Genomic DNA, 55,766 nt, shown 5'->3' with positions numbered 1-55,766 from the left:
GAACTGGCGCCGCTCGCCGGCGTCTACCCGGCACTGAAGATCGGGCCGGCCTGGTGGTTCCACGACAGCCCGGAGGGCATGCGCCGGTTCCGCGAGATGACCACCGAAACAGCAGGCTTCTACAACACCGTCGGCTTCAATGACGACACCCGCGCCTTTCCATCCATCCCGGCTCGCCACGATGTGGCGCGTCGGGTCGATTGCGCCTTTCTTGCGCGTCTCGTCGCCGAGCACCGGCTCCGCGAGGACGAGGCGCACGAGCTGGCGCAGGAACTTGCCTATACGCTCGCAAAAAAGGCGTACCGGATCTAACGGCGCTTGCCGCCATCGTTCAAACGGGAGGAAACCAATGCTGCATTTTTCTAGACTGGCGGGAGCTACGCTACTGGCCGCCGCACTGATGGCCGGAACGGCAAGCGCCCAGACGGTTCTGCGCTCGTCCGACACGCACCCGGACGGCTATCCGACGGTCGAGGCGGTCAAATATTTTGGCGAGCTTGTGAAGGAGCGCACGGCCGGCCGCTATTCGGTCGATGTCTATCATTCCGCGCAGCTCGGCGAGGAAAAGGACACGATCGAGCAGGTGCGTTCCGGCGTGATCGACCTCAACCGCGTCTCGATGGCGCCGTTCAATGGGCTCATCCCCGAAACCACCGTGCCCTCGCTGCCCTACATCTTCCGCTCGGAAGACCATATGCACAAGGCCATGGACGGAGCGGTCGGCGACCAGATCGCGGCGGCGTTCGAACAGGTCGGGCTGGTGCTGCTCGCTTTCTATGACGGCGGCGCGCGCTCCTTCTACAATTCGAAGAAGCCGATCAACTCTGTAGCCGATATGGCCGGCATGAAGTTCCGCGTCATCCAGTCCGACATCTTCGTCGACATGGTGGCGGCACTCGGCGCCAACGCGACGCCGATGCCGTATGGCGAGGTGTATTCGGCGATCGAGACCGGGGTTATCGACGGCGCGGAGAACAATTTTCCGAGCTACGACACCGCCAAGCATGCGGAAGTCGCCAAGTTCTATTCGCTTGACGAGCACACGATGGTGCCGGAAGCCTTCGTCATGGCGAAGTCGAGCTGGGACAAGCTGACGCCGGAAGACCACGCGATCTTCAAGGCGGCGGCCAAGGAAAGCGTCGCCAAGCAGCGAGAGCTATGGGCCGCCAAGGTCAAGGAATCGCGTGCCAAGGTCGAGGCGGCCGGTTCCCAGATCACGACGCCGGACAAGCAGCCCTTCATCGACGCGATGGGCCCGGTCTACGAAAAGCACGTCAAGGACGACAAGCTGAAGGCGATGGTCGAGGCCATCAAGGCCGTGCAGTGATCAAGCGGCGGCGCGGGCATTCCGCGCCGCCATCCTCTTGCGGAGAGAACCGGTGACCTCCAGCTCAGAACAGAGACCGCCCCTGTCCGGCATCGCGCGGGTGATGTCGCGTGTCAGCACGGCGGCGCTGTGGATTGCCGGCGTCGGGCTGGTGGTGATGACCGCCTTCGTCGCCTGGCAGGTGTTCGGCCGCTATGTTCTGAACCGCTCGCCGAGCTGGACCGAGCAGGGCTCGGTGATGCTGATGAGCTGGTTCATTTTCCTCGGCGCTGCGGTCGGGGTGCGCGAGAACTATCACCTCGGCTTCGACGTCCTGCTCTACGTGCTGCCGAAAGGCGGCAAGCGTTGGCTGAGAATGATCTCGGACCTCGTCGCGCTCGCCTTCGGCATCGGCATGATCTGGTACGGCAGCCAGCTGGTCGCATTGACCTGGGGCGCCACCTTGCCGTCGCTCGGCATATCCGGAGGCTGGGACTACGTCCCGCTTGTCGCGGGAGGCGCGCTCATCGTGCTCTTCACGCTGGAGCGCATCGTGCTTCGACTCTCCGGTGCGCCGATCGACGACACGCTCGATGAACTGCCGCCCGCGGAAGTCGCAGCCGAACTCGACACAGCCAACGTGAAGGTCTGATCGCCATGGAACTCTGGATACTCTTTGGCGTCTTCACCGTCCTGATGCTTATCGGCACGCCGATCGCTTTCTGCCTCGGCGTCGCAAGCTTTGCCACCGTCCTCTACATGGGCCTGCCGCCGCTCATCGTGTTCCAGCGCCTGAATTCCGGCATGAGCGTCTTTTCGCTGCTGGCCATTCCGTTTTTCATCTACGCCGGCGACTTGATGGTGCGCGGCGGCATCGCCAGTAAGATCGTTGCCTTCGCCGGCTCGCTCGTCGGCCACATGCGTGGCGGCCTCGGGCAGGTCAACATCGCAACCGCTACACTGTTCGGCGGCATTTCCGGCTCCGCGGTGGCAGAGGCAGCGGCCGTAGGCGGCTTGATGATCCCGCAGATGAAGGCGCGTGGATATGGAGCGGATTATGCCGTCAACGTCACCTCGATGGCGGCGCTGATCGCACTGCTCCTGCCGCCGTCGCACAACATGATCATCTACTCGATCTCGGCAGGCGGAAAGATCTCCATCGCCGACCTATTCACCGCCGGCATCATCCCGGGCCTGCTATTGGCTCTCGCACTGATGATCACCGCCTATTTCGTGGCGCGCTCCCGCGGCTATCCGACCGAGCCGTTTCCGGGCTTCGCCGCGGTCGCGCATCTCTTCGCTGTCGCGGTGCCCGGCCTGCTGCTGATCGCGATCATCTTCGGCGGCGTGCGATCGGGCGTTTTCACGGCCACCGAGAGTTCCTGCATCGCCGTCATCTATGCGTTGCTCGTGACTGTCCTGGTTTACCGGCAGATGACATGGGAAGGTTTCGTTCATGCCACCCATGGTGCCGTGCGCACTACGGCCATGGTGCTGCTCATCATCGGCATGGCGGCGGCGTTCTCGTGGTTGATGGCCTTCCTGAAGGTGCCGGCAGCGCTGATAGCCTCGATGAACGCGATCTCGGAAGATCCGCTGGTCGTGCTTCTCCTGCTCAACCTCTTGATGCTGTTCCTCGGCACGTTCATGGACATGGGGCCGACGATCATCATTTGCACGCCGATCTTCCTGCCCGTGGCGCAGGCCTACGGCGTCGATCCGGTGCATTTCGGCGTCATCATGATCCTCAACTTCGGCATCGGGCTGAACACGCCGCCGGTTGGCGCGGTGCAGTTCGTGGCGTGCGCAGTGGGCAAGATATCCGTCTGGGAAGCGATGCGCTCGATCTGGCCGTTCTATGGGGCCGGCCTCCTGGTGCTGGGGCTCGTCACTTACATTCCGGCCATCTCGCTGTGGCTGCCGAGCGTCTTCAAATAGGGGTTGGCAATGGCATCGGATACGGCGATCAGCCTGAAGATCGAACGCAAGCCCAAGCTGTCGGAGACCGTGGTCGCGGCGATCCGCAAGCAGTTGCAGGCGGGCGAGATCCAGCCGGGCCAAAAGCTGCCGACCGAGGGCCAGCTGACCGAAACCTTCGGGGTCAGCCGCACCGTCATCCGCGAAGCGCTGGCCAAGCTTGCCGCCGATGGTCTGGTCGAGCCGCGCCAGGGCGCCGGGGTCTTCGTCACCGAGCACATCTCGACGATGTTCGGCACGCTGGCCGCGGACATGGGCAGCAAGGATTCGATCGCCCTCAACGTGCTCGAAGTCAGGTTGGCGATCGAGATCGAATCCGCCGGTCTCGCCGCTATCCGTCGCAACGCCGCGCAGGAAGCAGCGATCCAGGAGGCGTTCTTCGAGTTCGAGCGGCTGCTCTTGAACAGCGAGCCGACAGGTCCGGCCGACCTTGCCTTCCACCGCGCGATCGCCAGCGCCACCAACAATCCGTTCTATGTCGAGATGCTCGACGTTCTCGGCCGGCGCGCCATTCCTTGTGACGTGACGTCGCCGTGGTCCACCGAACTCGCCCAGTCCGACGCCTATCAGCGTGGGCTGCAAGGCGAGCATCTGGTGATCCTGAACGCCATTACATCAGGCGATGCCGAGGCCGCTCGCGAGGCCATGCGCGCCCATCTCAGCGCCAGCCAGCAGCGCTATCGCGAGCGCCTGCACGCACGTCAGATTTTTTATGCCGATTCGGTCAAGGCCGCGGCAACCGAATGATCAATGAGGCAGCCCAATGGGACAGCAATGAATCACACTGAAAACCACACGGACTTCACCTCGCGCTTCGCAATCGACCCTGTCACTGCTGCGGCGATGGGGACGGACGAGCTCCGTCACAATTTCCTGATCGAAGACCTGTTCCAGCCGGGCCGCATCGGCCTGACCTACACGCACTACGACCGCATGATCGTCGGCGGCGCCATGCCCGCGGGCACCCCGCTGCCGCTGCAGGCGATCAAGCCGACCGGGACAAAGAATTTTCTCGATCGCCGCGAAATGATCGCCGTCAATATCGGTGACGCCGGCATCGTGCAGGCGAGCGGCCAGTCTTACGAGCTGCAGCCGCGCGACATGCTGTATCTCGGCATGGGCGCCAACGAGGTGTCGTTCGCCTCAGCCAATCCTGCGGAGCCGGCCAAGTTCTATCTGCTCAGCGCGCCGGCGCATCAGAGCCATCCAAGCCAGCTGATCCGCATCGGCGATGCCAAGCGGCTCGATCTCGGCAACCAGGCGACCTGCAACGAACGCTCGATCTTCCAGTTCATCCATTCCGGAGGCGTGAAAACCTGCCAGCTCGTCGTCGGCATGACCCAGCTTGCGTCAGGCTCGGTCTGGAACACCATGCCGTGCCATGTGCATGACCGGCGCATGGAGGCCTATCTCTATTTCGACCTGCCGGAGGCGGCGCGCGTGTTCCATTTCATGGGCGAACCGGACGAGACACGCCATCTCGTCATGCGCAATGAAGAAGCAGTGCTGTCGCCGGGGTGGTCGATCCATTCGGGCGCCGGCACCTCCAACTACGCCTTCATCTGGGCGATGGCCGGCGACAATGTCGACTACACCGATGTCGATCCGGTAGCGATGGAAGAGCTGCGGTGAGCGACCTCTCGGCTTTCAGCCTGGCCGGCAAACGCATCCTCGTCACCGGCGCCAACACCGGCATCGGCCAAGGCATCGCGCTGTCGATCGCGCGCGCCGGTGGTGCTGTGGTCGGCGTCGGCCGTTCGGCGATGGACGAGACCGCGCAAAAGATCGCCGCGGCGGGCGGACGCTTCGAGGCGGTGCACTGCGATCTTGCCGATCATGCCGCCGCCCAGGCAATGCTCGATCGCATCTGGGACGAAACCGGGCCGCTCGACGGACTGGTCAACAATGCCGGCATCATCCGGCGCGCCGACGCCGTCGATCTGGCGGAAGCCGATTGGGACGACGTCATAGACGTCAATCTGAAGACGGTCTTTTTTCTCAGCCAGAGCTTTGCCCGGCGCGTGCTTGCCGATCCCGGACGGCGTGGCAAGATCGTCAACATAGCCTCGGTGCTGAGCTTCCAGGGCGGCATCCGCGTCGCCTCCTATACCGCTTCGAAACACGGCGTGCTCGGCATCACGCGATTGCTCGCCTGCGAATGGGCGTCGAAAGGCATCAACGTCAACAGTATTGCGCCCGGCTATATCGAAACCAACAACACCGAGGCGCTGCGTGCCGATCCAGACCGCAGCACAGCCATTCTGGCGCGCATTCCGGCCGGGCGTTGGGGCGGGCCGGAAGACATCGGCGACGCGGCCGTCTTCCTGCTGGCGCCGGCGTCAAACTACATGCATGGCGCGGTGGTGCCGGTGGACGGCGGCTGGCTGGCGCGATGAGGCCATGACGAGGATTTGGCAATGACCGGAATGAAGATCTTTTCGCACGCCGGCGAGGGCGCGTGGACGCCGACCCCGGACGGCAATCGCAGGCGTGTGCTGCTGCACACGGACGAATTGATGATGGTCGAGTTCGGTTTCGACAAGGGCGGTGTCGGTGCGCTGCATTCGCACCCGCATGTCCAGGCGAGCTACGTCGCCGAAGGCCGCTTCGAGGTCACCATCGACGGCAGGACCGAGATCCTGGAAACCGGAAGCAGCTTCATCGTCCCTTGCAATTTGGTCCACGGCGTCAAGGCGCTCGAGGCCGGCCGCCTCGTCGACAGCTTTACCCCGCACCGCGCCGATTTTATCGACTGAGGGCGAGCGAACGCAGGTCATTGCGGCGTGTGTCCGGCCCGAAGAGCAGGATCGCCTGTTTTCGCCGCCTCCTTCCAGCACATCCCGCAAACGAAAAGCCCGCGCCTCCGGAGAGACGCGGGCGGGTTGCCTGGGCGCTTGTGCGCCGCGGTACTCAAAACATCACCGCAGAACCTGAACCTGCCGAATTATGGTGAAGATAGGATTAACCGGCGCCCAGGCCGACGCGTTATTCACAGCCAAAGCGAATAGGGGCTGGAATCACGATCCCATATCCGCCAATGAGGGAGATATTCTTTCAGACGGCGCCGACGGAGACGGGATTTGAGGGGTGATCGAATATTCGAATCCGAGGTCAAGGCCGTCAGCTGGCGATTCGACAGGGAGATGTCGTCGCAGTCCCTGAGCCCGCTCTCTTTTTGGGCGGCGCCGAACATAGTAATTCCCTGATGCAGGTAGCGGCGGCAAGCGTCCCGGCGGAGGATCCCAAGCGCCGCGTCCTGAAGGACGTGTTCGGCTTCGACGATTTTCGTCCCGGCCAGGACGCTGTGACGGAGGCGCTGCTGGCCGGGCGTCATGTGCTGGCTGTCATGCCGACCGGCGCCGGCAAATCGCTCTGCTATCAGGTCCCGGCGCTGGTCTTGGGCGGGCTCACCATTGTCGTTTCGCCGCTGGTGGCGCTGATGCAGGACCAGGTCGCCGCATTGCGTCTTGCCGGCGTGGCCGCCGATACGATCAATTCCTCACTCGACCGCGATGCCAATGTCGCCGCATGGCGCCGCGTTGCGGCAGGCCAGACGCGCCTGCTCTATCTTGCGCCGGAGCGGGTCATGACCGCGCGGATGCTCGAGGCGCTGGCCAGGCTCGATATCCGGCTGATCGCTGTCGACGAGGCGCATTGCATCTCCCAATGGGGCCCGGCGTTCCGGCGCGAATATGAAGAGTTGTCGCGGCTGCGCGACATTTTCCCTGATGTGCCGATCATTGCGCTGACGGCGACAGCGGACGAGGCGACGCGCACCGATATCGCCGCACAGCTGTTCGCCGGGCGCGTCGAAACTCTGGTGCTGGGTTTCGACCGGCCGAACATCAAGCTCGGCATCGAGGCCAAGCAGGACAGCAAGCGCCAATTGCTGGGCTTCGTGCAGCGTCATGCCGGCCGCAGCGGGATCGTCTATTGCCTGTCGCGCAAGAAGACGGAAGAGATGGCGGCGTTCCTCGAGAAGAACGGCGTGCGCGCCCTGGCCTATCATGCCGGCATGAGCAAGGACGCGCGTGAAGCGAATCAAAACGCATTCATGACCTTGTCCGGTGTCGTGATGGTGGCGACCATCGCCTTCGGCATGGGGATCGACAAGCCTGACGTCGCCTATGTCTTCCACACCGACCTGCCGGGCAGCCTCGAAGCCTATTATCAGGAAATCGGGCGCGCGGGCCGCGACGGGCGGGCTGCCGAGGCACATATGCTCTTCGGTCTCGGCGATATCCGCATGCGGCGGCTTTTCATCGACGACGAGGACGCGCCGGCGGAGCATAAAAGACGCGCGCATGGCCGGCTCGATACGCTGATCGGCTATTGCGAAACGGCCCAGTGCCGTCGCCAGATCCTGCTTGGCTACTTCGGCGAATCAGCCATGCCTTGCGGCAATTGCGACAACTGCCTTGACCAGACGCCGCATGCGGATGGCGAGGCGGAGGCACGGATCGTCTTCGCTGCCATCGCACAAACCGGCGAGCGCTTCGGTGCTGCCCAAATCGTCGATGTTCTGCTCGGCCATGAAACCGAGAAGGTCCTGGCCAGGAACCACCACAGACTTGCCAGCTTCGGGACCGGTGTGGCGCACAAGAAGAATGTCTGGCTGTCCCTGGTCCGCCAGCTCGTCGCGGGAGGGTTTCTGACATTGGACTCAGGCGGCCATGGCGGCCTCGCCATCGCCGAAAAGGGCCGTGAGCTGGCCTGCGGCGAGGTCCCGTTCCGGTATCGCGTAGAGGCGCCGCGGCACGCATCGCGTGGCAAGACACGTCCCACCCCGGACGTTGCCGCGGGCACGCAAGACCTGGATGCCGCGCTTTTGGCCACGCTCAAGTCGGTACGACTGCGACTCGCCCGGGAGCGCCAGGTGCCGGCCTTCGTGATTTTCTCCGATCGTACATTGATCGATATGGCCGAACGCTGCCCGCGCGACCTCGACGCCTTTGCCGCGGTCAACGGCGTCGGCGCCGCCAAGCTCAGGGAATTCGGCGAGATATTCCTTGGCGCAATCGCTGCGCACCAATCCGGTGTGTCGGTCTGAGGTTGTCCATTACGCTGACGATGGACCGTGCGGGATGAAGTGTCCTTTTATGGCCCACGATCCACCTGTCGGGCATCAGTTCTTACCGAGCTCGCCTGTCCAACGATCTCGCCCTGCCCAGTACGGGCAGTTCGGGCAAGTGCCGCCTTCCGGATAGTCGATTCCCTCCTCGTGCGGACAGCCGAGAATTCCGTCCACCATCGCTACGGAATGCACCCCATGCCCGCGCAACAACGCGGCGATCTCGGCGAAGATCGTATCGCTCCTCCGAACGTCGCCGGTTTCGACAAACCAGCGACGCAGGATCGTCGCCTCGGATTGAGGGGCGGGGACGATACCCACCGCCACCTTCGTGGCGCGGAGGTTATCGGGGCCATAGAAGGCGATGGTGCCGACGGGGTAACTGCGCACGCCCAGCTTGGCCTTCTTGGCGATCCATTTTCTTGCCCGCTGGTCCGGTTTCATGCTTGCTGCTCTCCCGTGAATCGGCAGAATATCGCTATCCGCATATGAGATAAATCAGCGACGCAAGGGTGGATCAAGGCCGGTGACCAAGAGGAAACAATGGGTCATCGCGGCGCATGCCGGAAGGCTGGCCGTGGCCGACGAGCGGGAAAAACAAGCAATCGTCGCGGCCTGCGAGACGTTGATCCGTGACGTCCTGAAACCTCGGGTCCTGCCCCAGATCCGACCGACCGAATGGAATTACATGGTCGATATCCTCGGCTTCTGGGCAGCTGGTCGATACCGCTTCATCCAGCGCTACCGGTCGGGCATGGAACACAATCGCGGCGAGGAGTTCAACGCGGCTTTCGCCAGAATCGATCGCGTGGGGCCAGATCAATTCGATATCTACTGGATGCGGCTCACGGGTAAATGGTGGCGGCTTTACGCCGGCGAGACGCTCGTCGAGGCGCTTCGCATTCTCGAAACGGACGGTATTCTGCATCCAGTCTGAATCGCTATCGCCGGCCTGCTTGCGGTGTCGGTGTCGGCCATTACAGAGCCAAGCGAAAGCGGTCATGAGCGAATACCAGTATTACGAGTTTCAGGCGGTCGACCGTCCGCTCGGCGAAGCGGATCGCCGGGTCTTGCGCGATTTGTCGACACGAGCGCGGATCACCGCCACGAGCTTCACGAATTCCTACGAGTGGGGCGACTTCAAAGGCGACCCGGTCCAGTTGATGGAGCGCTGGTTCGATCTCCATCTCTATCTGGCCAATTGGGGCACGTACCGCCTGATGATCCGTCTGCCGAAGCGGCTGGTCGATCGGCGGCGTCTCGACGGATTTCTCCACTCGGTCGATTGCGTCGATGTCACGACAGCGGGTGAAAATTGGATCGTCGACATCCTGTGCGAGGAACTGGAGCTCGAGGACTATTGGGACGACGAATCGGGCTGGCTCGCAGCGCTGGCGCCGCTGCGCGCCGACGTGCTTGGCGGCGACCTGAGGCTTTTCTATCTGCTGTGGCTGATGGCGGTCGAGGCCGGTTCTATCGAGCCGGACGAGGCGGAGCCGTTGCCGGGGATCGGCCCGATGACTGGCGCGCTCGACGCATTCGCGCGGTTCTTCCGTCTCGATGCCGATCTCGTCGAGGCGGCGGCCGAACGTCCCGCCGGCACGACGGCGGGGGACCCATTGTCATCGGATGTCATCCGTCGTTCCGTTGCCGATTTGCCTGATCATGAAAAAACGACGCTGCTTGCTCGACTGGCCGAGGGCGATCCGCATGTGGGAAACGAGCTTCGGGCGCTCGTTCGGGATCGCCAGGCGTTGCAAGCCTCGGCGGCTCGACCTGCCGTCGCTCCGCGCTCGGCCGGCGAATTGCGCGCCCGTGCCGATGCGATCCGCGAGGCTCGCGAGCGCGAGCAAAGCGAGCGGCGGGAGGCTGAAAGGAAACGGCGGGAGGCGGAAGAGCTAAGCGCTCGCCGCGCCCGGCTCGATGCGATCATGCGGCGCGGCGAAACCGTATGGCGCGAGGTGGAGACCGAAATCGACCGCCGCAACGCTTCCGGCTACGATACGGCCGCCGGTCTTCTGCTCGACCTCAAGGCGATTGCCGAGGAGCGGGGGACGATTGGCGACTTCGCCCGCCGGCTGCAGGCGATCCGCGAACGGCATATCCGAAAGGGGCGCTTCATCGAACGGCTGAAGCCAATAGGATAACATGGCACGCAATAGCAGCAAGTCACAGCCGTTGTCGTAGCCCGGTGCGGGCTTTCCGATGAGGACTGGTCAAAGCTCGCCCTCTGCAATAGGTTACATGTAACCACTAGCAGGGAGAATCGTTCATGGCCTCGGCATCGAAGCCTAAGTCCTCGGGCATGAAGGTGCGGGAACATCGTGAACGTCTGCGCCGGCAAGGTCTGCGTCCGATACAGATCTGGGTGCCGGACGTGCGTGCGCCGGGCTTCCGTTCGGAAGCGCATCGCCAGTCACTAGCGGTCGCGGCAAGCGCCCATGCACGCGAGGATCAGGCGTTCATCGACGCGATATCGGATTGGGGTGATGAATGAAGCGTGGCGATATCTGGACGGTCGCCGGCGGCAAGGATTACGCCGGCAAACCGCGTCCTGTCGTCATCATCCAGGATGACAGTTTCGATGCGACGGATTCGATCACCATCTGCGGCTGCACGACCGACGAGACGGACGCGCCATTGTTCCGTCTGGCCATCGAACCGAACGAGCGGAACGGGCTGCTCGCCGTCTGCCGACTGATGGTGGACAAGATCACCACGGTCCCGAAATCCAAGATCGGCGCAAATATCGGACGGTTAGACGACGCGGACATCCTGCGCCTCAACCAGGCCGTTCTCGTTTTCCTCGGTTTGGCCGTGTCGCCGAGACTGAAGCCGTGACGGTGAGGATAATCGAATTCACGGAGCCGTCGAGCCTCGGCTCCAATGCCATGTCCTGCGAAATCGATCATTTTCGGCCTTCGGCAGCAGGCTCTCACGCCGGCGCCGCAATCAGCACCTGCTTCGTCTCACCGCTGCAATCGCAGCCTGCTGCTGCCGCAAGCGTTCGATTCTCGCGCTCTGGCGGGCAGTGACGGTAGAGGCGACACGCCGGGCGCCCCATAGCCAGTCCGGAATACTGGTTTTCGCGACTTTGCCCCGAGTGATCGCTGTCGCTGACATCTCCTTGGCGACTTCGCCCATGGCCACGTTGAGTTCGACGCAGCTCATCTTGTCGTATTTTGCGGCGTCAAAGGATGCGTGGAAGGGCGATGCGCAACCTCCGACAAGGACGAGGCTGCATATCAAAGGCGTGGCTGTAAAAATGGCTTTCATTCTTTTATCAAGCAGATTTGGCGCCGGACGGGCGAATACCACAGAGATACTCGATCCCAAGCGTTCCCGAGGTACTACTGCATAATTGAAGCATGTGAAGCTCTACAACACTCTGCCCTGGGCGTCATTCCCCTCATTATCGTCGAAGAATTTCGAGAGAACCGCTGCGGTCTGGCGAGGGTGCTCTTCTGGAAAGAAGTGCCCGCCTGGAACGGGTCTTCCTTCAACTCTGTCGGCCCATTTCCTCCAGATAGCCAGCGGTCCGCCTTCCCCGGCATACCAGGTCTCGAGGCCGCCTTCGCTACTCCAAAGTGCCAGCAGCGGACACTCAATGCGACCACCTTTTGCCTGGTCCGCCGCGTCATGTTCACGATCGATCGTCGCAGCGGCCCGATACTCTTCGCAAATCGCATGAACATGAACGGGATCGCGAAGCGCCTCGACATAGGCGTCCCTGACCTCTGCAGAGAATGTTTCTGCCGGCGACCCCCACTGCGCAATCGCATTGTCGACGATGGCATCAGGCGCTGCGCCTATCAGTCGCTCCGGCAGCGGCTCCGGTTGCGCAAGAAGGCTCCAGGGCCAGAAGGCGAGAGCCAGTCTGGCATCCGCCCTATCCCACGCGGCGGCGGTGGGGATGACGTCGAGGACGGCGACTTTGGAGATTTCATCGGGATGGTCGAGTGCCAGACGATAGGCGACCCGCCCGCCACGATCATGTCCGGCAACCATGAACTGCTCAAACCCCAGCTGCTTCATGACTTGAACCATGTCGCCGGCCATGGCGCGCTTGGCGTATGGGCTATGATCGGCTGAGGAGACCGGGCAGCCGCTTTGCCCATAGCCTCGAAGATCGGCGGCAATCACCGTAAAGTTGGGCGCCAAGGCCACGGCGATATCCCTCCACATCAGATGCGTTTCGGGAAAACCATGAAGCAGCAGCAGCGGCGGACCGGTTCCGCCGACCCTTGCGAAAATGGTCGTGTCGTCCAGTTGCAAGCTGGTCGCTGTGAAACCTGCAAACACGGTTCGTCTCCCTCGGCGTGCCCAAAGGCGACAACGCACAAGGTGCCAGAAGGATCACGTCAGCGGCCGTGTCTGGAGTCGAGGCGATCCGCGAATTCTCGTCAATGGCCGAATACGGAAGGTGGGCCACTGATATTTCGATCGGCGCACCCCATATGAGCGCGAAGAGTATCGCCTAGGGATTTGCCATGATGATTTCGCGTTCGAGCCGGTTTGCAGTTTTGTTTGCAGGACTGTTCCTGGCATTCTCCATGGTCACGGCCGATTACGCTGAGGCGCGGCGTGGCGGCAGCTTCGGCAGTCGCGGCACGCGCACTTTCCAGTCGGTCCCGCCGACCAGGACGGCGCCACAGCCGGCCGCGCCGGTCGAGCGCTCGATGACGCCCAACACCGTAACGAACAGTGCGGCCCGCCAGACGCCGGCATCCCAGAGGCCAGGGTTCTTCAACGGCCTCGGCGGTTCGATGATGCGCGGGCTGTTGCTCGGCGGTCTGATAGGACTTCTTTTGGGCCAAGGGTTCGGCGGCTTGGCCGGCATATTAGGGCTGCTGCTTCAAGGGCTGCTGATCGGCGGCGCGATCATGCTGATCATCCGCTTTTTCCGGTCGCAATCGGCACGCAACCAGGCGCCCGCCATGGCCGGTGTTCCGCGGAGCATGGGGAACTTTGGGCGAAACGCGGCAGCCCAGCCCGAGGCGGACAACGTCTCATCTTTCCCCATTCCAGGCATCGGGTCTGGATTTGGCCGGACGGCTCCAGCCTCCGATGAAATTACAATGACTCAGGCCGACCTCGACATATTCCAGCAGCGGCTGACGGAGGTTCAGGAAGCGTTCGGGCGCGAAGATCATGCTGGCTTGCGCCGGCTGGCGACCCCCGAGATGGTGTCGTACCTGTCCGAGGAGCTTGCCGACAATGCCAAAAACGGCGTCAGGAACGAGGTCTCGAACGTCAGCCTGCTGGAGGCCGACATTGCGGAGAGCTGGCGGGAAGACGGTCGCGACTACGCGACGGCTGCCTTGCGCTACGAGTCTCATGACGTGATGCGCGATCGCGCCAGCGGCAAGATCGTCGCCGGCGAAGCCGATCGGCCGACGGAAACAACCGAACTGTGGACCTTCACGCGCCAGAACGGCGGCGACTGGAAGCTCGCGGCAATACAGCAGCCCTAACTGAGACATGGCAACCTCGGCCGTTCACGTCCTCTTGCGAGCCATGATGTAAAGACGGTTGTCGTCGCCCTCGTTGCGTGGCTTTCAGTGGCAAGAACGTCGAAGCCCGCGGCATCGATAGTTACTCGCGATGGCGCAGCGCATCGACCAGGGCCACGAAAGCAGGTGAGGATTGCCGGCGGCTCGGATAATAGAGATGGTAGCCATCCCAATATGGCGACCAACCTTCCAGGACCCGGGCCAGCCGACCTTTCGCGATGTGAGGAAGGGCAATTTCTTCCGGAACATAGCCGAGGCCGCGGCCGGCGAGCGCAGCGTCCAGGACATGAAAGATGTTATTGAAGACGAGCTGCCCATCGACGCGAATTTTGATCTCGCGGCCGTTCTCCTCGAACTCCCACACATAAAGAGCCCCGGACGATGGAAAACGGAAGTTGATGCAATTGTGCTGCACGAGGTCCTGCGGCTTCTCCGGCTCGGGATTTTCGGCAAAGTAGGACTTTTCGCCGACGACCGCGAACCGGAAATCCGGTCCGATGCGAGCGGAGATCATGTCTTTCGCAAGCAGCTCGCCCATGCGGATCCCGGCGTCAAAGCGCTCCGTTACGATGTCGGTGAGGCCGTTGTCGAGCAGGAGTTCGACCTTGATGTCGGGATATTTCGGGAGAAAGCGTTTCAGCTTGGGCCAAAGGACGCTGCTGATTGCATAGTCAGGCGCCGATAGCCGGATGGTTCCGGCGGGCTTTTCTCTCAATTCGTTCAGGGCATCGACCTCGACTTCGATCTGGTCAAAGTGAGGCCCGATCCGCTCCAAAAGCCTCTCTCCCGCTTCTGTGGGGGCTACCGCGCGTGTCGTGCGTGTGAGCAGGCGAACGCCAAGGCGAGCTTCGAGTTGACGGATAGTGTGGCTTAGCGCCGATTGCGATATGCCGAACCGGGCTGCGGCTCGCGTAAAGCTACGCTCCCGAGCAACAGCCAGGAACGCAAGCAGATCGTTGACATTCTGCCGCGGCACTCATGAATCCTTCTGATAGACAAAACTCGATTATACCGAATAAATCGAAAGCAAAATACAGAGACCTCACTTGCGGCAGCTCATGCAATTCGCGCCGCTCGCCCGGCAACCAGCTACGAGCGGGTTGCGCACGTTTCAGTCGGTGCGTTCAACTCGGACAGAGACGGGACCGGGACGGTCAAAGATCGAGACATCGCCAGTGACCTGCCCGAGCACAATGATGCCAGGCGCCGGGACGCGACCGCTCCGGTAGTAGATCACGAAATGATCGGAACTCCACAGCCCAAGCGTGCCGACAGAGAAGTCGCGCTGCCGCGCCAGTTCGGGCAAGGCGGAAGGCAGGTTGCCGGTCTTTTCCTGGCGGAGATGGTCGGACATCTCGATCGTGAGCGGCAGCATCTGCGCCAGAGATTTTGCGGCTTCGTTGTCGGCGAGATCGGCTGTGACCTCGCCCCAATCCGAAGAAATGCGAATGCGCTCTTGAGCCATGGCAGGTCCAACCATTCCGAGTGCGATAACAGCGGAGCTCAGTAATAGTTTCAGCATGCTGTGGTATCTCCCGATCTATGCTGATAGAGCCTGCGCCCTCCGGCGCAGGCTCCATCTCGCCGCTACGCGGAGAGGTGCTGATTGAAGAAGCTGGTCAGCTTGTCGAACGGGATCAGGTCGACGCGATCGTAGAGATCGACGTGCCCGGCGCCGGAAACCCACACAAGTTCCTTCGGCTCGGCCGCTCGTTTGTAAGCATCCTCGCTGAACTCGCGAGAGTGAGCCTGATCGCCCGAGATGAACAGCATCGGGCGCGGCGAGATCGTCTCGATGTCGTTGAACGGGTAGAAGTTCATGAACTTGACGTTGCTGGTCAGCGTCGGATGCGTGGTGATCTGCGGGTTTGCACGTGCGGGCGTGAATTCACCCCGCGGCGTGCGGTAGAAGTCATAGAACTCCCGCTGGATGGCATGGGTGTCGGCGGTCAACTCGTGCACAGTGCCGCCGGTATATTCGACCGCGCCGCCTTCAAACTCGCCCCAGCGCTGCTCGGCAGCGGCAGCAATGATCTGCTTGCGCTGCTCGACGCTCAGCGAATGGTTAAGCGCGTCGCGGTTGGCGGCCCCCATGTCGTACATGCTGACGGTCGCGACGGCGCGCATCCGCGGGTCGATCTTGGCCGCGCTGATGACGAAACTGCCGCTGCCGCAGACGCCGATCGCGCCGATGCGGCTTCTGTCGACGAATGGCCGTGTGCCAAGGAAATCGACCGCGGCGCTGAACGCTTCGGCGTAGACGTCAGGCGAAACGATCTGGCGGGCCTCGCCCTCGCTTTCGCCCCAGAACGGCAGGTCGATGGACATGGCGACGAAGCCCTGTTCGGCCATCTTGGTGGCATAAAGATTTGCGCTCTGCTCCTTCACCGCACCCATCGGGTGCCCGACGACGAGCGCCGGATGGCGCGCATTGCGGTCGAGGTTGTTGGGAATGAACAGATTGCCCGCGACGTTCATCTCGTATTGGCTTTTGAAGGCCACCTTTTCGAGCGTCACCTGATCGCTGGTGTAGAAGTTGTTTGCGCTGTTTGACATATTTTGAGCCTTTGCGAAGGGGATGTTGAAGAGCGACGCCGCACCGAGCGCGGCAACGCCGGCGCCGGTCAGCTTCAGGAGATCACGCCTGCCAAAGTCGACACTGGACTGCGGTTCCGCCGTGCTCTCGATTCCGATCTGCTTGTTCATGCCTGTCTCCTTTGATCGTCTTGAACTGACGCAGGCCTGCCGGGCCATGCCCATTCCTCGGCATGCGCGGCAGTGTTGCGAATGTGTAAATAGAATAGCGACGACGCCGGCGATCAATTAGGCGGCAAAATCCGCATGTCGTCATGAGGAAGATTCATCAATCGGATAGCGCAGGCTCGTCCCGAAGGTGAACAGATTCGTCCGCCTCCGGCCGCATCTGCATGCACAGGAAGAAGATCGCCACCGTGCTCGCCGATCAAAGGTTCGGCGCCAACGAGTTCGACGACGGCATTTGGCCCTTGAGCTGAGTGCACAAAGGTCTGGCGGAGCTATAAGGCAGGAAACGGGCTGTTATTGGGTTGATGGGGGATGTCGCCCGATGCCCAACCCAAATAAAGCCGAAATGTGGTTTTGGGTTGGGCGTACACGAGCTGATCAGGCTCCGCCGTCGTGCCGATCAAGCAACGAAAGCCGCGTAATCTGCAAACCACCTTCTCGTCGGCAACAAGGAGTGAACGTTCATTGCAGCCCCGTCAGTTTTGAACCGACGCGCTCATTTCGCCTTCTCCCTCTTTTTGTTCTTCGGCAGCTTGATCACTATAGCATCGTCACTATTGGCTTCATCGTCGTCTATCAGCCCGTCGTCATAGCTCTCGACTTCATCCTCTTCGATTTTGTGGGTCGGGAACGAAATATAATCCAGCACGTCCGGGTTGAAGAACGCAGTGCGATGATAGCCTTCATACGGCAACCGGATCATGTTCGGTTCGTCGTTCTCGTTTCCGCTGTAGGGGTAATGGATATCAATCAGAGGCTCGATGCATTCGAAAAGGTTGCAATCGACATAGGCGAATTCCCGCCGCTTGCCGGTCGAGAACTGGACCGTGACCGTGTGAGCTAGAGCCACAATCTCATCGGTTTCTGCCGCTCTCGCGGCCTTCTCAATCGCGAGGTCCTCGGGTTTGATCGCGCGCTTGGCGACCAGTTCATCGAACTGCTCGTCGGTAATCATGATCTGGCGTTGGACGCGCTCAACATCGTCTTTTGCAAAATCCGACGTGTAGTCGCCTCCGGCAACCTCTTCATCTCGAATGGCCTCGACGATGGCCCAGTCGCGGGTGTCAGGCATCTGGATTGGCGTTGACAGTTTGTAGTCATCATGATCCGGCCCGTAGGTGTCATATGCTTCACTGGAAAAATAAAACTCGGAAATCGCCTTGTGCCGGATCGCCACGGTACGGTTGCCCAAGTCCTTGATAACGATGAACCGCTTGTCGCACTGCAACTCACAATAGGCTTGCTCGTGCGACGCTTCCGAAATCGAAAGCACCAGCGGTTCGCCGCCGCCGCAGAAATGCACCGCACACTCACCGTAATATTGCAGGTCCAGCGGAGCTTCGTCGTCATAGAACGCTGCCTTTTTCGGCGGGTGCCGACCAAGCAATTCCAATTCGGTGGTCTTGAAGTGCTTTGCCAGCTTGGCAAGGTGGCTTTTCGGGATCTCGGCCTTGCCGGTTTCCCACCGCTGATACGTCGGTTGCGTCACGCCCGCCGCCTCGGCGGCTTGGGTCTGGGTCTCGGCATTCAGGACCCGGAAATGTTTCAGTCGATTGATCGTCATTTGACTCCCCTGGAAAAATTATGCGCATATATACGCATACCATTTCCTGATTTTCAAGGGCGTTTTCGCCTGCAACTTCTTGGCGGAATCTGCCGAGTTTGTCGGGGCGTGTCTCTCTGCCGGTGCCCGGACGACCAGGTCTGAATAACGACTTGGCTGTTGACGTTTCTGCAGTGAGTTCGAGGTCCACTCCTTCCGCGACCCGCTCATTAGCGACTTAGGACATGTGGATCGATAACTGAATCGGGTTTGGTGACGTCTGCGTCGGTTTGACTCATCAGGTTGCGATTCCTCTCGGTAGCTTTGTGGGTTACCGATCAGGGCATGATCGACCGATGCTGCCGCCGACGGTGATCGGCAGCTATATCGCACTATAGAGGGCAATCGGCGGCAAACTGGCGGAGAGGGAGGGATTCGAACCCCCGATGGGCTTGCACCCATGCCGCATTTCGAGTGCGGTGCATTCGACCACTCTGCCACCTCTCCGCGGTCATGGTCCGCCGTTGCCGGCGCGGCGCACTAGATAACGGCTGGGCGGACAGGTTACAAGGGCCAATCTGCCTGATATCAGGCTTCTCTCCGGGCCTTATGGCTCGTCCTTCGATACCTCTGCCGTTTGTGCCAACGCCACCGGCTTGCCTTGGGCAATCCGCCGGCTTGCTTTCGGCCGTTTGCCTGTCGGCCGTTTGCCTTGACTTGCGGCCAACCTTCGGCTAGGGACAGCGCGCAATCGGCGTGGAGGGTTCTTCCGCGCCGCTTGTTTTTTGAACCCGCAGACTGACAAAAAGACGGCCGAACCGCCTGAAGCGGTTCATCAAGGCCGACCGAACAGCGAAAGGCAAAAAATGTTCGCAGTCATCAGAACGGGCGGCAAGCAGTATCGCGTCGCCGCCAACGATCTCCTGAAGATCGAAAAAGTCGAAGGCCAGGTCGGCGATATCGTCGAGATCGGCCACGTGCTCGCACATGGCGAGGGCGAGAATGTCACGTTCGGCGCGCCGTTCGTCGACGGCGCCCTGGTCACCGCCGAAGTCGTCGAACAGGGCAAGAACCGCACCGTCATCGCCTTCAAGAAGCGCCGCCGGCAGAATTCGCGCCGCAAGATCGGCCATCGCCAGCTTTTGACTACCGTGCGGATCGCCGAGATCCTGCTGGGTGGCGCCAAGCCGACGAAGAAGGCCGCGGCCAAGACCGAGGCGAAGGCCGAAGTTGCTGCAAAGGCCGAGGCGAAGGCTGAAGCCGCGCCGAAGAAGGAAGCCAAGGCAGAGGCTGCGCCGAAGGAAACCGAGGCCAAGGCAACCGAAACCGCCGCTCCGCTGTTCAAGGCGCCGAAGGGCGAGCCGGACGATCTGACCGTGATCAAGGGCATCGGCCCGGTTGCGGCCGGCCAGTTGAACGAGCAGGGCATCACGACCTTCGCCCAGATCGCCAAGCTGTCCGACAAGGATGTCGCCAAGATCGACGAGCATATGCCGTTCAGCGCCGACCAGATCATGGACTGGCGCGAGCAGGCCAAGGAATTGGCGAAGAAGTAAAGCGGCCCGGCGCGATCGTCGCCGGTTCGGACTTGAAACGGAACGCGAACGCGTTCATAAGACCTTTCAAGCGCCCTTGCGGCGCATCGGAGTTAGTTAGATGGCACACAAGAAAGCTGGCGGTTCGTCGCGCAATGGTCGCGACTCCCATTCCAAGCGGCTCGGCGTGAAGAAGTTCGGCGGCGAAGCCGTGATTCCGGGCAACATCATCATTCGTCAGCGTGGCACGACGTGGCATCCCGGCACCAATGTCGGCATTGGCACGGATCACACGCTATTTGCGCTCGAAGCTGGCGCAGTCACCTTCAACAAAAAAGCCAATGGCCGAACCTACGTATCGGTGAACCCGATGACGAAGGCCGCGGAGTAGCCGGTTCCGTACGAGAACACCGGCACCCATCTCGGGAACCGGTGTCTGGCCAAGCCAGGAAATGGATCAGGGGAGATGGGTTTCCATCTCCCCTTTTTCTTGTGCCTGGAGGACTGACATGGTTGCCGAAGCGGAAGATACAGACGGTGAAAGTTACGCGATAGATTGCCCGGTCCTGGTGACCGAGCGGCTGGTCCTGCGGGCGCCGCGCGAAAGCGATATCGAGCAACTGGTGGTGCTCGCCGACAACCGCCACGTCGCCGAGATGCTGGCCCGTATGCCGCACCCCTATGGCGAGGCCGAAGCACGCGCCTTCCTCGCCATGACGGCATCGCGCCGGGCCGGGATTGCCTATGCATTGACGCTGGCCGGTACCGAGACGTTCGTGGGTTGCGCCGGGCTCAACACCACCGATCGCGGGCTGGAGCTCGGCTACTGGATCGGCGAGCCCTACTGGAAGCGCGGCTACGCGACGGAGGCCGCACATGCGCTGGTCGATCTCGCCTTCCAGAAGACGGCGATCCAGGTGCTGCATGCCTCGACACGGGTCATCAATCCGGCCTCGCGCCGGGTCATCCACAAATGCGGCTTCCAGTATGCCGGCCAGGGCATGCTGAACTCGATCGTCGCCGGCCAGGTGCCGGTCGAGCGCTACCGTCTCGATCGCAAGACCTGGACCAGCCTGCGGAACTGGGTGCATTTCTGATGGACGCTGGTCAGGCCATCTCGACCCAGACCGGCAAGTGGTCCGAGCCAACCGCTTGCCGGTCGACCCACAGGCGCTTCAGCGATTTGGCGAGCGAGGCGCTGGTGAAGACATAGTCGATGTGCTTGTGGCGGCTGGCGTCGTCAGGCCGCTTGGGGTCGACCCAGGTGACGAGATCGGCGCCTGTGGCGGCAAGGCGCAGGGTGACATCGACGGCAAGATCGGCGGTCACGGGCATGCCGAATTCGTGATCCAGGCGGCCGGCGAGTTCGACATATTCCGGCGATCCGGCCAGCATGTTGAAGTCGCCCATGACGACGAAGCCTTCGGGACAAGGCAGGTCGGGCAGGCCGACTTCGGCGACGCCCGACAGCGCGCCGCCCTCGATCGCATAATTCAACAGGCGCTGGCGCAGAAACCGGATCTGGCTGGCGCGTTCGACCGGGCTGCGATGATCGAGATGCGTGGAATAGAAGCGGATGAAACCGAGCGGCGTCTCGATCAGCGCCTCCAGCGCGCCGCGCTGGAAATTCATCACTTCGAAACTGCGGCTGCGCGGCAAGAGGAGATTGCGCGACAGGTGAACGGGCGTTTTCGACAGCACCATGTTGCCGAGCTGGAAGGTGGTGGTGATGGCGCGGCCGTTTTCCAGACGCGAGCCGATATTGGCCTCGAAATTGCTGCCGTAGACGGCGAAGTATTCGGGCAGCGCCTCGCCGAGCTCGGCCACCATCTCGCGGCCACCATTGTTGGGGTTGTTGCGCGAGACCTCCTGCAGCGCGATCACGTCGGCGCCGCGCACGGCATCGGCGATGCGGCCGACATCGTAGCGGCCGTCAAGACCGACGCCGTAATGGATGTTGTAGGTTACGAGCTTCATTGCGACTCCGGCCATGTTCATAAACAGCCTCGCCCTTCGCCCCGCCTTGGTTTAGAGCAGTGCCGAAGGTTTAGAGCAATGCCGCAAGGCCACTAGCAGAAACTCAGCAATCCGATGAAATTTCTCGATCAAGCCAAGGTCTACATCCGCTCCGGCGACGGCGGCGCCGGTTCGGTGTCGTTCCGGCGCGAAAAGTTCATCGAGTTCGGCGGCCCCGATGGCGGCGACGGCGGCCGTGGCGGCGATGTCTGGGTGGAGGCGGTCGATGGGCTGAACACGCTGATCGATTATCGCTATCAGCAGCATTTCAAGGCCAAGACCGGTACGCACGGCATGGGCCGCAACATGACCGGCGCCAAAGGCGCCGACGTCACGCTGAAAGTGCCGGCGGGAACGCAGGTCTTTGCTGAGGACAACGAGACGCTGATCTGCGACCTGACTGTGGTCGGCCAGCGCTTCCTTTTGGCCAAGGGCGGCAATGGCGGCTTCGGCAACCAGCATTTCAAGACCTCGACCAACCAGGCGCCGCGCCGCGCCAACCCCGGCCAGCCGGGCGAAGAGCTCAACATCTGGCTCAGGCTCAAGCTGATCGCCGATGCCGGCGTGGTTGGCCTGCCCAATGCCGGCAAGTCGACTTTTCTGGCCGCCGTCACCGCGGCTAAGCCGAAGATCGCCGATTATCCCTTCACCACGCTGCATCCGGGCCTCGGTGTGGCCCGTATCGACGGGCGCGAGTTCGTCATAGCCGACGTTCCCGGCCTGATCGAAGGTGCGCATGAAGGCGTCGGTATCGGCGACCGTTTCCTCGGACATGTCGAACGCACGCGCGTCCTTCTGCACCTCGTCTCCGCGCAGGAAGAAAATCCGGGGAAGGCCTACAAGACCGTGCGCACCGAACTCGACGCCTATGGCCATGGTCTGATCGAGAAGGTCGAGATCGTAGCACTTTCCCAGGTCGACACGCTCGATGCCGACGCACGCAAGAAGAAGGTCGCTTCGCTGAAACGCGCCGCCGGCCGCGCGCCGATGCTTTTGTCCGCGGTCACCGGCGAAGGCGTCGAAGCCGTTCAGCGCGCGCTGATGACGGTCGTGGGCGAGGCACGCGAAGCTGTCGCCACTCCGGTCGAGACGCGCTGGAGATAGCGATGGTCGCGCAGTCGCTGAGAAAATACCGGCGCATCACCGTCAAGATCGGCTCGGCGCTGCTTGTCGACCGCACGACCGGCCTGAAGCGCGACTGGCTGGCCTCGCTTGCCGACGACATCGCCGTGCTGGCCGAAGGTGGCGCCGAGATCCTCGTCGTGTCGTCCGGCGCCATCGCGCTTGGTCGCACCATTTTAAGCCTCGGCAAGCGGGCGCTGAAGCTCGAGGAGAGCCAGGCGGCGGCCGCCGTCGGGCAGATTGCGCTGGCCGGCGCCTGGTCGGATGCGCTCGGCAAGGGCGGCCTGAAATCGGGCCAGATCCTCCTGACGCTCGGCGACACCGAAGAGCGCCGCCGTTATCTCAATGCGCGGGCGACGATCTCGACGCTGCTCAAGATGAAGGCGGTGCCGGTCATCAACGAGAACGATACGGTGGCGACCTCCGAAATCCGCTATGGCGACAATGACCGGCTGGCGGCGCGCGTCGCCACCATGATGGGCGCCGATCTCTTGGTGCTGCTCTCAGACATTGACGGGCTCTACACGGCGCCGCCGGCGCGCGACCCGCAAGCCCGGTTCATTCCTATCGTTGACCGCATCACCTCCGAGATCGAGGCGATGGCGGGTGCCGCCGCTTCGGAATTTTCACGCGGCGGCATGCGAACCAAGCTCGACGCCGGAAAAATCGCCACCGCCGCCGGCACCGCCATGATCATCACATCAGGCACGAGACTGTCGCCGCTGCTGGCGATCGAGCGCGGTGAGCGGGCGACGTTCTTCCGGCCGAGCGCCAATCCGGTCAAGGGCTACAAGACGTGGATCGCCGGGCAGCTCGAACCGGCTGGCCGGCTGACAGTCGATGCCGGCGCCATCGGCGCGCTGCTGTCGGGCAAGTCGCTGCTGCCGGCTGGCGTCAAACTGGTCAGCGGCAATTTCTCGCGCGGCGATACGGTGGCGATCCTGTCGCCCGAAGGCCGCGAGATCGCGCGCGGACTGGTTGCCTACGATGCCGCCGATGCCGTAAGGATCGCAGGCTTGAAGACAGCCGAGATCGAAACCGTGCTCGGCTACGAAGCGCGCTCGGCGATGATCCACCGCGACGACCTTGTGGTGAGCCATCCCGCAAACCAAGTATGGGCCGGTGACCAAGTAACCAGCGGAGGATGAGCCATGCTGAAGCTGCATGAAAAATCCCGGGACGACACTGCCGCGCTGATGGCCGATATTGGCGGCCGCGCGCGGGCCGCCGCCCGACCGCTGGCCGTCGCCTCGGCCGAGCGCAAGCACGCCGCTTTGATCGGTATGGCGCAGGCGATCCTTCGGCACGAGCAGGATATTCTCGACGCCAACGCCATCGACATCAGCAAAGGCGAGCAGTCTGGGCTTCCAGCCTCTTTCATGGACCGGCTGAAGCTCGACCCGGCGCGCATCCGCGCCATGGCCGCCGGCATCCGCGAAATCGCCGAACTCAGCGACCCGGTCGGCGATGTCATTGCCGAATGGGACCGGCCGAACGGCCTGCATATCGAGCGCGTGCGCACACCGCTCGGCGTCGTCGGCGTCATCTATGAGAGCCGGCCGAACGTGACGGCCGATGCCGGCGCGCTTTGCCTCAAGGCCGGCAATCCGGTGATCCTGCGCGGCGGCTCGGATTCGCTCAACTCCTCGGCGGCGATCCATGCCTGCCTGGTCGAAGGGCTGAAGGCGGCCGAGCTGCCGGAGGATGCCATCCAGTTGGTGCCGACCGCCGACCGCGCCGCCGTCGGCGAGATGCTGAAAGGACTTTCCGGCAATATCGACGTGATCATTCCTCGCGGCGGCAAGAACCTTGTCGAACGCGTCCAGAACGAGGCGCGGGTGCCGGTCTTCGCTCATCTCGAAGGCATCTGCCATCTCTACATCGACCGCTCGGCTGATCTCGACATGGCGATCAGGATCGCCGTCAACGCCAAGATGCGGCGAACCGGCGTCTGCGGCGCGGCCGAGACGCTGCTGGTCGATCGCGCTGTTGCCGCCACCCATTTGGTGCCGATCCTTGAGGCGTTACGCGCGGCAGGGTGCGCAATCCACGCCGACGCCGAGGTGCTGAAAGTGTTCGCCGACGCCCAGCCGGCGACCGACGCCGACTGGGTGAGCGAATATCTCGATGCCATCATCGCGGCAAAACTGGTCGACGGCGTTGCCGGCGCGATCGAGCATATCGAGAATTTTTCATCGCACCACACCGAGGCGATCGTCGCCGAGGATGCCAGCGCGGTCGAACGGTTCTTCAATGAGATCGATTCGGCGATCCTTCTGCACAATGCCTCGACCCAATTCGCCGATGGCGGCGAATTCGGCATGGGCGCCGAGATCGGCATCGCCACCGGCAAAATGCATGCGCGCGGCCCGGTCGGTGTCGAGCAACTGACCTCGTTCAAGTACCGCGTGCGTGGGACCGGACAGGTGAGGCCTTGAAGCTATTCGCGGTTAGAGCCTGAGAGGCGTGCGCCCAGCCACCCCCCTCTGTCCTGCCGGACATCTCCCCCGCAAGGGGGGAGATCGGATGTCGTTTCTGTTTTCGCCAATCGCCGACGCTGCAAGATTTGCGGCTGCGATGAAGCCGCCAATCTCCCCCCTTGCGGGGGAGATGCCAAGTTTTGGCAAAGAGGGCAGGACAGAGGGGGGTGCTTAGCACGATGCTCTCCCCTTCCGAACAACCCGTCCCCTCTCGCTACCTTCATATGCCGCATGCCGGAAAGGGCTTGGCCGTCGGGCTGTTCGGCGGCTCGTTCAATCCTGCCCATGCCGGCCACGCACTGGTTGCCGAGGTCGCGCTCAGACGTCTGGCGCTCGATCAGTTGTGGTGGATGGTGACGCCGGGCAATCCGCTCAAGAGCGCGCGGGAACTGGCGCCGCTGGCCGAGCGGCTGCGCCTGTCCGAGCAGATCGCCCGGAACCCGAAGGTCAAGGTCACCGCCTTCGAGGCGACCCATTATGTCCGCTTCACCGCCGACACGCTGGCCCTGGTCAAGGCGCGCAACCCGGGCGTTGACTTCGTCTGGATCATGGGCGCCGATTCGCTTCGCGATTTCCACCGCTGGCAGCGCTGGCGCCAGATCGTGATGACGTTTCCGATCGCGGTGATCGACCGCCCTGGCGCGACGCTGTCGTTCCTGTCGTCCGTCGTCGCCAAGACCTTCGATTACGCGCGTGTCGACGAAGGCGACGCGCCGCGGCTCGCCCGCATGAAGGCGCCGGCCTGGACCTTCATCCACGGTCCGCGCTCGTCGCTGTCGTCGACCGCGATCCGCAATTCGGCGAACGGATAGGAGTCTCCTTCTCCCCTTGTTGTGGGAGAAGGGAAGACCGCTGATGTCGCATTTGCGGCTGCTTTTCCCCGATCCGTGGGCGATCCTGCGCCGGCATGGCGATTCTCGAGCGAAACCAGACCAGACGCGATCCGGCGCAGGGCAGTCCGCCAGCCCCGGCGATCGCCATTGCCAGCGTCCTCCTATCGATGGCGCTGGTTGCGGTCGGCAACGGACTGATGTTCGCCTATATCCCGGTCCGGCTCGGCGCCGGGGGCTTCGATCCGACCTGGGCCGGGCTGATCGTCACCGGCCTTTCGGCCGGCGGCCTGGCAGGCTGCATCCTGACTGGTCCGCTGGTGCGGCGCGTCGGCCATGCGCGCGCGTTCATGGTGCTGTCGGCGTTGATCGTGCTGTCCAACGCCGCCGTCGGGGCCGGGCCGCACCCGCTGACGTGGATCGCGGCGCGCGCGCTCTATGGCTTTGCCATATGCGGCCTGTTCATCGTCGCGCAAAGCTGGCTCAATGACGTCGTCGCCAACGCCATACGCGGCAGGGTCATGGCCTTCTTTTACGTCGCCTATGTCGCCGGGCTCGGTGTCGGCTACTCCACACTGGCGCTGATCGACATAAGGGCTGCGGACGCGCCGTTGATCGGTATCGCCTTCACCGCGCTGTCGATCCTTCCCGTCGGGCTGACGCGGCTCGCCCAGCCACCGCCGCCGCAGGCGGCGTCGGTCGCGCTTGGCCGGGCCTGGCGGATTTCGCCGGTGGGCGTCGCCGGCATGCTTGCCGTCGGTGGCCTGTCGATGACGATTTCGGGCTTCGCGCCGATCCATGCCACGGCCGAGGGCTACAGCCAGGCAGATGTGGCGCTGCTGCTGTCGGCGATGCCGGTCGGCACATTGATCCTGCAGATCCCGCTCGGATGGATTTCCGACCGCACCGACCGGCGCTTTGTGCTGGCCGCCGCTTCGGCGCTTGCCTTGGTGGCGGGCCTGTTCGCGCTGGGCTTCGACGGTGATGCGCTGGCGGCGCTGGTCCTCATCTACGTGGTCTGGGACGGCGCATCGGAATCGATCTATTCGCTGGCCAGCGCGCATGCCGCCGACCGCGCCGGCAAGGACGACATGGTGGCGCTGTCCAGTTCGCTGCTGTTTGCGTGGTCGCTGTCCGGCTTCATCGTGCCCGGCATCGTGACCGGGCTTTCCGCTGTCTATGGAACGCAGGCTTTCATCTATGTGGCCATTGTCATTGCCGCTGCCTTTTGCCTGTTCGTGCTGTGGCGTGTGGTGGCGATGTCGCCTGTTCCCGCTGCCGAGACCGGTAATTTCGCGCCGATGACGGCGCAGGCACCGCTGCCGGTCGATCTCGCTTTCTCGTCCGAAGAGCAGCGCCGCGCGGACAAGTAGAGCTGGGTCGGGAATTGATAATATCACTGCCTTGTGGCCGAGGCTTCCTGCCGTGGCGCTTCCGGTGGTGGCGCGGGTATAGAAATGCCTTCGCTGTCGAATGCCTGCTTGGCGCGTTTGGTGAGATCGATCTGGGTGGCGAAGAAATCCGCAGCCGAGGTCCAGTAGCGCAAGGTGATGGCGACGTTGCTGTCGCCGACGGTCGCCACAAAGGCAATCGGCGCCGGCTCCCGCCTGACGCGTCGGTCGTTGGTGGCGACGCCAAGCATGGTCTTCTGCGCGAGATCGATGTCGTTCCAGGAACCGATGGTCAGCGTGATGTCGGCACGACGGACGCCGTTGCGCGTATAGTTGCGGACTGGCAGGTTCCACAGCGTCGAATTGGGCGCGAGGACGTAGACGCCTTCGACTGTCCGCAACTGGGTAGCGAACAGGCCGATTTCCTCGATGGTCCCGGAAATGACGCCGACTTCGACATATTCGCCGATGCGGAATGGCCGCAGCGCCAGCAGCATGATGCCGGCGGCAATGTTCTGCAGCGTGCCCTGCAGCGCCAGGCCGATGGCTAGGCCGATGGCGCCAATGGCGGCAATGATCGAGGTCGTCTGGACGCCGAACTGGCCGAGCACCATGACGACGACGAGGATCAGTATGGCGTAGCGGACGATCCTCGAGAAGAAGTGGCGCAGCGTCGTGTCGAAGCCATGGATATGACCGAGGCCGGCATAGATCGAGCGCTGGGCAAGGCCGGCGATGGTATAGCCGAGGACCAGCAGGATGACGGCGCCGATGGCCGAGAAGGAGTACGAGACGATTAGCGCGCTGAGCTGCGCAAGGCCGGACTGCACGGTGAGGAGAGCGTTCTGAGGGTCGATAGGCATGAGGGGGATCCGGTTGGTCAATGCGCCGATAACCCAGGCCAGGCGACAAGAGTTCCGATTTTTCTTCAACTGCGGAACCGGAAGAACGGTTCTTCGTTGGCTACAGCAGGGCTGCCGTCTTGAAACTGCAACGCAACTCTGCCTATCTAAGGGGTGTCACCTGCTTTGAAGGGTGATTTGGTTGTTCTTGCTGCGAAAGGAAATACACTGAGAACAGCACTTTGGAAGAAGGCCGACATCGTGCCTTCGCCGGCCGGGATCAGCGTAAACGACGCCGTGTCCCGCGCCATCAAGACAGTCCTTGCCAGTCTGGAAGACTCCAAGGCCGAAAACATCGTCTCAATCGACATTCAGGGAAAATCGAGCCTCGGTGACTATATGGTCATCGCGTCCGGCCGATCGCACCGTCATGTCTCGGCTGTCGCCGATCATCTCCTCAAGGCGCTCAAGGATGCCGGGCTCGGCACAGCGCGCGTCGAGGGACTGGCCGGCGCCGACTGGGTCCTGATCGATTCGGGCGACATCATCGTCCATGTCTTCCGTCCCGAAGTCCGCGACTTCTACAATCTCGAAAAGATGTGGCAAGCGCCGGACCTCGAGGAAGAGACCCTCCACTGAGCCGCATTTGATTGATGCATGTCGTTTCCCAAAACCGGTGACCACTTTTGGTGACATGCATTAGCGGCTCTTCGAGGCAGGGATGAAAATTACCGTTCATGCCGTGGGCCGGATGAAAGCCGGCCCCGAGAAGCAGCTCGCCGACCGGTATTTCGAGCGCTTCGCCAAGAGCGGACCGGCCGTGGGGCTCGAATTCTCAGGGGTTGTCGAGATTCCTGAGGGCCGCGCCGAGACCGCCAACGAGCGTCGCCGCGAAGAAGGCCAGAAACTGCAGACGCAGTTGCAGCCTGGTGCCGCGCTGATGCTGCTCGACGAACGCGGCAAGAGTTTTTCATCCGAGGATTTCGCCGGGCGCATCGGCCTGTTGCGTGATAGCGGGCGCAGGGCACTTGTCATTGCCATTGGCGGTCCCGACGGTCACGATCAGTCGCTGCGCGATCAGGCCGATCTGATGGTGTCGTTCGGCGCGCTGACATGGCCGCACCAACTGGTCCGTGTCATGTTGGGCGAGCAGCTTTACCGGGCCGCCACTATTCTTTCGGGTCACCCCTACCATCGTTCATGAACCCGACCAAAACCGGTGAACCGAGGGCCCAGCCGCGGGGATTTTGGTCCCGGGCCCGGGAGTTTATGCTAGATTGGCGAGGCTTCGAACATGGTTGATGGTTCCTTAACGAAGCCATGCATAGGGTCTGGCTTCAATGTCTGAAGATTGGAAATCGCGAACGGGCTTTTGGCGCGCGCGCTGCGGCTTGGCAGCGGCGGCGCTTATGCTGTCGCTCGGCGCTGCGTGGGCGCAGAACAGGCTCGAAATAGCGCCTGACCCGGACCAGAGCCGCGCCGAATACGAACGGGTGTCGAAGGAGATCACGCTGTCGTCCGAGCGGCTCGCCAGGCTCGCCGCCGACATGGCGACGGTCAAGAAGGACCATGCCTCGATCACCGCGGCGCTGATCCAGTCGGCGATGACTGAACAGAAGCTCGGCCAGGACATCGAGGACATCGGTGCCAAGCTGGAAGGGCTGAAGGGCGAGGAGCAGAAAATCCGCGCCTCGCTGGCCGCCAGACGCGACATTCTGGCCGAGGTGCTGGCTGCGCTGCAGCGCATGGGGCTCAATCCGCCGCCGGCCATCCTGGTCAAGCCGGAGGACGCGCTGTCGTCGGTGCGCAGCGCTATCCTGCTCGGCGCCGTGGTGCCGGAACTGCGCCAGCAGACCGAGATATTGCTGGCGGACCTCAAGGAGCAGTCGCGGGTGACCGCCTCGATCGAGGCGGAGCGGGCGCGACTGACGGCGGCAGTCGGCGAGCAGACGGCGGAAAAGAAGCGGCTCGGCATGCTGCTCGAAGCGAAGCAGAAACTCGAAGCCGAGACGCAAACGGCGCTGGCGGCGGAAAAGCAGCGGTCCGAAGCACTGGCGGCCAAGGCCGGCAGCCTGAAGGAACTGATCGCCTCGCTCGAAGCAGACAAGGCCCGCAAGGCGGCGGCCGCGGCGAAGGCAGCCGAGCAGAAGGCCGCAGAGCAGAAGGCAGCGGGCGCCGACAAGGCTCCGGCGCAGACGGCTCCGGCACAGAAGGCCCCGGAACAGACGGAACTGGCGGCCCTGCCGGTGCCGGAGGCCAACCGGCTCACCGCCGCTGCACCGTTTTCGGCGCTTCAGGGGCAGATCGCGCTGCCCGTCACCGGCAAGATCAAGCGGCGGTTCGGGGCCAGCGACGGTAACGGCGCAGTGATGCTCGGTGACATGGTTGCGACACAATCGGGAGCCATCGTCACCGCGCCAGCGGACGGAAATGTGCTTTATGCGGGACCTTTTCGCTCTTATGGTCAACTCTTGATCCTGAACGCAGGTGACGGCTATCATGTCGTTCTCGCGGGGATGAGCAGAATCAGCGTCGCGTCTGGCCAGTCGGTGCTCGCAGGAGAGCCGGTTGGCGCGATGGGAGAGGCCCGGGTGGCGAGCACCTCGGCATCGAAGAATGGAAATGCCACGCCGGAACTCTATGTTGAGTTCCGCAAGGATGGAAAACCCGTCGATCCGACCCCATGGTGGGCGGACCGTTTCTCTGGAAGGACGTGAGATGATGCGGAAACTTTCGCTTCTGTTTGCCGGTGCGCTGATGGGCGCATCTGCGATGAGCCTGGTTTATGGCGCCCCCGGCTCGACGGCGAACGCTGCGGGCTCCGAGACCTATAAGCAGCTGGCGATCTTCGGTGACATCTTCGAGCGGGTGCGCGCGCAATATGTGACGCCGCCCGACGACAAGTCGCTGATCGAAAACGCCATCAACGGCATGCTTACCTCGCTCGACCCGCACTCCTCGTATATGAACGCCGAAGAGGCGCAGGACATGCGCGTGCAGACCAAGGGCGAGTTCGGCGGCCTCGGCATTGAGGTCACCATGGAGAACGACCTGGTCAAGGTGATCACGCCGATCGACGATACGCCGGCCGCCAAGGCGGGCGTGCTCGCCGGCGACTATATTGCCAAGATCGACGGCGAGGAGGTTCGCGGCCTGAGCCTCAACGACGCGGTCGAGAAGATGCGCGGGCTGGTCAACACGCCGATCAAGCTCACTATCCTGCGCGAGGGCGCCGACAAGCCGATCGAACTGACGGTGGTGCGCGACATCATCAAGGTCAAGGCGGTCAAGTTCCGGGTCGAGAACGACATCGGCTACATGAAGATCACCTCCTTCACCGAAAAGACCCATGACGACCTCGAGAACGCCATCGACACCATCAGGAAGCAGGTGCCGAACGAAAAGCTCAAGGGCTACGTGCTCGATCTGCGCCTCAATCCGGGCGGGTTGCTCGACCAGGCGGTGAGCGTGTCCGACGCTTTCCTCACCCGTGGCGAGATCGTCTCGACGCGCGGCCGCGATCCGAAGGACGTCACCCGCTTCGACGCGCGGGCGGGCGATGACATCGACGGCAAGCCGCTGGTCGTGCTCGTCAATGGCGGCTCGGCCAGTGCGTCCGAAATCGTCGCCGGCGCGCTGCAGGACCTGCGCCGCGCCACGGTGGTCGGCACGCAGTCCTTCGGCAAGGGGTCGGTGCAGACCATCGTCCCGCTCGGCGAGAACGGCGCGCTGCGCCTGACGACGGCGCTCTATTACACGCCGTCCGGCAAGTCGATCCAGGGCAAGGGCATCACGCCGGACATCAAGGTCGACCAGCCGTTGCCGCCGGACCTGCAGGGCAGGGATCTGACGCGCGGCGAGTCGGACCTCAAGGGCCACATCAAGGGCAGCGACGAGGGCGATACCGGTTCGGGCTCGGCAGCCTATGTGCCGCCGGAGCCGAAGGACGACCTGCAGCTCATCTTTGCCGAGCAGTTGCTGCGCGGCGAAAAGACCGATCCGGCGTTCCCGCCGAATCCGGACAAGGCTGTGCTGAACCAGTAGGGGCCGTGCTGAACCAGTAAAGGTCGATCAGCCGGACAACAGGTCTGGCTGCCTGATCGAAGCGATGTAATGCTGCCGGGGCTGCAAGGCCCCGGCAGTTTGATTCGGGGGAACCGCGGCTGGGGATGCGGCTTGGCTGACATTGGCAATGACATCGAACGCCCGCTAGGGCAGGCCGTCCGGCCGCCGCGCGCGGCCCGCAGGATCAGCGCCGGTGTGGTCGCGGCCACGCTTCTGGTGCTGGCCGTAATCAGCGTCTCCGGCGCGATTGCGCTGCGCGAAAGGCCGTTTCGAAAGCCGGAAGAAGTCGCCGTTTCGACACCGAAGACGACAGCGGTGGTCGAACCCGCAGCGCCGGCCAATGAGCCGGCATCGAAGGCGGAAGCAGCATCCAAGATGGGCGGGCCGCAGATCATCCATATGCCGACCGAAGTTGACGGTGGTCCGCCCAAGGCGGCCATTGTCATTCGCGACCCTTCGACGATCGGCCAGAACCTGAGGATCGCGCATATTCCCGACAAGGCGCTGGTCGAGGCCGGCGAAACCGGCCCATTGCCGGTTCGTGCCGCTGACGGCAGGCGGCCGTTCGATGTCTATGCGCGGCCGTGGTCCGGTGCGCGCGGTGCGCGTGTGGCGATTGTCATCGGCGGGCTAGCCGTGTCGCAGACCGGCACGCAGTCGGCCATCGCCAAGCTGCCGGCCGAAGTGACGCTGGGCTTTGCGCCGCAGGGCAACAGCATCGGCCGATGGATGCAGGCGGCGCGGCAGAGAGGCCATGAGATCGTCATGCAGGTGCCGCTCGAACCGTTCGATTATCCGAACGTCAATCCCGGCCGCAACACGCTGACGGTCACGGCGACGGCGGATGAGAATTTGAAGAATTTGCGCTGGGCGCTGTCGCGGACGACCAACTACACCGGCGTCATGAACTATATGGGCGCGCGTTTTTCGGCCGATGCGGCGGCGATGGGGCCGCTGATGGACGAGCTCGGCAGGCGCGGCCTGGCCTATGTCGACGACGGTTCGTCGGCGCGCAGCCTGGCACCCAACCTGGCGTTGAAAAACGGCGTGCCGTTCGCCGCCGGTGACACGTCGATCGACGCCGTGCGGGACCGCGGCGCCATATTGAAGAAGCTGGACGAACTGGAAGCCACCGCGCGGGCAAAAGGCTTTGCTGTCGGCATCGGCTCGGCCTTCGACCTGACGGTCGACACCGTGTCGTTTTGGGTGAGCGAGGCCAAGAAACGCGGCATCGAGATCGTGCCGATTTCGGCGGTGGCGGTGGATCCGGAAAAAGGTTGAGCATGGCGAAGAAAAAACCGGTCGATCCCGACACGCTGCCTTATCGTCGCTGTGTCGGACTGATGATCCTCAACGGTGATGGGCTGGTCTGGGTCGGGCATCGCATTGCCGAGCCGGACAGCGAATTCGCCGGCACGACGCAACTCTGGCAGATGCCGCAGGGCGGCATCGACAAGAGCGAAGAGCCGCTGCAGGCGGCGCAGAGGGAACTCTACGAGGAAACCGGCATGCGCAGCGTCTCGTTGCTGGACGAGGCGCCGAACTGGATATATTACGACCTGCCGGCCCATCTGGTCGGCATCGCCTTCAAGGGGAAATATCGGGGCCAGACGCAAAAATGGTTCGCCTTCCGCTTTCACGGCGACGTGAGCGAGATTGAGATCAATCCGCCGCCGGGCGGCCACACCGCCGAGTTCGATAACTGGGCTTGGCGGCCGATGCAGGAATTGCCCGACCTGATCGTGCCGTTCAAACGTCAGGTCTATGAGGACGTGGTTGCGGCGTTCCGGCATCTGATTGCGTAGCTTGGCGCAAGCCGCGCTCGCGCCGACCACGGTTGCCGCGTCAGCACGGTGGCTTTATTGATGGCCAATCCGCTGCAGAAGGGGTTGGCATGAACGAGGCCTCCAAAAAATCTCTTTCTGAAAGGGTCGCCGTCAAAGCCGCGCCGATCAGCGAAGCGGCGGCCGGCGCCATATTGACCGTCGATCTCGGCGCCATCCGCGCAAATTACCGGCGGCTCAAGGCGCGCTTGGGTGGCGTCGGCTGCGCGGGTGTCGTCAAGGCCGACGGCTACGGGCTCGGCGGGGCCCAAGTGGCGGCGGCGCTGGCGGCCGAAGGCTGCGCTATTTTTTTCGTCGCGCATCTAACCGAAGGGGTCTTGCTGCGCCAGGCGCTCGGCGCACGGCCAGCGATCTATGTGCTGAACGGCATTCAGCGGGGCGCTGAAAGCGAAGCCGTCGACGCGGAGTTGGGCGCGGTCATCAACAGCGCCGACCAACTCGCCGCCTGGCGCGCGGCGGCGCAGCGGGCCGGCCGCAAGCTCAAGGCTGCAATCCAGGTCGACAGCGGCATGTCGCGGCTCGGCATGGCGGCAGCCGAGGTGGAGGCCGTCGCTGCCGATCCGCAGGCTTTCGACAGTATCGACGTCACCTTCGTGATGAGCCATCTCGCTCGCGCCGACGAGCCCGAGCATCCGGCCAACGAGCAGCAGCGGCTGGAATTCGAGCGGCTGCGCAGGATGCTGCCAAAGGCGCCGGCCTCGCTAGCCAACTCCTCCGGCATCTTCCTTGGGCAGCCCTTTCATTACGACCTCGCCCGGCCCGGTGCGGCGCTCTACGGCATCAATCCGACGCCAGCGGTGGAAAATCCGATGCTGCCGGTGGTGCGGCTTCAGGCAAAGGTCATCCAGACGCGCAGCCTCGATAGGGGAGCTGGCGTTGGCTATGGCCATATTTTTCAGGTGACCGATTCGCTGGCCGCCGCAACGATCTCGCTAGGCTATGCCGATGGCTGGCATCGACGCGCGGCCTCAGCCGCCTGGTTCGAAAATGTGCGCTTGCCATTCCTTGGCCGTGTATCGATGGATTCGATCGTTCTCGACATTTCGGCCCTGCCGCCCGACAGGCTGAAGCCGGGCGACCTCGTCGAACTGATCGGACCGTCGCAGACGGTGGACCAGGTGGCCGGCCATGCCGGCACCATTGGCTATGAAATCCTGACCAGCCTCGGACACCGCTTTCACCGGCGCTATGTGAATGGATAGCGCGCGGGCTTTTTTAGGCATGTCGTTGTCCCAAAACCGCTGCGTACTTTTGGGCGACATGCTTGGGCACTTGGCGGACGCCGTAAAATCCGGCAGACAGAAAGCCACGATGCCCCGCACCAAAACCCCTGACAAGACGTCGTTCTGGAGAACTATGCGATGAAGATCTTCGTGCTGGGCGGCGGCGTTATCGGGGTCACCACCGCTTATTATCTCGCCGAGGCCGGCCATGAAGTGACGGTGATCGACCGCCAGAAGGGCCCGGCGCTGGAAACCAGCTTTGCCAATGCCGGCGAGATCTCGCCCGGCTACGCCTCGCCCTGGGCCGGTCCCGGCGTCCCGTTGAAGGCGATCAAATGGCTGTTGATGAAGCATGGTCCGCTGGTGGTGCGGCCGACTCTCGATCCGCATATGTGGGTATGGCTGGTCAGGATGCTGCGCAACTGCACGGCCGAGCGCTATGCGGTGAACAAGGCCCGCATGGTACCTTTGGCCGAATACAGCCGCGACACGCTGAAAGCGCTGCGCGAGGCGACCGGCATCGCCTATGACGAGCGCGCCAAGGGAACGCTGCAGCTTTTTCGCACGCAACAGCAGCTCGACGGCACTGCCGGCGATGTCGAGGTGCTGAAGACATACGGCGTTCCCTACGAGATCCTCGATCCCGACCGCTGCATCGCGGCTGAGCCAGGGCTGGCAGGGGTGCGTGAAAAATTCGTCGGCGGCCTGCGACTGCCGGGTGACGAAACCGGTGACTGCAAGATGTTCACCGACCGTCTGGCCGAGCTCTGCGTGGCGCGCGGCGTCACCTTCGAATACGACACGTCGATCAGGCGGATTGTCCGCAAGCGCAACCGTATCGCCAACATCAATACGAGCAAAGGTTGGAAGGCTGCCGACGCCTATGTGATGGCGATGGGCAGCTATTCGGCCAAGTTCATGCGCAGCCTGAAACGACCCATCCCGGTCTATCCGGTCAAGGGCTATTCGATCACCGTGCCGATCAAGGATGCTGCCGCAGCACCGGTGTCGACGGTGATGGACGAGACCTACAAGGTGGCGATCACCAGGCTCGGCGGCCGCATCCGGGTCGGTGGCACGGCGGAGATTTCCGGCTTCGACCTGACGCTGCATGAATCGCGGCGGCGCACGCTCGAACATTCGCTCGGCGACCTATTTCCAGGCAGCGGCGACATGCGGTCGGCGACCTTTTGGTGCGGGTTGCGGCCGATGACGCCGGACGGGCCGCCGCTAATCGGCCGCACCGAGTTTTCCAACCTCTATCTCAACACCGGCCACGGTACGCTCGGCTGGACCATGGCCTGCGGCTCGGCCAAGGTCCTGGCCGACATCATTTCCAGCTGGGTGCCGGACATCAATGTCCGCGATCTTGGACCGGAGCGATACCAGCGGTAGGATCGGAAGGGTCCTTCATCCATTTGAGCGGGGTGAGAAACTTGCCGCGCAATTTGGGATCAAGGTTCAACACACTTCGCCGCGTCAGATGAATATCGTCAGACGAACAGGCTTCGCTCCCGTTCCACCGCCTTGGTGATGAAGCTCGCGACGATCTGGACGCGGCGCAGCGGCCTGACCGATTCGTGATAGACCAGCCAGTAGGCGCGGCGGATGGGCGCGACAATGTCGACAGCCACCAGTTCCGGCATCGAACGGGCGAGGAAGGTGTGCAGGATACCGATGCCGGCGCCGGAGCGCACCGCTTCGGCCTGGCCGAGTGCCGAGGAGATGGCGAAGCTCGTGCGCCAGTCGGCACTGAACTCGGCCGCATAGTCGAGCGAGGGGCTGACGATGAGATCCGGCACATAGCCGATCAGCGTGTGCCGGCCGAGCTCGGCCAGCGTCTGGGGCAGGCCATGCGCTTCGGTATAGGCGCGGGACGCGAACAGGCCGAGCGTGTAATCGACCAGCTTTCCCGCCACCAGCCTGCCTTCGGTCGGCCGCTCCACTGTGATGGCGATGTCGGCCTCGCGCCTGGACAACGAGAAGGAACGCGGCACCGGCACCAACTGGATGGTGAGTTCGCGGTGAAGCGCCGTCAGTGCGCCGAGTCGTTTGGCCAGGAAGGCGACGCCGAAACCATCAGGCGCGCCGATGCGCACGGTGCCGGAGACATCGTCGCCTTCGCCCGCCAAGGTCGAGCGCGCGGCGATCATGTCGCCTTCCATGCGCTCGGCGATGTCAAGGAAACGCTCGCCCGCCGGCGTCAACTCGCTGCCGGTGGTCAGCCGGCGAAAGAGTTTTGTGCGCAACGCATCCTCGAGTGCGGCGACGCGGCGCGAGACGGTGGCGTGGTTGAGCTCCAGCCGCTTGGCCGCGCCAAGGATCTGGCCGGCACGCGCCACCGCCAGAAAGATGCGGACGTCATCCCAGTTCATGAGGAGGGTCCGCTTCAATAGCGAGCGCCGCGTTCCCGCCCACCCCCCTCTGTCCTGCCGGACATCTCCCCCGCAAGGGGGGAGATCGGATGTCGCATTGGCTTTCGCCAATCTCCAACGTTGCAGAAAGGGCGGTAAGGCTGAAGCTGCCAATCTCCCCCCTTGCGGGGGAGATGGCCGGCAGGCCAGAGGGGGGTGTGAAGGAACGCAATCTCTCAATCCCTGCAGCGATGAACCGGAACCCTATCATTTGCGGCAATTGATGCACAGGCGTCGTCCGCTATCTATTTTCCGCACAACGGTTGCGTGTTCGCTCGCGTTGCCATCGGCCGCACAAAGGCGGACAATGCTGCATCACAAATACAGGGAGAGAAACCATGATCGAATACGGTCATTTCATCGGCGGCAAGCGTGTCGCTGGGACCAGCGGCCGCAAGCAGGACGTCATGCAGCCAATGGACGGCACGGTGCGCGGCACCGTGGCACTGGCTTCGCAGGCGGAACTGCGTGCGGCGGTGGAAAACGCCAAGGCGGCGCAGCCCGGCTGGGCGGCGACCAACCCGCAGCGGCGCGTGCGCGTGTTGATGAAGTTCCTCGAACTGGTCGCCAAGGAGTATGATGCGCTGGCCGACATTCTGGCGCGCGAACACGGCAAGACCATCGCCGACGCCAAGGGCGACATCCAGCGCGGCCTGGAAGTGGTCGAGGCCTGCATCGGTGCACCGCATATGATGAAGGGCGAGTTCACCGACGGCGCCGGCCCCGGCATCGACGTCTATTCAATGCGCCAGCCGCTCGGCGTCGTTGCCGGCATCACGCCGTTCAATTTTCCGGCGATGATCCCCTTGTGGAAGATCGCGCCGGCTATCGCTTGCGGCAACGCCTTCATCCTGAAGCCTTCGGAGCGCGATCCAGGCGTGCCGATGCGCATCGCCGAATTGTTCATCGAGGCCGGCCTGCCGGCGGGCATCCTCAACGTCGTCAACGGCGACAAGGACGTGGTCGACGCCATCCTCGACGACCCTGACATCAAGGCTATCGGTTTCGTCGGCTCGACGCCGATCGCCCAGTACATCTATTCGCGCGGCTGCGCGGCCGGCAAGCGCGTGCAGTGCTTCGGCGGCGCCAAGAACCACATGATCATCATGCCCGACGCCGACATGGACCAGACCGTCGACGCGCTGATCGGCGCCGGCTACGGCTCAGCCGGCGAGCGCTGCATGGCGATCTCGGTGGCTGTCCCGGTCGGCAACGACACCGCCAACCGGCTGATGGAAAAGCTGGTGCCGCGTGTCGAAAGCCTGAAGGTCGGCCCATCGACGGATTCGTCCGCCGATTTCGGCCCGCTGGTCACGGCGCAGGCGCTGGAGCGGGTCAAGGGCTACGTCGACACCGGCGTCAGGGAAGGCGCCAAGCTGGTCGTCGACGGGCGCGGCTTTTCCATGCAGGGCTATGAGAACGGCTATTATATGGGCGGCTGCCTGTTCGACAACGTGACCGCCGACATGCGCATTTACAAAGAAGAGATCTTTGGGCCGGTGCTCTCCGTGGTGCGCGCGCCGACTTACGAGAACGCGATCAAGCTCGCCAACGACCACGAAATGGGCAACGGCGTCGCCATCTTCACCCGCGACGGCGATGCGGCGCGCGACTTCGCCTCGAGGGTCCAGGTCGGCATGGTCGGTATCAATGTGCCGATCCCGGTGCCGATCGCCTACTACACGTTCGGCGGCTGGAAAGCGTCTTCCTTCGGCGACCTCAACCAACACGGACCGGACGCATTCCGTTTCTACACCAAGACCAAGACGGTGACCTCGCGCTGGCCGTCAGGTGTGAAAGATGGGGCCGAGTTCGTCATCCCGACGATGAATTAGCCGGACGGTTCCGGATCCTGATTTATGAGTGAAGACGAAGAAGGCCCGGCTAGAAACCGGGCTTTCTGTTGGCCGGTCTCGCACCGTATCTGCGTGAACGCTAATGTGATGGAACCAGGCGGGCAGTAGAAGTCTTAAAATTGCAATCCCGCGAAGCAAGCGCGGCAGATCAACCAACGGCGCTGGCGACATCTTCGGGCACCGGCCGGCGCAAGGAGGTGTCAGATGACGCGTCTTATGGTGTCGATACTTTGCGCGGCGGCTGCCGCGCTTTCCGCCGCCCCGGCAACAGCGGCCGACCAATGCGCGCCACGAGCCGACATGATCAAGGCGCTCGGCGAGAAGTTTCGGGAAAATCCGACCGCTCTCGGCGTCGTCAATCCGAATGTGATTGTTGAAGTCTTCGTTTCCGACCAGGGCACCTGGACCATCCTCGCCAGCGACACACGCGGTCAAAGCTGCGTGGTTTCGGTGGGTGAAGGCTGGGAGAGCGCGATGACGACAGCGGCGCTGCCAGGTACCTGAGCCCGCCTAACGGGTGCAGCCGCCTTAGTATAGCCGCGCCAGGCCGCGGTTCTCGTGGCGACCATGAAACGGATCCACAGGCGCCCCAGCGGGCGCCTGCTTGCGCTTTTTCCTTGCCGACACCATATATGGAACATAGTGGGAACATTAGGAATCGTCCCCGCTGATGACAGACCGGAACACAGAAAGGAACGACGCGATGACGTCGGAACCCGGCCTGAATCGTTCCGGCAAAATGAGGGCTCTCCCTTTGTCGGACGTGATAGCAAAGGAAGTGCCCTATGGCGCGCAAATCGCTGTTGATTGGGTTGAAAACCCTGATTCTTGCTGGGGCATTGGCGGTGGGTACGAACGCCGCAAGCGCCCAATATCAATATTGCGTTGAACATGGCGATCTCGTCGCCCACCTGAACGAGCAGTTCCAGGAAAGACAGTTTGCTTTCGGGCTGATCGGTCAGATGGCGATTATGGAAGTCTATGTCGCCGACAGCGGAAGCTGGACGATCATCGTCACCGACGTCGCCGGCAGAAGCTGCATCGTCGCGGCCGGCGAACATTGGGAAAACGTGGTGATCCCGCCAGGACGCATGACCGAATTGAACGATGCTCAGCGCCTGACCGCCGCCGGATGGACGGAACTCAAAGAGCCGGCCGAAGGTTGATGCAGATCTCCTAGCGCGTCGCAGCCGCCTCGGCATGGCCGCGCAGCAGCGCCATCAGGCGCTTGGCATCTTTGGCGGCGGCGTCTTCGTCGCCGGCGAGGATCGAGCGGATCAGCGCGACGTGGTGCTCTGCCGATTCCGCCAGTCCGGTTTCGGCCTTGTAGCGGAACCAGAAGCGGCGGCTGTGGGTCTGCAACGGGGCTGCCAGCCGCGCGGCGAAGGGGTTGTCGGCCGCCAGCGCCAGCGCCTCGTCGAGCGCTTTGTCGGCCTGAATGAAGGCCAGCACATTGCCTGATATCACCGCCTTCTGCATCGCCAGTGCCGCATCGTGAAACAGATCGGCGGCGTCACGGGTGACGAAGCGGGCGGCCGAGCGGGCAAGAACCACCTCGACGCCACGCCGTGCATCGAGAACGCGCAACCAGTCGCCGGGATGCAGCGGGGCAATGGCAATGCCGGCACGCGGCCGGACATCCAGCAGTCCCTCCCACGCCAGCCGCTGGATCGCCTCGCGCACCGGCGTGCGGCCGAGCCGCAGCCTGTCGATCAGCGCGCCCTCGGTGATGAAGCTTGAAGGCGCCAGTTCAAGCGTCACGATCATGTGCTCGAGCAGGCGGTAGGCTTTCGCCGCCACTGGCTCGAATGCCGAGCTTGTTTCATTGAATATCAAAGGCGAGCTCCTGATATATTTTTGATATATCATAGCGAAATCCGTGTTGACAGTCGGTTTGTTAATAAATATACGACTGATATATCAGATGTGGAGCGACCGCCATGTGGACTGGAGTTTTCCCCGCCGTCACGACCAAATTCACCGAGGACGACCGCCTCGACCACGGCGAGATGGAGCGCTGCTTTGCGCTGCAGATGGAGGCCGGCTGCGACGGCATCATCGTCTGCGGTTCGCTCGGCGAGGGGCCGATGCTCTCGCATGACGAGAAGATCGACGTGCTGAAGACCGCGCAGAAGATCGCCGGCAAGAGGCCGGTTCTGCTGACGGTCAACGAAGCCGGCACGCGCGAGGCGGTGGCGATCGCGCGCCGCGCCGCCAGAGAGGGCGCCAACGGGCTGATGGTGGTGCCGAGCCCGATCTACCACACCAATGCGGAGGAGACGGTCGCCGCGCTGCGCGCCGTCGCCGAGGCCGGCGACCTGCCGGTGATGATCTATTCCAACCGGCTTGCCTATCGCGTCGACGTCACCGTCGACCAGATGGAGGAACTGGCGGAGGACAAGCGCTTTGTCGCCATCAAGGAATCCTCCGACGACATCCGCCGCTCGACCGAAATCATCAACCGCTTCGGCGACCGCTACGACCTGTTCACCGGCGTCGACAATCTGGCGTTCGAGGCGCTGTCGGTCGGCGCCATCGGCTGGGTGGCGGGACTGGTCACCGCGTTTCCGCGCGAGACGGTCGCCATCTACCAATTGATGAAGCAGGGCCGCCGCGAGGAGGCGCTGAAAATCTACCGCTGGTTCCGGCCGCTGCTCGACCTCGACGTCTCGACCTATCTGGTGCAGAACATCAAGCTTGCCGAAGTCCTGGCGATCAACACGAACGACCGCGTGCGCATGCCGCGCCAGCCGCTGTCGGGCGAGCGCCGCAGGACGGTCGAAAAGATCGTCGGGGATGCGCTGGCGGTGCGGCCGGTACTGCCACAATTCTAAGGGGTGGCAATGTCGCAGACCCCCTCATCCGGCCGCGGAGCCTGTCCTCGGGCTTGCCGAAGGCAAGACCCGTGGGCGGCCACCTTCTCCCCGAGGGGAGAAGAGGTCGCCAACGCTGGCGTCAGTCTCTTCTCCCCGACGGGGAGAAGGTGGCCCGAAGGGCCGGATGAGGGGGCTGGCTACAAGGTACCGAGCGATGCGGAGGTCGAGCCATGCAGCGTGGCGCGCAGCCATGAATAGCGATGCTGCAATCGACATCGCCATTATCGGCGGCGGCATCATCGGCATCTGTGTCGCCGCCTATCTGGCCGAGGCGGGGCGAAACGTCACGATCTTCGATCGGACTGGGATCTGCGAGGAAACGAGCTCCGGCAATGCGGCCGCCCTGGCCTTTTCCGATGTGCTGCCGCTGGCCCACAAGGGCATGATCAGGCATCTGCCGAAATGGCTTGCCGACCCGCTCGGCCCGCTCAGCATCCCGCCCGCCTACCTGCCGAAGCTGCTGCCCTGGCTTGTCCGCTTCTGGCGGGCCGGACGAAGCGACCGCTACGAGGCCAGCCTCGCGGCGCAGGCCGGGATGATGCGGCTCGCCGAGGCCGAATGGGCCGGGCTGATGGCGCGCTCGGGCACCGGAAACATGCTGCGCGAGGACGGCTCGCTCGAACTTTACGAGAGCGACGCCGAGTTCAAGGCGTCACTGCCCGGCTGGGCAGCAAGGCAGCGCTTCGGCATCGGCTTCAGCCATGTCGAGGGCGATGCTGTCGCCGCCTTGCAGCCGGGCCTGTCGCCGCGCTTCGTCAAAGGCACTTTCGTGCCGGGATGGAAGACCGTTACCGATCCGAAATTATTGGGCAAGGCGATCTGGGCCCATGCCGAGACCAGCGGTGCGCGTTTCGAAAAGGCGAGGATCGACCATGTCGGGGCGGGACAGGACGGCGCGACATTGACGCTGGCCGACGGCACGGTGCGGCATGCAAAATGCCTCGTCATCGCCGCCGGCGCCTGGTCGCATCTCCTGGCGAAACATCTCGGCGACCGCATCCCGCTCGAAACCGAGCGCGGCTACAACACGACCCTGCCGAGGACCGCCTTCGACGTGAAGCGGCAACTGATCTTCTCCGGCCACGGCTTCGTCGTCACGCCGCTTGAAACCGGCGTGCGCGTCGGCGGCGCGGTCGAACTCGGCGGCATCGAGCGGCCGCCCAACTACGCCCGCTCGAAGGCGATGCTCGAAAAGGCCAAAAGCTTCCTGCCGGGACTTGATACGGCCGGTGGTCGCGAATGGATGGGGTTCCGGCCGTCGCTGCCGGATTCGCTGCCGGTGATCGGTGGCGCCAGGCAGGCCGGCACGATAGTCTATGCCTTCGGCCACGGCCATCTCGGCCTGACCCAGGCGGCTGCCACCGGACGCCTGGTCCGCGATCTCATTCTCGGCCAAAATCCGGTGTTTGATCTTTCTCCGTTTTCTCCGAACCGCTTCTGACGGGATCTAGAAATGGCGCGCCACTCCTTCTTCTGCATCGACGGCCACACTTGCGGCAATCCGGTGCGTCTTGTCGCCGGCGGCGGACCGCTGCTCAACGGCGCGACGATGATGGAGCGGCGCGCTCACTTCCTGGCCGAATATGACTGGATCCGCACCGGGCTGATGTTCGAGCCGCGCGGCCATGACGTGATGTCCGGCTCGATCCTCTATCCGCCGACGCGGCCCGATTGTGACATCGCCATCCTGTTCATCGAAACTTCGGGCTGCCTGCCAATGTGCGGTCACGGCACCATCGGCACGGTGACGATGGCCATCGAGCACGGGCTGGTCAAGCCGAAGACGCCGGGTTCGCTCAGGCTGGACACGCCGGCCGGCCTGGTCACCGCCGAGTACAAACAGGTCGGCGAGTATGTCGAGGAGGTGCGCATCACTAACGTGCCGTCCTTCCTCCATGCCGAGGGACTGACGGTCGAATGCCCGCAACTCGGCGAGATCATCGTCGATGTCGCCTATGGCGGCAATTTCTACGCCATCGTCGAGCCGCAGAAGAACTATCGCGACATGGCCGACCACTCCGCCGGCGACCTCATCGCCTGGAGCCCGGTGGTGCGGCAGCGGCTCAACGAGAAGTACGCCTTCGTGCATCCCGAGAATCCCGGCATCGACCGGCTGTCGCATATGCTGTGGACGGGTTCGCCGACTGACAGCCAAGCGGATGCGCGCAACGCCGTCTTCTACGGCGACAAGGCGATCGACCGTTCGCCTTGCGGCACCGGCACCTCGGCGCGGATGGCGCAGCTTCACGCCAAGGGCAAGCTTAGGACTGGCGACGATTTCGTCCATGAATCGATCATCGGCTCGCTGTTCAAGGGCAGGGTCGAGAAGGAGGTCACAGTGGCGGGCAAGCCGGCGATCATTCCCTCGATCGGCGGCTGGGCGCGCATGACCGGATTGAACACGATCTTCATCGACGACCGCGACCCGTTCGCGCACGGATTCGTCGTCAAGTAAAGGGAATCCTGACCCTAGGGAAACCAAAGGAGCCAAAAGGGATTGCCTTCAGCAGCGCAACGATCCTGCTCATCAACTTATCTTGACGGCGATTTCTTCGAAACGGGGTGCATGATACGGCTGAATCGTCAAAGACATTGCGTTATGCCAATGATAGGGTCCGCGATGGTCCAGGGGCCGGATTATGAAAGAACGGGCAATCAGGCAACGTGCGGCGAAAACCCGCGTCCCGATTGAAAAATCACGTTGCAATCCGGGCTCGAAACTTTACGACTAGGAGAAATACGAAAGGAATGCGTCTGCATGGGCGACATTCCAGGGGAGCCGCGTAAACATGCAGTATTTTGTCCAGCAGCTTATCAATGGGCTGACGCTGGGATCGATCTATGGGCTGATCGCGATCGGCTACACGATGGTCTACGGCATCATCGGCATGATCAATTTCGCCCATGGCGACATCTTCATGATCGGCGCTTTCGCCGCGCTCATCGTTTTCCTTATCCTCGGTGCCTTGTTCTATTCGTTGCCGGTAGTGATCGCGCTCCTGGTCATGATGATCGTCGCAATGCTGTTGACCAGCATGTACAATTGGACGATCGAGAAGGTGGCCTACCGGCCTTTGCGCGGTTCGTTCCGGCTGGCGCCGCTGATCACCGCGATCGGCATGTCGATTGCGCTGTCCAATTTCGTCCAGGTGACGCAAGGGCCGCGCAACAAGCCGGTCCCGCCGATGGTGTCCAAGGTCTACAACATCGAAGGCATCAGCGTGTCGCTGAAGCAGATCATCATCGTCCTGGTCACCATAGTCCTGCTGGCGCTGTTCTGGTACCTGGTCAACAAGACCTCGCTGGGTCGAGCCCAAAGGGCGTGCGAGCAGGATCGCAAGATGGCCGCATTGCTCGGCATCGACGTCGATCGCACCATCTCGATCACCTTCATCATGGGCGCCGCCCTTGCCGCCGTCGCCGGCACGTTGTTCCTGATGTATTACGGTGTGGTGGTGTTTTCCGATGGCTTTACTCCCGGTGTGAAGGCATTTACTGCCGCGGTGCTCGGCGGCATCGGCTCGCTGCCCGGCGCCGTGCTCGGCGGGCTGATGATCGGCTTCATCGAGAGCATGTGGTCGGCCTATTTCTCAATCGACTACAAGGACGTCGCCGCCTTCTCCATCCTGGCGATCGTGCTGATCTTCCTGCCTTCCGGCATTCTCGGCCGGCCAGAAGTCGAAAAGGTCTGAGACAATGGCGGTCACCGCATCTCCGGAGCGCGACATCGTCGCCACCCCCCTGCAGCGCGCCACCCGCGAAGCGCTCTATGCCGGCGCCATCGCGCTCGGCCTGTTCGTGCTGTTCATCGGCCTGAAGACCGACCAGAACATCTCCAACGAACTGATCCTGGTGCAGCGCTGGGGCTTGCTCGCCGGCGTCGTCATCGCCACCATGGCCGGACGCTTCCTTTACGTCGCCTATGGCCAACCCTTCCTGGCGAACCAGAAGATCGTCGACGTCGCCACCGGCCTGCTGCCGGTCAGCCTGGCTTCGCGATTCTTCCGCCTTCCCGCGTTCATCCTGGCGGTCGCCGTCGCCGTTATTCTGCTGGCGCTCAGTGGATTGCTGACCGAAGCTTTGGGGCCGGAACTTTCCGATTTTGTGCGGTTCGTGCGGGCGCTTGCAATCATCTATGCGCTGGCCTGGCTGATTTATCATTTCCGGGCCTTCATTCATGCTCATTTCTCGGCATTGGGCATAACCGCACTGGCGCTCTACCCGATCGTCGTGGTGTTGGTGCTGGCGCTATATGCCGGGTCCATGGCGGCCGGGTTCCAGGGCTCGCTGAAGTATGTCGACAATTACGGCATCCAGATCCTGATCTATGTGATGCTGGCCTGGGGGTTGAACATCGTCGTTGGCCTCGCCGGCCTGCTCGACCTTGGTTATGTCGCCTTCTACGCCGTCGGTGCCTATGCCTATGCGCTGCTCGGCACGCATTTCGGCCTCTCGTTCTGGATCCTGCTGCCGGCCGCCGGCGCCATGGCCGCATTCTGGGGCGTCATGCTCGGCTTTCCGGTGCTGCGCTTGCGCGGCGACTATCTAGCGATCGTGACGCTCGCCTTCGGCGAGATCATAAGGCTGGTGATCATCAACTGGCGCGAGGTGACCAACGGCTCGGCCGGTATTTCCGGCATCCCGAAGGTCTCTTTCTTCGGCCTGATATCGTTCAACGTTTCGGACCCGAACTATATCGCCAAGGTTTTCGACATCGCCACGTCGAGCGCCTACTACAAGATCTTCCTCTACTACCTGATCCTGGGACTCTGCCTGCTGACCGCCTTCGTCACGGTGAGGCTCAGGCGCCTGCCGGTCGGCCGCGCCTGGGAAGCGCTGCGCGAGGACGAGATCGCCTGCCGCTCGCTCGGTATCAACACCACCACCACCAAGCTCACGGCCTTTGCCACCGGCGCGATGTTCGGCGGCTTCGCCGGCTCGTTCTTCGCTGCGCGGCAAGGCTTCGTCAGCCCGGAATCCTTCATCTTCCTGGAATCGGCCATCATCCTTGCCATCGTCGTGCTTGGCGGCATGGGCTCGCTGGTCGGCATTGCCGTCGCCGCCATGGTGATGATCGGCGGCACCGAAATCCTGCGCGAACTGGATTTCCTCAAGACCGGCCTGAGTTGGGGCAACATTAAGGTCATACCCGGCTTCGGCCCCGACTTCACGCCGGAGCTTTATCGCATGCTGTTGTTCGGCATGGCCATGGTCATCGTCATGCTGTGGAAGCCGCGTGGCTTCGTCGGCAATCGCGAGCCGACAGCCTTCCTCAAGGTACGCAGAGCCGTGTCGGGGTCCTTCACCAAGGAAGGACACGGCTGATGAATGCGAGCCCATCCGTGAACGATGCCATCCTGCAGGTCGAGCATCTGTCGATGAAGTTTGGCGGTTTGGTCGCCATCGGCGACCTGTCCTTCCAGGCCAGGCGCGGTGAGATCACCGCGCTGATCGGGCCGAACGGTGCCGGCAAGACCACTGTGTTCAACTGCATCACCGGCTTCTACAAGCCGTCGGAAGGCATGATCACGCTCAGCCGGCGCGACGGCTCGAGCTTCTTGCTCGAACGCCTGCCGAACCACGAGATCCCGGCGCGCGCCAAGGTGGCGCGCACCTTCCAGAACATTCGTCTGTTCTCGGGCATGACGCTGCTGGAGAACCTGCTGGTGGCGCAGCACAACAAGCTGATGAAGGCTTCCGGCTACACCGTCCTCGGCCTGTTTGGCTTCAGCGGCTACCGGACGGCGTCGGCCGAGTCGATCGACCTCGCCAGGCACTGGCTGGAAAAGGCCGACCTCGTCGATCGAGCCGACGATCCGGCCGGCGACCTGCCCTACGGCGCGCAACGGCGCCTGGAGATCGCGCGGGCGATGTGCACGGGTCCGGAACTGCTCTGCCTCGATGAACCGGCCGCCGGACTCAATCCGAAGGAATCAATGGCGCTCAACGCGCTTCTGATGGATATCAAGGACAACACCGGCACCTCGATCCTGCTGATCGAGCACGACATGGCGGTGGTCATGCAGATTTCCGACCATGTCGTGGTGCTCGAATACGGGCGCAAGATCTCGGATGGCAGTCCGCATGCGGTACGCACCGACCCGCGTGTCATTGCCGCCTATCTCGGGGTCGAAGACGAGGACGTCGAGACGGTGCTGACCGAGGTCGGCGACGAAGGCGTCATCGAGCAACTGGATACGGGCCCGGATTCGGCGCACGGCCCGGACACATCATCTTCGTATCTCGCCGGACCGGTGACCGACACGGTCGGCCACAGCGAGGGCGAACGGGTCACGGTGTCGAAGGGCGCCTCGAAAGCCGGGCAGGTCGACGCAAGGTCGAGCGCCGCGGCAAGCAAGGCAGCCTCCCCGGCGGCAGCCAAGCAACCCTCTGCCGCGAAATCCTCAGCGGCAAAGCCGGCCACCAAGGCTCCGGTAAAGCCGAAGACACCGGGCGGCTCCAACCGGCGCGGAGGGCGTAAATAATGGCCGGCACGACGCTGCTCGATATCAAGGGCGTCCAGACCTACTACGGCAACATCAGGGCGCTGAACGGCGTCGATGTGACCGTCAAGCAGGGCGAGATCGTGGCGCTGATCGGCGCCAACGGCGCCGGCAAGTCGACTCTGATGATGACCATTTTTGGTGCTCCGCGGGCGCGGGCGGGCACCATCACCTTCGCCGGCACCGACATCACCCAATTGCCGACCCATGAGATCGCGCGCATGCGCATCGCCCAGTCGCCGGAGGGACGGCGCATCTTCCCGCGCATGACGGTGATGGAAAACCTGCAGATGGGCGCCAGCCTCGACAACCTCCAGCATTACGACGAGGACGTCGAGAAGGTGTTCACGCTGTTTCCGCGCCTGAAGGAACGCATTGCCCAACGCGGCGGCACGCTGTCGGGCGGCGAGCAGCAGATGCTGTCGATCGGACGTGCGCTGATGGCGCGGCCGAAGCTGCTTCTGCTCGACGAGCCGTCGCTGGGCCTGGCGCCGCTGATCGTCAAGCAGATCTTCGACGCCATCCGCGAGTTGAACCGCACGCAGGGGCTGACCGTGTTCCTGGTCGAGCAGAACGCCTTCGGCGCGCTGAAGCTCGCCACGCGCGGCTATGTCATGGTCAACGGCAATGTGACGATGAGCGGCACCGGCAAGGAACTGCTCGCCGATCCGGACGTGCGCGCCGCCTATCTCGAAGGCGGCCATCACTGAGTTCAGGAGACATCAATCATGCAGGGCATTCTCTATGAGGAACCCTCCGTCTGGCAGTTCTTCTTCGTCACCTGCCTGCTTGGCGGCTGGGCGGCATGGATGACGGGCAAGGCCTGCGCCCAAACATGGCGCAGCTTCGTCCAATTGTTCGCTTACATGCTCGGCCTCGGCATCGCCGTAAGGTTCATCCATCACGCACTGTTCGGCGGCACGATGTTCTCGCTGCAGTACTACATCGTCGACACCATTGTCCTGATGATATTGGGCTTCATCGGCTATCAATACACGCGCACCAACCAGATGGTGACACAGTATAACTGGCTCTACGAAAGAGCATCGCTTTTGAGCTGGAAACCAAAAGGTTGACGTTTATAATTAACGCCGTTCCGGGGATGAATCGGCGTGACAAGTGCCTGAAAATCGGCAAAGTACGTTTTCTGCGAGTAAAAGTGGGCATCGCATGAAAGCATCATCCACGCCCACTCTGTAAATGGGAGCGTTTTACATGAGAAAATCACTTTTGTCCGCCGTCGCCCTGACCGCGCTTGTCGCGTTCAGCGGAAGCGCGTGGGCTGACATCATGGTCGGCGTTGCCGGTCCGATCACCGGTCCGAACGCCGCCTTCGGCGCGCAGCTGCAAAAGGGCGCCGAACAGGCTGTCGCCGACATCAATGCGGCCGGCGGCATCAACGGCGAGCAGATCAAGCTCACGGTCGGCGACGACGTCTCCGATCCGAAGCAGGGCATCTCGGTCGCCAATAAGTTCGTCGCCGACGGCGTCAAGTACGTGGTCGGCCACTTCAACTCGGGCGTTTCGATCCCGGCATCGGAAGTCTACGCCGAGAACGGTATCCTCGAGATCACGCCGGCTGCGACCAATCCGAAGTTCACCGAACGCGGCATGTGGAACACCTTCCGCACCTGCGGACGCGACGATCAGCAGGGCAAGGTTGCTGGCGACTATCTCGCCGCGAACTTCAAGGATGCCAAGATCGCTGTCATCCATGACAAGACGCCTTATGGCCAAGGCCTCGCCGACGAAACCAAGAAGGCGCTTGCAGCCAATGGCGTGACCGAGGCCATGTATGAAGGCATCAATGTCGGCGACAAGGATTTCTCGGCCCTTATCGCCAAAATGAAGGACGCGGGCGTCTCCGTCGTCTACTATGGCGGCCTGCACACCGAAGCCGGCCTGATCATACGCCAGCTCGCCGACCAGGGCCTCAAGGCAACCTTCATGTCCGGCGACGGCATCGTGTCAAACGAATTGGCCTCCATCGCCGGCGACGCCGTCGACGGCACGTTGATGACGTTCGCTCCGGATCCGCGCAAGAATCCGAACGCCAAGGAACTCGTCGAGAAGTTCCGCGCGGCCGGCTTCGAGCCTGAGGCCTATACCCTCTACTCCTACGCGGCGATGGAAATCATCGCGGCCGCCATCGCCAAGGCCGGTTCAGCCGATGACGCTCAGAAGGTCGCCGAGACCATCAAGTCGGCCGGCCCCTGGAAGACCACGATCGGCGAGATCGGCTATGATGCGAAAGGCGACATCACCCGTCCGGATTACGTCATGTACACCTGGAAGAAGGGTGACGACGGCAAGTACACCTACGTCGAGAACGCGCCCGGCAAATAACCGGACGCTGCTACATAATGCCCGGCGCCTCGCGCCGGGCATTTTTCATGAGAGTTTCCCGAAAGCCCGGATCGGGACTGCGAGACGTCGTCCGGGACCGACACGCAATGTGTCAACGCGATAGATCAAACTAAATCGGTTTAATCGCTTCCTTCGATTTTGTTTGCACTGCAGCATTTTCGCGTTAATCATGTCGTCAGTTCCCTTCCGTTCGCGTCCGGAGCCTTGTCCTTGGCAATCTCGAAGATCCTTGTCGCCAACCGCTCCGAAATTGCCATCCGCGTCTTCCGCGCGGCCAACGAACTCGGCCTCAAAACCGTTGCGATCTGGGCTGAGGAGGACAAATACTCGCTGCATCGCTTCAAGGCCGACGAAAGCTATCAGGTCGGGCGCGGGCCGCATCTGACCCGGGATATGGGGCCGATCGAAAGCTATCTGTCGATCGAGGAAGTGATCCGCGTCGCCAGGCTTTCGGGCGCGGATGCCATCCATCCGGGCTATGGACTGTTGTCGGAAAGCCCTGAATTCGCCGAAGCCTGCGCCAAGGCCGGCATCATTTTCATCGGACCCAAGCCGGATACGATGCGCAGGCTCGGCAACAAGGTCGCCGCACGCAACCTGGCGATCGAGGTCGGCGTACCGGTAATTCCCGCCACCGATCCCTTGCCGGACGACATGGAGGCGGTGAAGGCGCTCGCCAAGACGATCGGCTATCCGGTGATGCTGAAGGCATCGTGGGGCGGCGGCGGCCGCGGCATGCGCGCCATTCGCTTGGAAGCCGATCTCGCCCGCGAGGTGACGGAGGGCAAGCGCGAAGCGAAAGCCGCCTTCGGCAAAGACGAGGTCTATCTCGAAAAGCTGATCGAGCGCGCCCGCCATGTCGAGGTGCAGGTGCTGGGCGACATACATGGCAATGCCGTGCACTTGTTCGAGCGCGATTGCTCCATCCAGCGCCGCAACCAGAAGGTGGTCGAGCGCGCGCCGGCGCCGTATCTCGAAATGTCACGGCGCGAAGAGCTTTGCGGTCATGCGCTGAAGATCGTCCGCAAGACGAGCTATATCGGCGCCGGCACGGTCGAATTCCTGCAGGATGCCGACACCGGCAAATTCTATTTCATCGAGGTCAACCCGCGCATCCAGGTCGAGCACACCGTCACCGAGCAGGTGACCGGCATCGATATCGTCAAGGCGCAAATCCACATCCTCGATGGTTTCGCCATCGGTACGCCGGAATCGGGTGTGCCGGCGCAGAAGGATATCAGGCTCAACGGCCATGCGCTGCAGTGCCGCATCACCACGGAAGATCCTGAGCATAATTTCATTCCCGACTATGGCCGCATCACCGCCTATCGCGGCGCCACCGGTTTCGGCATCCGCCTCGATGGCGGCACCGCCTATTCCGGCGCGGTGATCACCCGTTTTTACGACCCGCTGCTGGAGAAGGTGACAGCCTGGGCACCGACGCCGGCCGAGACCATCGCTCGCATGAACCGCGCACTGCGCGAGTTCCGTATTCGCGGCGTGGCGACCAACCTCACCTTCCTCGAGGCGATCATCAATCACCCGAGTTTCGCCGACAATTCCTACACGACCAAGTTCATCGACACGACGCCGGAACTGTTTGCGAGCGTGAAGCGGCAGGACCGCGCGACCAAGCTGCTCAACTACCTGGCCGATGTCAGCGTCAACGGCCATCCCGAGGCGCGCGGCCGGCCGCAGCCGAAGGTGGATGCGGCGGCACCGATGGTGCCCTATCTCAACGGCAATGTGCCCGATGGCAGCAAGCAGAAGCTCGACGCGCTTGGGCCGGAGAAATTCGCGGCCTGGATGCGCGCGCAGAAAGAGGTGCTGGTCACCGACACGACGATGCGCGACGGACATCAGTCCTTGCTCGCGACGCGGGTGCGCACATATGACATCGCCGGCATTGCCGGCACCTATGCGCGCGCGCTGCCGCAGCTTTTGTCGCTCGAATGCTGGGGCGGGGCGACGTTCGACGTCGCCATGCGCTTCCTCACAGAAGACCCGTGGGAACGGCTGTCGCTGGTGCGCGAGGCAGCGCCCAATTTGTTGCTGCAGATGCTTTTGCGCGGCGCCAACGGCGTCGGCTACACCAACTATTCCGACAATGTCGTCCAGCATTTCGTCAAACAGGCAGCCGCCGGCGGCATCGACCTGTTCCGTGTCTTCGACTGTTTGAACTGGGTCGATAACATGCGCGTCGCCATGGATGCGGTCGGCGCCGAAGGCAAGCTGATCGAAGCGGCGATCTGCTACACCGGCGACATACTCGACCCGGCCCGAGCCAAATACGACCTCAAATACTATGTCGCGCTGGCCAGGGAGTTGCAGGCGGCCGGCGCCCATATCGTCGCGGTCAAGGACATGGCCGGCCTGCTGAAGCCCGCGGCGGCACGAGTGCTGTTCAAGGCGCTGCGCGAGGCGACCGACCTGCCGATCCACTTCCACACGCACGACACGTCAGGCCTCTCGGCGGCGACGGTGCTGGCTGCCGTGGACAGCGGCGTCGACGCCATCGACGCGGCGATGGATTCCTTGTCGGGCAACACCTCGCAGCCTTGCCTGGGCTCGATCGTCGAGGCGCTGAAGGGCACCGAGCGGGATCCGGGCCTCGACCCGCAATGGATCAGGAACATCTCGTTCTACTGGGAGGCGGTGCGCAACCAGTATGCCGCTTTCGAAAGCGACCTGAAGGGGCCAGCCTCGGAAGTCTACCTGCACGAAATGCCGGGTGGGCAGTTCACCAATCTCAAGGAACAGGCGCGCTCGCTCGGTCTGGAGACGCGCTGGCACGAAGTGGCGCAGACCTATCATGACGTCAATCTGATGTTCGGTGACATCGTCAAGGTGACGCCGTCGTCCAAGGTCGTCGGCGACATGGCGCTGATGATGGTGAGCCAGGACCTGACGGTCGCCGATGTCGAAAATCCGGCCAGGGATATCGCCTTCCCCGACTCGGTCGTGTCGATGCTGCGCGGCGACCTCGGCCAGTCGCCCGGCGGCTGGCCGGAGGCACTGCAGAAGAAGGTGCTGAAAGGCGACAAGCCGATCACTGCGCGGCCCGGTTCGCTGCTGAAAGCAGCCAATCTCAAGGCCAGCCGCAAGGAGATCGAAGACAAGCTCGAGCGCAAACTCAACGAGTTCGAATTCGCCTCTTGGCTGATGTACCCGAAGGTTTTCTCCGACTTTACCGCAGCGCAGGAAACCTACGGGCCGGTCAGTGTGCTGCCGACGCCAACCTATTTCTACGGCATGAAGCCGGAAGACGAGATCTTTGTCGACATCGAGAAGGGCAAGACGCTGGTGGTGCGCTGCCTGGCCATCGGCGATGTCGATGAGAAGGGCATGGTCACCGTATTCTTCGAGCTCAACGGCCAGCCGCGCCGGGTCAAAGTGCCGGACCGTGCGCATGGCGCTTCCGCCGCCAAGGCGCGGCGCAAGGCTGAGCCGGGCAACGAGGCGCATGTCGGCGCGCCGATGCCCGGCGTCGTCTCGGCGCTTGCCGTTGCCGCCGGCCAGGCGGTCAAGGCTGGCGACGTGCTGCTGTCGATCGAGGCGATGAAGATGGAGACGGCATTGCATGCCGAGCGCGACGGCACAATCGCCGAAGTGCTGGTGAAGGCCGGCGATCAGATCGACGCCAAGGACCTGCTGATCGCCTTCGGATGAGACAGAAATGTTGCCCAGGCAGAGTTGTCTGCGTCTGGCGGCAGCCCTTCAGGCCGCACGATAACAGCTTGACCCGCCGCCCCCGGTCGGGCATCGAACCGCTGCAAATTCACCGCGACAGTTCCTGAGTCGCGGCATGGAAAACGACGCGGAGAAAAAATGGCCGACGACATCACCGAAACCAGTCAGACTGTTGCCGCCGGTCAGCTGCGAGCCTTCATCGAGCGCATCGAGCGGCTCGAGGAAGAGAAGAAGACGATCGCCGACGACATCAAGGAAGTGTTCGCCGAAGCCAAGGGCACCGGCTTCGACACTAAGGCGATGCGGTCGATCATCCGGCTGCGCAAGAAGGATCAGGCCGAGCGGCAAGAGGAGGAAACCATCCTCGACCTCTACAAAGCCGCTCTCGGTATGGTGTAAGGCTGATGACAGCCCCGGGGGGCGGGGGGGGGGGGGCGGGGGGGGGGGGGGCGGCCGCCCCCCCCGGGGGGGGGGGGTTTTGGTGGGGGGTGGGTTTGGGCGCATTGCGCGGGGGCGGGGGGGTGTTTGGGGGCCGGGGG

At 62.9% G+C, this 55,766-nt stretch carries 56 protein-coding genes, 1 tRNA gene and 1 pseudogene (1 of these 58 cut by a window edge); 45 read left to right on the top strand and 13 right to left on the bottom strand.

Annotation, left to right across the window (positions count from 1 at the left end):
• From uxaC to recQ, 9 genes are all read left to right on the top strand, one after another.
• Positions 1 to 312, top strand: the 3' portion of a protein-coding gene (gene uxaC, locus AC0L3L_RS19030; RefSeq protein ID WP_473638713.1) for a glucuronate isomerase. 1,098 nt of this gene lie to the left of the window's left edge; 312 of the gene's 1,410 nt are visible here — the last part of the coding sequence; its start codon lies beyond the left edge, outside the window; it ends in the stop codon at positions 310 to 312.
• A 37-nt stretch (positions 313 to 349) separates the two neighbouring features.
• Positions 350 to 1,327: a TRAP transporter substrate-binding protein gene (locus AC0L3L_RS19025; protein WP_473638712.1), complete on the top strand. Its 978-nt coding sequence runs from the start codon at positions 350 to 352 to the stop codon at positions 1,325 to 1,327.
• A gap of 103 nt (positions 1,328 to 1,430) precedes the next feature.
• The gene (locus AC0L3L_RS19020) at positions 1,431 to 1,958 is read left to right on the top strand and encodes a TRAP transporter small permease (RefSeq protein ID WP_473638738.1); all 528 of its coding nucleotides are present in this window, start codon (positions 1,431 to 1,433) and stop codon (positions 1,956 to 1,958) included.
• 5 nt (positions 1,959 to 1,963) lie between these two features.
• Complete coding sequence (locus tag AC0L3L_RS19015; protein ID WP_095495456.1) at positions 1,964 to 3,244, top strand: TRAP transporter large permease; 1,281 nt, start codon at positions 1,964 to 1,966, stop codon at positions 3,242 to 3,244.
• A 9-nt stretch (positions 3,245 to 3,253) separates the two neighbouring features.
• Entirely contained in the window at positions 3,254 to 4,030 is a 777-nt protein-coding gene (locus tag AC0L3L_RS19010; RefSeq protein WP_473638711.1) for a FadR/GntR family transcriptional regulator, read from the top strand.
• 27 nt (positions 4,031 to 4,057) lie between these two features.
• Entirely contained in the window at positions 4,058 to 4,915 is an 858-nt protein-coding gene (kduI, locus tag AC0L3L_RS19005; protein WP_473638710.1) for a 5-dehydro-4-deoxy-D-glucuronate isomerase, read from the top strand.
• Complete coding sequence (gene kduD, locus AC0L3L_RS19000) at positions 4,912 to 5,679, top strand: 2-dehydro-3-deoxy-D-gluconate 5-dehydrogenase KduD (RefSeq protein ID WP_473638708.1); 768 nt, start codon at positions 4,912 to 4,914, stop codon at positions 5,677 to 5,679. Before kduI ends, kduD begins: the two co-directional genes overlap by 4 nt.
• Before the next feature lie 21 nt (positions 5,680 to 5,700).
• Entirely contained in the window at positions 5,701 to 6,039 is a 339-nt protein-coding gene (locus tag AC0L3L_RS18995) for a cupin domain-containing protein (protein WP_473638707.1), read from the top strand.
• 449 nt (positions 6,040 to 6,488) lie between these two features.
• Positions 6,489 to 8,333 carry a DNA helicase RecQ gene (gene recQ / locus AC0L3L_RS18990; protein WP_473638706.1) on the top strand — a complete coding sequence of 615 codons (1,845 nt, stop codon included), beginning with the start codon at positions 6,489 to 6,491 and terminating at the stop codon, positions 8,331 to 8,333.
• Positions 8,334 to 8,408: 75 nt separating this feature from the next.
• Here recQ and AC0L3L_RS18985 read toward each other — a convergent pair whose 3' ends face one another.
• Positions 8,409 to 8,798: a hypothetical protein gene (locus tag AC0L3L_RS18985; protein ID WP_473486265.1), complete on the bottom strand. Its 390-nt coding sequence runs from the start codon at positions 8,796 to 8,798 to the stop codon at positions 8,409 to 8,411.
• Positions 8,799 to 8,880: 82 nt separating this feature from the next.
• On the opposite strand from AC0L3L_RS18985, the gene AC0L3L_RS18980 reads away from it, so the two are divergent.
• From AC0L3L_RS18980 to AC0L3L_RS18965, 4 genes are all read left to right on the top strand, one after another.
• Entirely contained in the window at positions 8,881 to 9,291 is a 411-nt protein-coding gene (locus AC0L3L_RS18980) for a DUF3024 domain-containing protein (protein ID WP_473638705.1), read from the top strand.
• Between the two features lie 64 nt (positions 9,292 to 9,355).
• The gene (locus AC0L3L_RS18975; RefSeq protein WP_473638704.1) at positions 9,356 to 10,501 is read left to right on the top strand and encodes a hypothetical protein; all 1,146 of its coding nucleotides are present in this window, start codon (positions 9,356 to 9,358) and stop codon (positions 10,499 to 10,501) included.
• A gap of 125 nt (positions 10,502 to 10,626) precedes the next feature.
• Positions 10,627 to 10,851, top strand: coding sequence for an antitoxin MazE family protein (locus tag AC0L3L_RS18970; protein ID WP_165848737.1), 225 nt, complete (start codon positions 10,627 to 10,629; stop codon positions 10,849 to 10,851).
• The gene (locus AC0L3L_RS18965; protein ID WP_473638703.1) at positions 10,848 to 11,195 is read left to right on the top strand and encodes a type II toxin-antitoxin system PemK/MazF family toxin; all 348 of its coding nucleotides are present in this window, start codon (positions 10,848 to 10,850) and stop codon (positions 11,193 to 11,195) included. The genes AC0L3L_RS18970 and AC0L3L_RS18965 overlap by 4 nt, the downstream gene beginning before the upstream one ends.
• Before the next feature lie 111 nt (positions 11,196 to 11,306).
• Here AC0L3L_RS18965 and AC0L3L_RS18960 read toward each other — a convergent pair whose 3' ends face one another.
• On the bottom strand, positions 11,307 to 11,630 hold the full coding sequence (locus AC0L3L_RS18960) for a hypothetical protein (RefSeq protein WP_473638702.1): 324 nt from the start codon (positions 11,628 to 11,630) through the stop codon (positions 11,307 to 11,309).
• 102 nt (positions 11,631 to 11,732) lie between these two features.
• The gene (locus tag AC0L3L_RS18955) at positions 11,733 to 12,656 is read right to left on the bottom strand and encodes an alpha/beta fold hydrolase (RefSeq protein ID WP_473638701.1); all 924 of its coding nucleotides are present in this window, start codon (positions 12,654 to 12,656) and stop codon (positions 11,733 to 11,735) included.
• Positions 12,657 to 12,847: 191 nt separating this feature from the next.
• On the opposite strand from AC0L3L_RS18955, the gene AC0L3L_RS18950 reads away from it, so the two are divergent.
• Positions 12,848 to 13,828 carry a Tim44 domain-containing protein gene (locus tag AC0L3L_RS18950; RefSeq protein ID WP_473638737.1) on the top strand — a complete coding sequence of 327 codons (981 nt, stop codon included), beginning with the start codon at positions 12,848 to 12,850 and terminating at the stop codon, positions 13,826 to 13,828.
• Positions 13,829 to 13,949: 121 nt separating this feature from the next.
• Here the strand turns inward: AC0L3L_RS18950 and AC0L3L_RS18945 are convergent, their stop codons facing one another.
• From AC0L3L_RS18945 to AC0L3L_RS18920, 6 genes are all read right to left on the bottom strand, one after another.
• Complete coding sequence (locus tag AC0L3L_RS18945; RefSeq protein ID WP_473638700.1) at positions 13,950 to 14,843, bottom strand: LysR family transcriptional regulator; 894 nt, start codon at positions 14,841 to 14,843, stop codon at positions 13,950 to 13,952.
• Positions 14,844 to 14,978: 135 nt separating this feature from the next.
• Positions 14,979 to 15,389: a cyclophilin-like fold protein gene (locus AC0L3L_RS18940; protein ID WP_473638699.1), complete on the bottom strand. Its 411-nt coding sequence runs from the start codon at positions 15,387 to 15,389 to the stop codon at positions 14,979 to 14,981.
• 65 nt (positions 15,390 to 15,454) lie between these two features.
• Positions 15,455 to 16,573 carry an alpha/beta hydrolase gene (locus AC0L3L_RS18935; protein WP_473638698.1) on the bottom strand — a complete coding sequence of 373 codons (1,119 nt, stop codon included), beginning with the start codon at positions 16,571 to 16,573 and terminating at the stop codon, positions 15,455 to 15,457.
• 457 nt (positions 16,574 to 17,030) lie between these two features.
• Complete coding sequence (locus tag AC0L3L_RS18930; protein ID WP_473638736.1) at positions 17,031 to 17,096, bottom strand: hypothetical protein; 66 nt, start codon at positions 17,094 to 17,096, stop codon at positions 17,031 to 17,033.
• Positions 17,097 to 17,126: 30 nt separating this feature from the next.
• Positions 17,127 to 18,194 (bottom strand): helix-turn-helix domain-containing protein, encoded by a 1,068-nt coding sequence (locus AC0L3L_RS18925; protein WP_473638697.1) that lies wholly within the window; start codon positions 18,192 to 18,194, stop codon positions 17,127 to 17,129.
• A gap of 396 nt (positions 18,195 to 18,590) precedes the next feature.
• Positions 18,591 to 18,680 (bottom strand) — tRNA-Ser (locus tag AC0L3L_RS18920).
• A 359-nt stretch (positions 18,681 to 19,039) separates the two neighbouring features.
• Here AC0L3L_RS18920 and AC0L3L_RS18915 point away from each other — a divergent pair.
• The 3 genes from AC0L3L_RS18915 to AC0L3L_RS18905 all read left to right on the top strand — a co-directional run bounded on the left by AC0L3L_RS18915 (position 19,040) and on the right by AC0L3L_RS18905 (position 20,805).
• Positions 19,040 to 19,729 (top strand): 50S ribosomal protein L21, encoded by a 690-nt coding sequence (locus AC0L3L_RS18915; protein ID WP_473638696.1) that lies wholly within the window; start codon positions 19,040 to 19,042, stop codon positions 19,727 to 19,729.
• A 100-nt stretch (positions 19,730 to 19,829) separates the two neighbouring features.
• The gene (rpmA, locus tag AC0L3L_RS18910) at positions 19,830 to 20,099 is read left to right on the top strand and encodes a 50S ribosomal protein L27 (RefSeq protein ID WP_023678077.1); all 270 of its coding nucleotides are present in this window, start codon (positions 19,830 to 19,832) and stop codon (positions 20,097 to 20,099) included.
• A gap of 118 nt (positions 20,100 to 20,217) precedes the next feature.
• Positions 20,218 to 20,805, top strand: coding sequence for a GNAT family N-acetyltransferase (locus tag AC0L3L_RS18905; protein ID WP_123151138.1), 588 nt, complete (start codon positions 20,218 to 20,220; stop codon positions 20,803 to 20,805).
• A 10-nt stretch (positions 20,806 to 20,815) separates the two neighbouring features.
• Here the strand turns inward: AC0L3L_RS18905 and AC0L3L_RS18900 are convergent, their stop codons facing one another.
• Entirely contained in the window at positions 20,816 to 21,685 is an 870-nt protein-coding gene (locus AC0L3L_RS18900; RefSeq protein ID WP_473638695.1) for an endonuclease/exonuclease/phosphatase family protein, read from the bottom strand.
• Between the two features lie 114 nt (positions 21,686 to 21,799).
• Here AC0L3L_RS18900 and obgE point away from each other — a divergent pair, with 114 nt between their 5' ends.
• The 5 genes from obgE to AC0L3L_RS18875 all read left to right on the top strand — a co-directional run bounded on the left by obgE (position 21,800) and on the right by AC0L3L_RS18875 (position 27,529).
• Entirely contained in the window at positions 21,800 to 22,828 is a 1,029-nt protein-coding gene (gene obgE / locus AC0L3L_RS18895; RefSeq protein WP_473638694.1) for a GTPase ObgE, read from the top strand.
• 2 nt (positions 22,829 to 22,830) lie between these two features.
• A complete protein-coding gene (gene proB / locus AC0L3L_RS18890; RefSeq protein WP_473638693.1) occupies positions 22,831 to 23,994 on the top strand; it encodes a glutamate 5-kinase in 1,164 nt (387 codons plus the stop codon).
• Between the two features lie 3 nt (positions 23,995 to 23,997).
• Positions 23,998 to 25,284 carry a glutamate-5-semialdehyde dehydrogenase gene (locus AC0L3L_RS18885; protein ID WP_473638692.1) on the top strand — a complete coding sequence of 429 codons (1,287 nt, stop codon included), beginning with the start codon at positions 23,998 to 24,000 and terminating at the stop codon, positions 25,282 to 25,284.
• A 266-nt stretch (positions 25,285 to 25,550) separates the two neighbouring features.
• The gene (locus AC0L3L_RS18880; protein WP_473486382.1) at positions 25,551 to 26,138 is read left to right on the top strand and encodes a nicotinate-nucleotide adenylyltransferase; all 588 of its coding nucleotides are present in this window, start codon (positions 25,551 to 25,553) and stop codon (positions 26,136 to 26,138) included.
• Positions 26,139 to 26,233: 95 nt separating this feature from the next.
• Complete coding sequence (locus tag AC0L3L_RS18875; RefSeq protein ID WP_473638691.1) at positions 26,234 to 27,529, top strand: MFS transporter; 1,296 nt, start codon at positions 26,234 to 26,236, stop codon at positions 27,527 to 27,529.
• A 23-nt stretch (positions 27,530 to 27,552) separates the two neighbouring features.
• On the opposite strand, the gene AC0L3L_RS18870 is transcribed toward AC0L3L_RS18875, so the two are convergent.
• A complete protein-coding gene (locus tag AC0L3L_RS18870; protein ID WP_473638690.1) occupies positions 27,553 to 28,410 on the bottom strand; it encodes a mechanosensitive ion channel family protein in 858 nt (285 codons plus the stop codon).
• A gap of 240 nt (positions 28,411 to 28,650) precedes the next feature.
• Here AC0L3L_RS18870 and rsfS point away from each other — a divergent pair, with 240 nt between their 5' ends.
• The 8 genes from rsfS (at position 28,651) to AC0L3L_RS18830 (ending at position 36,916) form a co-directional block, all read left to right on the top strand.
• On the top strand, positions 28,651 to 29,028 hold the full coding sequence (gene rsfS / locus AC0L3L_RS18865) for a ribosome silencing factor (protein WP_023800052.1): 378 nt from the start codon (positions 28,651 to 28,653) through the stop codon (positions 29,026 to 29,028).
• An 82-nt stretch (positions 29,029 to 29,110) separates the two neighbouring features.
• A complete protein-coding gene (gene rlmH / locus AC0L3L_RS18860) occupies positions 29,111 to 29,593 on the top strand; it encodes a 23S rRNA (pseudouridine(1915)-N(3))-methyltransferase RlmH (RefSeq protein ID WP_473638689.1) in 483 nt (160 codons plus the stop codon).
• A 136-nt stretch (positions 29,594 to 29,729) separates the two neighbouring features.
• A complete protein-coding gene (locus tag AC0L3L_RS18855) occupies positions 29,730 to 31,106 on the top strand; it encodes a murein hydrolase activator EnvC family protein (RefSeq protein WP_473638688.1) in 1,377 nt (458 codons plus the stop codon).
• Position 31,107: 1 nt separating this feature from the next.
• A complete protein-coding gene (locus AC0L3L_RS18850) occupies positions 31,108 to 32,433 on the top strand; it encodes a S41 family peptidase (RefSeq protein WP_473638687.1) in 1,326 nt (441 codons plus the stop codon).
• A gap of 132 nt (positions 32,434 to 32,565) precedes the next feature.
• The gene (locus AC0L3L_RS18845; protein ID WP_473638686.1) at positions 32,566 to 33,735 is read left to right on the top strand and encodes a divergent polysaccharide deacetylase family protein; all 1,170 of its coding nucleotides are present in this window, start codon (positions 32,566 to 32,568) and stop codon (positions 33,733 to 33,735) included.
• Between the two features lie 2 nt (positions 33,736 to 33,737).
• Entirely contained in the window at positions 33,738 to 34,259 is a 522-nt protein-coding gene (locus AC0L3L_RS18840) for an RNA pyrophosphohydrolase (RefSeq protein ID WP_473638685.1), read from the top strand.
• A gap of 89 nt (positions 34,260 to 34,348) precedes the next feature.
• Complete coding sequence (gene alr / locus AC0L3L_RS18835) at positions 34,349 to 35,500, top strand: alanine racemase (RefSeq protein ID WP_473638684.1); 1,152 nt, start codon at positions 34,349 to 34,351, stop codon at positions 35,498 to 35,500.
• 159 nt (positions 35,501 to 35,659) lie between these two features.
• Positions 35,660 to 36,916, top strand: coding sequence for a D-amino acid dehydrogenase (locus AC0L3L_RS18830; RefSeq protein ID WP_473638683.1), 1,257 nt, complete (start codon positions 35,660 to 35,662; stop codon positions 36,914 to 36,916).
• A gap of 98 nt (positions 36,917 to 37,014) precedes the next feature.
• Here the strand turns inward: AC0L3L_RS18830 and AC0L3L_RS18825 are convergent, their stop codons facing one another.
• Positions 37,015 to 37,896 (bottom strand): LysR family transcriptional regulator, encoded by an 882-nt coding sequence (locus AC0L3L_RS18825; protein WP_473638682.1) that lies wholly within the window; start codon positions 37,894 to 37,896, stop codon positions 37,015 to 37,017.
• A gap of 377 nt (positions 37,897 to 38,273) precedes the next feature.
• Here AC0L3L_RS18825 and AC0L3L_RS18820 point away from each other — a divergent pair, with 377 nt between their 5' ends.
• From AC0L3L_RS18820 to AC0L3L_RS18810, 3 genes are all read left to right on the top strand, one after another.
• On the top strand, positions 38,274 to 39,770 hold the full coding sequence (locus tag AC0L3L_RS18820) for a CoA-acylating methylmalonate-semialdehyde dehydrogenase (protein ID WP_473550696.1): 1,497 nt from the start codon (positions 38,274 to 38,276) through the stop codon (positions 39,768 to 39,770).
• 225 nt (positions 39,771 to 39,995) lie between these two features.
• Positions 39,996 to 40,295 (top strand): hypothetical protein, encoded by a 300-nt coding sequence (locus AC0L3L_RS18815; RefSeq protein WP_473486296.1) that lies wholly within the window; start codon positions 39,996 to 39,998, stop codon positions 40,293 to 40,295.
• 281 nt (positions 40,296 to 40,576) lie between these two features.
• Complete coding sequence (locus AC0L3L_RS18810; protein WP_473638681.1) at positions 40,577 to 40,957, top strand: hypothetical protein; 381 nt, start codon at positions 40,577 to 40,579, stop codon at positions 40,955 to 40,957.
• 10 nt (positions 40,958 to 40,967) lie between these two features.
• Here the strand turns inward: AC0L3L_RS18810 and AC0L3L_RS18805 are convergent, their stop codons facing one another.
• Positions 40,968 to 41,660: a GntR family transcriptional regulator gene (locus tag AC0L3L_RS18805; protein WP_473638680.1), complete on the bottom strand. Its 693-nt coding sequence runs from the start codon at positions 41,658 to 41,660 to the stop codon at positions 40,968 to 40,970.
• Between the two features lie 71 nt (positions 41,661 to 41,731).
• Between AC0L3L_RS18805 and AC0L3L_RS18800 the strand changes: the two genes are divergently transcribed.
• The 12 genes and pseudogenes from AC0L3L_RS18800 (at position 41,732) to AC0L3L_RS18745 (ending at position 55,626) form a co-directional block, all read left to right on the top strand.
• Positions 41,732 to 42,625 (top strand): dihydrodipicolinate synthase family protein, encoded by an 894-nt coding sequence (locus AC0L3L_RS18800; RefSeq protein WP_473638679.1) that lies wholly within the window; start codon positions 41,732 to 41,734, stop codon positions 42,623 to 42,625.
• A 232-nt stretch (positions 42,626 to 42,857) separates the two neighbouring features.
• Positions 42,858 to 44,108, top strand: coding sequence for an NAD(P)/FAD-dependent oxidoreductase (locus AC0L3L_RS18795; RefSeq protein ID WP_473638678.1), 1,251 nt, complete (start codon positions 42,858 to 42,860; stop codon positions 44,106 to 44,108).
• 12 nt (positions 44,109 to 44,120) lie between these two features.
• Positions 44,121 to 45,122: a 4-hydroxyproline epimerase gene (locus AC0L3L_RS18790; RefSeq protein WP_473638677.1), complete on the top strand. Its 1,002-nt coding sequence runs from the start codon at positions 44,121 to 44,123 to the stop codon at positions 45,120 to 45,122.
• Between the two features lie 334 nt (positions 45,123 to 45,456).
• Positions 45,457 to 46,359: a branched-chain amino acid ABC transporter permease gene (locus AC0L3L_RS18785; protein ID WP_287330300.1), complete on the top strand. Its 903-nt coding sequence runs from the start codon at positions 45,457 to 45,459 to the stop codon at positions 46,357 to 46,359.
• A 4-nt stretch (positions 46,360 to 46,363) separates the two neighbouring features.
• A pseudogene (locus AC0L3L_RS18780) lies at positions 46,364 to 46,666 on the top strand (DUF3382 domain-containing protein); the annotation flags it as partial.
• 66 nt (positions 46,667 to 46,732) lie between these two features.
• Positions 46,733 to 47,992 carry a high-affinity branched-chain amino acid ABC transporter permease LivM gene (gene livM / locus AC0L3L_RS18775; protein ID WP_473638734.1) on the top strand — a complete coding sequence of 420 codons (1,260 nt, stop codon included), beginning with the start codon at positions 46,733 to 46,735 and terminating at the stop codon, positions 47,990 to 47,992.
• Positions 47,992 to 49,152 (top strand): ABC transporter ATP-binding protein, encoded by a 1,161-nt coding sequence (locus AC0L3L_RS18770; RefSeq protein ID WP_473638676.1) that lies wholly within the window; start codon positions 47,992 to 47,994, stop codon positions 49,150 to 49,152. Before livM ends, AC0L3L_RS18770 begins: the two co-directional genes overlap by 1 nt.
• Positions 49,152 to 49,880, top strand: a complete 729-nt coding sequence (locus AC0L3L_RS18765; protein ID WP_192361325.1) for an ABC transporter ATP-binding protein — start codon at positions 49,152 to 49,154, stop codon at positions 49,878 to 49,880. The genes AC0L3L_RS18770 and AC0L3L_RS18765 overlap by 1 nt, the downstream gene beginning before the upstream one ends.
• Before the next feature lie 18 nt (positions 49,881 to 49,898).
• Entirely contained in the window at positions 49,899 to 50,246 is a 348-nt protein-coding gene (locus AC0L3L_RS18760) for a DUF6867 family protein (RefSeq protein WP_029348956.1), read from the top strand.
• A gap of 139 nt (positions 50,247 to 50,385) precedes the next feature.
• Positions 50,386 to 51,516, top strand: a complete 1,131-nt coding sequence (locus AC0L3L_RS18755) for a branched-chain amino acid ABC transporter substrate-binding protein (protein WP_473638675.1) — start codon at positions 50,386 to 50,388, stop codon at positions 51,514 to 51,516.
• A gap of 231 nt (positions 51,517 to 51,747) precedes the next feature.
• The gene (gene pyc, locus AC0L3L_RS18750) at positions 51,748 to 55,206 is read left to right on the top strand and encodes a pyruvate carboxylase (RefSeq protein WP_473638674.1); all 3,459 of its coding nucleotides are present in this window, start codon (positions 51,748 to 51,750) and stop codon (positions 55,204 to 55,206) included.
• A gap of 159 nt (positions 55,207 to 55,365) precedes the next feature.
• Positions 55,366 to 55,626: a DUF2312 domain-containing protein gene (locus tag AC0L3L_RS18745; RefSeq protein ID WP_023800031.1), complete on the top strand. Its 261-nt coding sequence runs from the start codon at positions 55,366 to 55,368 to the stop codon at positions 55,624 to 55,626.
• The last annotated feature ends 140 nt before the right edge of the window (positions 55,627 to 55,766 follow it).

The organism is Mesorhizobium sp. WSM4849, assembly GCF_055811385.1.
Note: the sequence above shows the minus strand (reverse complement) of the source record. Positions and strands in the feature narration are given on the sequence as shown.

What these genes read in the sequence shown, in the direction of transcription:
- rpmA (WP_023678077.1), top strand. Translation starts at nt 19,830, where the DNA reads ATGGCACACAAGAAAGCTGGCGGTTCGTCGCGCAATGGTCGCGACTCC.
- AC0L3L_RS18965 (WP_473638703.1), top strand. Translation starts at nt 10,848, where the DNA reads ATGAAGCGTGGCGATATCTGGACGGTCGCCGGCGGCAAGGATTACGCC.
- proB (WP_473638693.1), top strand. Translation starts at nt 22,831, where the DNA reads ATGGTCGCGCAGTCGCTGAGAAAATACCGGCGCATCACCGTCAAGATC.
- AC0L3L_RS18905 (WP_123151138.1), top strand. Translation starts at nt 20,218, where the DNA reads ATGGTTGCCGAAGCGGAAGATACAGACGGTGAAAGTTACGCGATAGAT.
- AC0L3L_RS19020 (WP_473638738.1), top strand. Translation starts at nt 1,431, where the DNA reads ATGTCGCGTGTCAGCACGGCGGCGCTGTGGATTGCCGGCGTCGGGCTG.
- AC0L3L_RS18810 (WP_473638681.1), top strand. Translation starts at nt 40,577, where the DNA reads ATGGCGCGCAAATCGCTGTTGATTGGGTTGAAAACCCTGATTCTTGCT.
- kduI (WP_473638710.1), top strand. Translation starts at nt 4,058, where the DNA reads ATGAATCACACTGAAAACCACACGGACTTCACCTCGCGCTTCGCAATC.
- AC0L3L_RS18935 (WP_473638698.1), bottom strand. Translation starts at nt 16,573, where the DNA reads ATGAACAAGCAGATCGGAATCGAGAGCACGGCGGAACCGCAGTCCAGT.
- AC0L3L_RS18840 (WP_473638685.1), top strand. Translation starts at nt 33,738, where the DNA reads ATGGCGAAGAAAAAACCGGTCGATCCCGACACGCTGCCTTATCGTCGC.
- AC0L3L_RS18815 (WP_473486296.1), top strand. Translation starts at nt 39,996, where the DNA reads ATGACGCGTCTTATGGTGTCGATACTTTGCGCGGCGGCTGCCGCGCTT.
- AC0L3L_RS18915 (WP_473638696.1), top strand. Translation starts at nt 19,040, where the DNA reads ATGTTCGCAGTCATCAGAACGGGCGGCAAGCAGTATCGCGTCGCCGCC.
- AC0L3L_RS18925 (WP_473638697.1), bottom strand. Translation starts at nt 18,194, where the DNA reads ATGACGATCAATCGACTGAAACATTTCCGGGTCCTGAATGCCGAGACC.
- AC0L3L_RS18830 (WP_473638683.1), top strand. Translation starts at nt 35,660, where the DNA reads ATGAAGATCTTCGTGCTGGGCGGCGGCGTTATCGGGGTCACCACCGCT.
- AC0L3L_RS18770 (WP_473638676.1), top strand. Translation starts at nt 47,992, where the DNA reads ATGAATGCGAGCCCATCCGTGAACGATGCCATCCTGCAGGTCGAGCAT.
- AC0L3L_RS18875 (WP_473638691.1), top strand. Translation starts at nt 26,234, where the DNA reads ATGGCGATTCTCGAGCGAAACCAGACCAGACGCGATCCGGCGCAGGGC.
- AC0L3L_RS18995 (WP_473638707.1), top strand. Translation starts at nt 5,701, where the DNA reads ATGACCGGAATGAAGATCTTTTCGCACGCCGGCGAGGGCGCGTGGACG.
- AC0L3L_RS18765 (WP_192361325.1), top strand. Translation starts at nt 49,152, where the DNA reads ATGGCCGGCACGACGCTGCTCGATATCAAGGGCGTCCAGACCTACTAC.
- alr (WP_473638684.1), top strand. Translation starts at nt 34,349, where the DNA reads ATGAACGAGGCCTCCAAAAAATCTCTTTCTGAAAGGGTCGCCGTCAAA.
- AC0L3L_RS19025 (WP_473638712.1), top strand. Translation starts at nt 350, where the DNA reads ATGCTGCATTTTTCTAGACTGGCGGGAGCTACGCTACTGGCCGCCGCA.
- AC0L3L_RS18755 (WP_473638675.1), top strand. Translation starts at nt 50,386, where the DNA reads ATGAGAAAATCACTTTTGTCCGCCGTCGCCCTGACCGCGCTTGTCGCG.
- AC0L3L_RS18870 (WP_473638690.1), bottom strand. Translation starts at nt 28,410, where the DNA reads ATGCCTATCGACCCTCAGAACGCTCTCCTCACCGTGCAGTCCGGCCTT.
- AC0L3L_RS18880 (WP_473486382.1), top strand. Translation starts at nt 25,551, where the DNA reads ATGCCGCATGCCGGAAAGGGCTTGGCCGTCGGGCTGTTCGGCGGCTCG.
- AC0L3L_RS19010 (WP_473638711.1), top strand. Translation starts at nt 3,254, where the DNA reads ATGGCATCGGATACGGCGATCAGCCTGAAGATCGAACGCAAGCCCAAG.
- obgE (WP_473638694.1), top strand. Translation starts at nt 21,800, where the DNA reads ATGAAATTTCTCGATCAAGCCAAGGTCTACATCCGCTCCGGCGACGGC.
- AC0L3L_RS18950 (WP_473638737.1), top strand. Translation starts at nt 12,848, where the DNA reads ATGATTTCGCGTTCGAGCCGGTTTGCAGTTTTGTTTGCAGGACTGTTC.
- AC0L3L_RS18960 (WP_473638702.1), bottom strand. Translation starts at nt 11,630, where the DNA reads ATGAAAGCCATTTTTACAGCCACGCCTTTGATATGCAGCCTCGTCCTT.
- recQ (WP_473638706.1), top strand. Translation starts at nt 6,489, where the DNA reads ATGCAGGTAGCGGCGGCAAGCGTCCCGGCGGAGGATCCCAAGCGCCGC.
- AC0L3L_RS18940 (WP_473638699.1), bottom strand. Translation starts at nt 15,389, where the DNA reads ATGCTGAAACTATTACTGAGCTCCGCTGTTATCGCACTCGGAATGGTT.
- AC0L3L_RS18985 (WP_473486265.1), bottom strand. Translation starts at nt 8,798, where the DNA reads ATGAAACCGGACCAGCGGGCAAGAAAATGGATCGCCAAGAAGGCCAAG.
- AC0L3L_RS18850 (WP_473638687.1), top strand. Translation starts at nt 31,108, where the DNA reads ATGATGCGGAAACTTTCGCTTCTGTTTGCCGGTGCGCTGATGGGCGCA.
- AC0L3L_RS18825 (WP_473638682.1), bottom strand. Translation starts at nt 37,896, where the DNA reads ATGAACTGGGATGACGTCCGCATCTTTCTGGCGGTGGCGCGTGCCGGC.
- AC0L3L_RS18855 (WP_473638688.1), top strand. Translation starts at nt 29,730, where the DNA reads ATGTCTGAAGATTGGAAATCGCGAACGGGCTTTTGGCGCGCGCGCTGC.
- AC0L3L_RS18885 (WP_473638692.1), top strand. Translation starts at nt 23,998, where the DNA reads ATGCTGAAGCTGCATGAAAAATCCCGGGACGACACTGCCGCGCTGATG.
- AC0L3L_RS18800 (WP_473638679.1), top strand. Translation starts at nt 41,732, where the DNA reads ATGTGGACTGGAGTTTTCCCCGCCGTCACGACCAAATTCACCGAGGAC.
- AC0L3L_RS18760 (WP_029348956.1), top strand. Translation starts at nt 49,899, where the DNA reads ATGCAGGGCATTCTCTATGAGGAACCCTCCGTCTGGCAGTTCTTCTTC.
- AC0L3L_RS18970 (WP_165848737.1), top strand. Translation starts at nt 10,627, where the DNA reads ATGGCCTCGGCATCGAAGCCTAAGTCCTCGGGCATGAAGGTGCGGGAA.
- AC0L3L_RS18745 (WP_023800031.1), top strand. Translation starts at nt 55,366, where the DNA reads ATGGCCGACGACATCACCGAAACCAGTCAGACTGTTGCCGCCGGTCAG.
- AC0L3L_RS18790 (WP_473638677.1), top strand. Translation starts at nt 44,121, where the DNA reads ATGGCGCGCCACTCCTTCTTCTGCATCGACGGCCACACTTGCGGCAAT.
- AC0L3L_RS18975 (WP_473638704.1), top strand. Translation starts at nt 9,356, where the DNA reads ATGAGCGAATACCAGTATTACGAGTTTCAGGCGGTCGACCGTCCGCTC.
- AC0L3L_RS18805 (WP_473638680.1), bottom strand. Translation starts at nt 41,660, where the DNA reads ATGATATATCAAAAATATATCAGGAGCTCGCCTTTGATATTCAATGAA.
- AC0L3L_RS18785 (WP_287330300.1), top strand. Translation starts at nt 45,457, where the DNA reads ATGCAGTATTTTGTCCAGCAGCTTATCAATGGGCTGACGCTGGGATCG.
- AC0L3L_RS19015 (WP_095495456.1), top strand. Translation starts at nt 1,964, where the DNA reads ATGGAACTCTGGATACTCTTTGGCGTCTTCACCGTCCTGATGCTTATC.
- AC0L3L_RS18900 (WP_473638695.1), bottom strand. Translation starts at nt 21,685, where the DNA reads ATGAAGCTCGTAACCTACAACATCCATTACGGCGTCGGTCTTGACGGC.
- AC0L3L_RS18795 (WP_473638678.1), top strand. Translation starts at nt 42,858, where the DNA reads ATGAATAGCGATGCTGCAATCGACATCGCCATTATCGGCGGCGGCATC.
- rlmH (WP_473638689.1), top strand. Translation starts at nt 29,111, where the DNA reads ATGAAAATTACCGTTCATGCCGTGGGCCGGATGAAAGCCGGCCCCGAG.
- AC0L3L_RS18820 (WP_473550696.1), top strand. Translation starts at nt 38,274, where the DNA reads ATGATCGAATACGGTCATTTCATCGGCGGCAAGCGTGTCGCTGGGACC.